General features: G+C 63.4%; 50 protein-coding genes, 1 other RNA gene and 1 riboswitch (1 of these 52 running past the window's edge). Of the genes, 24 read left to right on the top strand and 27 right to left on the bottom strand.

Features of this window, described 5'->3' with window-relative positions; translation table 11 throughout:
• The 3 genes from P0D70_RS24690 to P0D70_RS24680 form a co-directional block, all read left to right on the top strand.
• Positions 1–637 carry the end of a leucyl aminopeptidase gene (locus P0D70_RS24690; RefSeq protein WP_091796451.1) on the top strand. Its footprint begins 890 nt before the window's first position, so only the last 637 of its 1,527 coding nucleotides appear in the window; its start codon lies beyond the left edge, outside the window; it ends in the stop codon at positions 635–637.
• A 58-nt stretch (positions 638–695) separates the two neighbouring features.
• Entirely contained in the window at positions 696–1,112 is a 417-nt protein-coding gene (locus tag P0D70_RS24685; RefSeq protein ID WP_091796450.1) for a DNA polymerase III subunit chi, read from the top strand.
• Positions 1,113–1,204: 92 nt separating this feature from the next.
• Positions 1,205–1,963 carry a DUF2486 family protein gene (locus tag P0D70_RS24680; RefSeq protein WP_091796449.1) on the top strand — a complete coding sequence of 253 codons (759 nt, stop codon included), beginning with the start codon at positions 1,205–1,207 and terminating at the stop codon, positions 1,961–1,963.
• 178 nt (positions 1,964–2,141) lie between these two features.
• On the opposite strand, the gene P0D70_RS24675 is transcribed toward P0D70_RS24680, so the two are convergent.
• Together P0D70_RS24675 and ilvD are read right to left on the bottom strand one after the other, a co-directional pair.
• On the bottom strand, positions 2,142–2,480 hold the full coding sequence (locus P0D70_RS24675; RefSeq protein WP_091796448.1) for a c-type cytochrome: 339 nt from the start codon (positions 2,478–2,480) through the stop codon (positions 2,142–2,144).
• Positions 2,481–2,590: 110 nt separating this feature from the next.
• Positions 2,591–4,264, bottom strand: coding sequence for a dihydroxy-acid dehydratase (gene ilvD / locus P0D70_RS24670; protein WP_408186382.1), 1,674 nt, complete (start codon positions 4,262–4,264; stop codon positions 2,591–2,593).
• A 173-nt stretch (positions 4,265–4,437) separates the two neighbouring features.
• Here ilvD and P0D70_RS24665 point away from each other — a divergent pair, with 173 nt between their 5' ends.
• Together P0D70_RS24665 and lgt are read left to right on the top strand one after the other, a co-directional pair.
• Positions 4,438–5,424 (top strand): LysR family transcriptional regulator, encoded by a 987-nt coding sequence (locus tag P0D70_RS24665; protein ID WP_408186381.1) that lies wholly within the window; start codon positions 4,438–4,440, stop codon positions 5,422–5,424.
• 127 nt (positions 5,425–5,551) lie between these two features.
• Entirely contained in the window at positions 5,552–6,457 is a 906-nt protein-coding gene (gene lgt / locus P0D70_RS24660) for a prolipoprotein diacylglyceryl transferase (protein ID WP_091796445.1), read from the top strand.
• A 111-nt stretch (positions 6,458–6,568) separates the two neighbouring features.
• On the opposite strand, the gene P0D70_RS24655 is transcribed toward lgt, so the two are convergent.
• The 5 genes from P0D70_RS24655 to P0D70_RS24635 form a co-directional block, all read right to left on the bottom strand.
• The gene (locus tag P0D70_RS24655; protein ID WP_408186380.1) at positions 6,569–7,300 is read right to left on the bottom strand and encodes an SIMPL domain-containing protein; all 732 of its coding nucleotides are present in this window, start codon (positions 7,298–7,300) and stop codon (positions 6,569–6,571) included.
• 187 nt (positions 7,301–7,487) lie between these two features.
• On the bottom strand, positions 7,488–7,946 hold the full coding sequence (locus P0D70_RS24650; RefSeq protein ID WP_408186379.1) for an EVE domain-containing protein: 459 nt from the start codon (positions 7,944–7,946) through the stop codon (positions 7,488–7,490).
• Positions 7,947–8,089: 143 nt separating this feature from the next.
• Positions 8,090–8,271, bottom strand: a non-coding RNA gene (gene ssrS / locus P0D70_RS24645) — 6S RNA.
• A gap of 135 nt (positions 8,272–8,406) precedes the next feature.
• Complete coding sequence (locus P0D70_RS24640) at positions 8,407–8,721, bottom strand: cell division protein ZapA (protein WP_091796442.1); 315 nt, start codon at positions 8,719–8,721, stop codon at positions 8,407–8,409.
• Positions 8,718–9,074, bottom strand: coding sequence for an ATPase (locus P0D70_RS24635; RefSeq protein ID WP_091796441.1), 357 nt, complete (start codon positions 9,072–9,074; stop codon positions 8,718–8,720). Before P0D70_RS24635 ends, P0D70_RS24640 begins: the two co-directional genes overlap by 4 nt.
• Positions 9,075–9,281: 207 nt before the next feature.
• Positions 9,282–9,538, top strand: a riboswitch (cobalamin riboswitch).
• Between the two features lie 91 nt (positions 9,539–9,629).
• Between P0D70_RS24635 and P0D70_RS24630 the strand changes: the two genes are divergently transcribed.
• The 6 genes from P0D70_RS24630 (at position 9,630) to cobC (ending at position 15,924) form a co-directional block, all read left to right on the top strand.
• Entirely contained in the window at positions 9,630–11,501 is a 1,872-nt protein-coding gene (locus P0D70_RS24630) for a TonB-dependent receptor domain-containing protein (protein ID WP_408186378.1), read from the top strand.
• Between the two features lie 93 nt (positions 11,502–11,594).
• Complete coding sequence (locus P0D70_RS24625; protein ID WP_408186387.1) at positions 11,595–12,605, top strand: FecCD family ABC transporter permease; 1,011 nt, start codon at positions 11,595–11,597, stop codon at positions 12,603–12,605.
• Positions 12,605–13,441, top strand: a complete 837-nt coding sequence (locus P0D70_RS24620) for an ABC transporter ATP-binding protein (protein WP_408186377.1) — start codon at positions 12,605–12,607, stop codon at positions 13,439–13,441. The genes P0D70_RS24625 and P0D70_RS24620 overlap by 1 nt, the downstream gene beginning before the upstream one ends.
• A gap of 36 nt (positions 13,442–13,477) precedes the next feature.
• On the top strand, positions 13,478–14,539 hold the full coding sequence (cobT, locus tag P0D70_RS24615; protein ID WP_091796437.1) for a nicotinate-nucleotide--dimethylbenzimidazole phosphoribosyltransferase: 1,062 nt from the start codon (positions 13,478–13,480) through the stop codon (positions 14,537–14,539).
• A gap of 33 nt (positions 14,540–14,572) precedes the next feature.
• The gene (locus P0D70_RS24610; protein ID WP_408186376.1) at positions 14,573–15,349 is read left to right on the top strand and encodes an adenosylcobinamide-GDP ribazoletransferase; all 777 of its coding nucleotides are present in this window, start codon (positions 14,573–14,575) and stop codon (positions 15,347–15,349) included.
• Positions 15,334–15,924: an alpha-ribazole phosphatase gene (gene cobC, locus P0D70_RS24605; RefSeq protein WP_408186375.1), complete on the top strand. Its 591-nt coding sequence runs from the start codon at positions 15,334–15,336 to the stop codon at positions 15,922–15,924. The genes P0D70_RS24610 and cobC overlap by 16 nt, the downstream gene beginning before the upstream one ends.
• Before the next feature lie 28 nt (positions 15,925–15,952).
• On the opposite strand, the gene P0D70_RS24600 is transcribed toward cobC, so the two are convergent.
• Genes P0D70_RS24600 through cobU form a run of 4 tightly spaced genes read right to left on the bottom strand, consistent with a single transcriptional unit; the run spans position 15,953 to position 19,485 of the window.
• Entirely contained in the window at positions 15,953–16,864 is a 912-nt protein-coding gene (locus P0D70_RS24600; RefSeq protein WP_408186386.1) for a cobalamin-binding protein, read from the bottom strand.
• 59 nt (positions 16,865–16,923) lie between these two features.
• Positions 16,924–18,003, bottom strand: a complete 1,080-nt coding sequence (cobD, locus tag P0D70_RS24595; protein WP_408186374.1) for a threonine-phosphate decarboxylase CobD — start codon at positions 18,001–18,003, stop codon at positions 16,924–16,926.
• Positions 17,996–18,931: an adenosylcobinamide-phosphate synthase CbiB gene (gene cbiB, locus P0D70_RS24590; protein ID WP_408186373.1), complete on the bottom strand. Its 936-nt coding sequence runs from the start codon at positions 18,929–18,931 to the stop codon at positions 17,996–17,998. Before cbiB ends, cobD begins: the two co-directional genes overlap by 8 nt.
• Positions 18,931–19,485, bottom strand: coding sequence for a bifunctional adenosylcobinamide kinase/adenosylcobinamide-phosphate guanylyltransferase (gene cobU, locus P0D70_RS24585; protein ID WP_408186372.1), 555 nt, complete (start codon positions 19,483–19,485; stop codon positions 18,931–18,933). Before cobU ends, cbiB begins: the two co-directional genes overlap by 1 nt.
• Positions 19,486–19,763: 278 nt before the next feature.
• Between cobU and P0D70_RS24580 the strand changes: the two genes are divergently transcribed.
• The gene (locus P0D70_RS24580; protein WP_408186385.1) at positions 19,764–21,224 is read left to right on the top strand and encodes a cobyric acid synthase; all 1,461 of its coding nucleotides are present in this window, start codon (positions 19,764–19,766) and stop codon (positions 21,222–21,224) included.
• A 145-nt stretch (positions 21,225–21,369) separates the two neighbouring features.
• A complete protein-coding gene (locus P0D70_RS24575) occupies positions 21,370–21,786 on the top strand; it encodes a DoxX family protein (RefSeq protein WP_408186371.1) in 417 nt (138 codons plus the stop codon).
• Positions 21,787–21,866: 80 nt separating this feature from the next.
• Here the strand turns inward: P0D70_RS24575 and P0D70_RS24570 are convergent, their stop codons facing one another.
• Complete coding sequence (locus tag P0D70_RS24570) at positions 21,867–22,286, bottom strand: PaaI family thioesterase (protein ID WP_091796430.1); 420 nt, start codon at positions 22,284–22,286, stop codon at positions 21,867–21,869.
• A 210-nt stretch (positions 22,287–22,496) separates the two neighbouring features.
• Here P0D70_RS24570 and P0D70_RS24565 point away from each other — a divergent pair, with 210 nt between their 5' ends.
• Complete coding sequence (locus tag P0D70_RS24565; protein ID WP_408186370.1) at positions 22,497–23,135, top strand: ParA family protein; 639 nt, start codon at positions 22,497–22,499, stop codon at positions 23,133–23,135.
• Positions 23,136–23,319: 184 nt separating this feature from the next.
• Here the strand turns inward: P0D70_RS24565 and panD are convergent, their stop codons facing one another.
• From panD to P0D70_RS24545, 4 genes are all read right to left on the bottom strand, one after another.
• On the bottom strand, positions 23,320–23,706 hold the full coding sequence (panD, locus tag P0D70_RS24560) for an aspartate 1-decarboxylase (protein WP_012432059.1): 387 nt from the start codon (positions 23,704–23,706) through the stop codon (positions 23,320–23,322).
• Between the two features lie 51 nt (positions 23,707–23,757).
• Entirely contained in the window at positions 23,758–24,591 is an 834-nt protein-coding gene (gene panC / locus P0D70_RS24555) for a pantoate--beta-alanine ligase (protein WP_091796428.1), read from the bottom strand.
• A 187-nt stretch (positions 24,592–24,778) separates the two neighbouring features.
• Positions 24,779–25,654, bottom strand: coding sequence for a segregation and condensation protein A (locus tag P0D70_RS24550; protein ID WP_408186369.1), 876 nt, complete (start codon positions 25,652–25,654; stop codon positions 24,779–24,781).
• A gap of 4 nt (positions 25,655–25,658) precedes the next feature.
• Positions 25,659–25,844, bottom strand: a complete 186-nt coding sequence (locus tag P0D70_RS24545) for a DUF3460 family protein (RefSeq protein WP_007175923.1) — start codon at positions 25,842–25,844, stop codon at positions 25,659–25,661.
• Positions 25,845–26,362: 518 nt separating this feature from the next.
• Between P0D70_RS24545 and P0D70_RS24540 the strand changes: the two genes are divergently transcribed.
• A complete protein-coding gene (locus P0D70_RS24540; protein ID WP_408186368.1) occupies positions 26,363–28,198 on the top strand; it encodes an autotransporter assembly complex protein TamA in 1,836 nt (611 codons plus the stop codon).
• Positions 28,199–28,226: 28 nt separating this feature from the next.
• Positions 28,227–32,531 carry a translocation/assembly module TamB domain-containing protein gene (locus tag P0D70_RS24535; RefSeq protein WP_408186367.1) on the top strand — a complete coding sequence of 1,435 codons (4,305 nt, stop codon included), beginning with the start codon at positions 28,227–28,229 and terminating at the stop codon, positions 32,529–32,531.
• A gap of 104 nt (positions 32,532–32,635) precedes the next feature.
• On the opposite strand, the gene metG is transcribed toward P0D70_RS24535, so the two are convergent.
• On the bottom strand, positions 32,636–34,768 hold the full coding sequence (gene metG, locus P0D70_RS24530) for a methionine--tRNA ligase (RefSeq protein ID WP_408186366.1): 2,133 nt from the start codon (positions 34,766–34,768) through the stop codon (positions 32,636–32,638).
• Positions 34,769–35,156: 388 nt separating this feature from the next.
• A complete protein-coding gene (locus tag P0D70_RS24525) occupies positions 35,157–35,810 on the bottom strand; it encodes a YiaD family glycine zipper/OmpA-like lipoprotein (RefSeq protein ID WP_091796422.1) in 654 nt (217 codons plus the stop codon).
• A 349-nt stretch (positions 35,811–36,159) separates the two neighbouring features.
• Here P0D70_RS24525 and apbC point away from each other — a divergent pair, with 349 nt between their 5' ends.
• The 5 genes from apbC (at position 36,160) to P0D70_RS24500 (ending at position 41,954) form a co-directional block, all read left to right on the top strand.
• Positions 36,160–37,248 (top strand): iron-sulfur cluster carrier protein ApbC, encoded by a 1,089-nt coding sequence (gene apbC / locus P0D70_RS24520; protein WP_408186365.1) that lies wholly within the window; start codon positions 36,160–36,162, stop codon positions 37,246–37,248.
• Positions 37,249–37,389: 141 nt separating this feature from the next.
• The gene (locus tag P0D70_RS24515; RefSeq protein WP_007175917.1) at positions 37,390–37,923 is read left to right on the top strand and encodes a superoxide dismutase family protein; all 534 of its coding nucleotides are present in this window, start codon (positions 37,390–37,392) and stop codon (positions 37,921–37,923) included.
• A gap of 354 nt (positions 37,924–38,277) precedes the next feature.
• A complete protein-coding gene (gene dcd / locus P0D70_RS24510; protein ID WP_007175915.1) occupies positions 38,278–38,847 on the top strand; it encodes a dCTP deaminase in 570 nt (189 codons plus the stop codon).
• Between the two features lie 87 nt (positions 38,848–38,934).
• Entirely contained in the window at positions 38,935–41,220 is a 2,286-nt protein-coding gene (locus tag P0D70_RS24505) for an arginine/lysine/ornithine decarboxylase (protein ID WP_091796420.1), read from the top strand.
• Positions 41,221–41,222: 2 nt separating this feature from the next.
• The gene (locus tag P0D70_RS24500; RefSeq protein WP_408186364.1) at positions 41,223–41,954 is read left to right on the top strand and encodes a lysozyme inhibitor LprI family protein; all 732 of its coding nucleotides are present in this window, start codon (positions 41,223–41,225) and stop codon (positions 41,952–41,954) included.
• Between the two features lie 36 nt (positions 41,955–41,990).
• Here the strand turns inward: P0D70_RS24500 and P0D70_RS24495 are convergent, their stop codons facing one another.
• Together P0D70_RS24495 and P0D70_RS24490 are read right to left on the bottom strand one after the other, a co-directional pair.
• A complete protein-coding gene (locus P0D70_RS24495) occupies positions 41,991–42,917 on the bottom strand; it encodes a bestrophin family protein (protein ID WP_408186363.1) in 927 nt (308 codons plus the stop codon).
• A 70-nt stretch (positions 42,918–42,987) separates the two neighbouring features.
• Positions 42,988–43,830, bottom strand: a complete 843-nt coding sequence (locus tag P0D70_RS24490; protein WP_408186362.1) for an EamA family transporter — start codon at positions 43,828–43,830, stop codon at positions 42,988–42,990.
• Between the two features lie 190 nt (positions 43,831–44,020).
• Here P0D70_RS24490 and gcvA point away from each other — a divergent pair, with 190 nt between their 5' ends.
• Together gcvA and P0D70_RS24480 are read left to right on the top strand one after the other, a co-directional pair.
• Positions 44,021–44,998: a transcriptional regulator GcvA gene (gene gcvA / locus P0D70_RS24485; RefSeq protein ID WP_408186361.1), complete on the top strand. Its 978-nt coding sequence runs from the start codon at positions 44,021–44,023 to the stop codon at positions 44,996–44,998.
• A 488-nt stretch (positions 44,999–45,486) separates the two neighbouring features.
• Positions 45,487–46,638 carry a porin gene (locus tag P0D70_RS24480; RefSeq protein WP_408186360.1) on the top strand — a complete coding sequence of 384 codons (1,152 nt, stop codon included), beginning with the start codon at positions 45,487–45,489 and terminating at the stop codon, positions 46,636–46,638.
• 142 nt (positions 46,639–46,780) lie between these two features.
• Here the strand turns inward: P0D70_RS24480 and P0D70_RS24475 are convergent, their stop codons facing one another.
• The 5 genes from P0D70_RS24475 to P0D70_RS24455 form a co-directional block, all read right to left on the bottom strand.
• Positions 46,781–49,606 (bottom strand): 2-oxoglutarate dehydrogenase E1 component, encoded by a 2,826-nt coding sequence (locus P0D70_RS24475; protein ID WP_408186384.1) that lies wholly within the window; start codon positions 49,604–49,606, stop codon positions 46,781–46,783.
• A 493-nt stretch (positions 49,607–50,099) separates the two neighbouring features.
• A complete protein-coding gene (locus P0D70_RS24470; protein ID WP_091796409.1) occupies positions 50,100–51,641 on the bottom strand; it encodes an efflux transporter outer membrane subunit in 1,542 nt (513 codons plus the stop codon).
• Positions 51,638–52,714 carry an HlyD family secretion protein gene (locus P0D70_RS24465; protein WP_408186359.1) on the bottom strand — a complete coding sequence of 359 codons (1,077 nt, stop codon included), beginning with the start codon at positions 52,712–52,714 and terminating at the stop codon, positions 51,638–51,640. Before P0D70_RS24465 ends, P0D70_RS24470 begins: the two co-directional genes overlap by 4 nt.
• An 11-nt stretch (positions 52,715–52,725) precedes the next feature.
• Positions 52,726–54,351, bottom strand: coding sequence for an MFS transporter (locus tag P0D70_RS24460; protein WP_408186358.1), 1,626 nt, complete (start codon positions 54,349–54,351; stop codon positions 52,726–52,728).
• Between the two features lie 104 nt (positions 54,352–54,455).
• Positions 54,456–55,130: an antibiotic biosynthesis monooxygenase family protein gene (locus tag P0D70_RS24455; RefSeq protein WP_408186357.1), complete on the bottom strand. Its 675-nt coding sequence runs from the start codon at positions 55,128–55,130 to the stop codon at positions 54,456–54,458.
• A gap of 422 nt (positions 55,131–55,552) precedes the next feature.
• Here P0D70_RS24455 and P0D70_RS24450 point away from each other — a divergent pair, with 422 nt between their 5' ends.
• Positions 55,553–56,485, top strand: a complete 933-nt coding sequence (locus P0D70_RS24450) for a LysR family transcriptional regulator (RefSeq protein WP_408186356.1) — start codon at positions 55,553–55,555, stop codon at positions 56,483–56,485.
• Here the strand turns inward: P0D70_RS24450 and mug are convergent.
• Entirely contained in the window at positions 56,446–56,976 is a 531-nt protein-coding gene (gene mug, locus P0D70_RS24445) for a G/U mismatch-specific DNA glycosylase (RefSeq protein WP_408186355.1), read from the bottom strand. The two genes, P0D70_RS24450 and mug, sit on opposite strands and share 40 nt — an antisense overlap.
• Positions 56,973–57,671: GlxA family transcriptional regulator (locus tag P0D70_RS24440; protein WP_408186354.1), on the bottom strand; the 699-nt coding region annotated here is incomplete at its 5' end. The genes P0D70_RS24440 and mug, both read right to left, overlap by 4 nt.

Here is a 57,671-nt window from a genome sequence, read left to right as displayed (position 1 = left end):
CATGTGCGGCGCCGGTTCGGTGCTGGGCACGTTGCGCGCCGTCGCCGAAATGGGCTTGAAAATCAACGTGGTGGGCATCATTCCGGCGGTGGAGAACATGCCGTCCGCTACGGCCACCAAGCCGGGCGACATCGTCACCAGCATGAAGGGCCTGACGATCGAAGTGCTGAACACGGACGCCGAAGGCCGCCTGATCCTGTGTGACGCGCTCACCTATGCGGAGCGCTTCAAGCCGGCGGCGGTGATCGACATCGCCACGCTCACGGGCGCCTGCATCATCGCGTTGGGTCACCATAACAGCGGCCTGTTCTCGAAAGACGACGCGCTGGCGGGCGAACTGCTCGACGCATCGCGTGAAGCGTTGGACCCGGCCTGGCGCATGCCCCTCGACGACGAGTATCAGGACCAGCTCAAGTCGAACTTCGCGGATCTGGCCAACATCGGCGGCCGTCCGGCGGGCAGCGTGACGGCGGCATGCTTCCTGTCGCGCTTCACCGAAGCCTATCCGTGGGCGCACCTGGACATCGCGGGTACGGCATGGAAGAGCGGTGCGGCGAAGGGCGCAACGGGCCGTCCGGTGCCGTTGCTGGCGCAGTTCTTGATCGATCGGGCCGCGGACGGTCGCGCCGCGCAATGACGCAATGCAGTAAAGATGCAGGCCCGGCTGCCCAGGCAGACGCCGGCCGGAGCCGCCGATGACGAGAATCGACTTTCACTCGAACGTCGGCGATTCGCTGCTGTATGCGTGCCGCCTGATCCGCAAAGCGTATCAGGCGGGCCAGCCGACCATCGTGCTGGCCGAGCCGGCGCGCCTGAAGGCCTTCGACGAACAGTTGTGGACCTTCTCGCCGCTCGACTTCGTGCCGCACTGCATGGCGGGCACGCCGCTCGCCGCGCAAACGCCGATCGTGCTGGCTTCCACCCTCGACGACGTGCCGCATCATCAGGTACTGCTCAATCTCGGCGCCACGGTGCCGGCGCAATTCGCGCGCTTCGAAAGATTGCTGGAAGTGGTCGGTAACGCACACGAGGAACTCGCTGCGGGCCGCGAGCGCTATCGCTTCTATCGCGATCGCGGCTATGCTTTGAACAACTACAAGCAAGGCAGCTAGGTTCCATTCGGTCCGTGTCGCGCGCGTGTCTGGTCTCAGGCATTCGGTGGGCGCGCGGCCTGCCTCGGCTTCGACAAACACGGAGAGCGCACGTGTCCGATCCCAACGACGATTCGATCCCGGTTCTGCACGAGATTCTCGTGCAGGGTCATCCTGCGCAGGCGCGCCAAGCGTCGAGCGGTGCCGACGAGTTCGGCGCGCCGCGTGAGCCCAGTTTCAAGGCGGAGCCGGTGTTGGCGCCGCAGCCGGTGCTGACGCCGGAGCAGATCAGGTCCGCCGAGCCTGTGCATGCGGCCGAGCCAGTGCATGCGCAAGAGCCAACGTTGGCACCTCAGCCGGTGCATGCACAAGAACCCGGGTTGGCACCTCAACCGCATGTGCCGGAAGACGTCGCGCACACGCCGCAGCCGGCGCATCCGGCCGACCATCACCCGAAGAAGCGCGCGCGGGCGCATCACCCCGCCCAATCTCGGCACGCGCATGACGATGGCTTCGTGCCGTCGGCTGGCGTGTTCGATCGGGCTGAGCCGGCCACGCCGCTGGAGGCAGGTTCGACGGTGCCGCCGGATATCGCCCGTGAAGGCGTCGGCGAGACGCCGCTGGAGCTGGACGCCGATGTCATCGCCGAACGTTTGCGCAGACGGGTCGCGGGTTTCCTGGCAGGCGACGGAAGAAGCATCATTGAGGATCGTTGCCGCGAGACCTTGCATGCGCACACAGGGTGGCTGATCGATCAGATCACGCGCGAAGTGGCATTGACGCTGGAAGAGGAAATGACCAGCTGGGTGCGCGAAGCGGTGCTGGAAGAGATTGCGCGCCGCGCCTCGGCTAGGCCTGACGGTGCGGCGTGAAGCGCGGGCGCGCTCTGAGCAAAAGGGCTTGACGGTGTAAGCGAAGGGCGGGCACGCAGAGCAGCGCCTGCGTGTAGCGTTTGATGGTCGCGTCTGCTTGACGGGTCTGCTTGTCGCATGTGCCTGTCACATCGCTCACGAGCGAGAGGCCCATATCTGATCAGCGTACCCGAACAGTTTATTTGAGCGTCAACACCCAGCCAGCCAGCGTGGCCGCCTGATCAGGCGTGAGTTGGGTATTCGCGGGCATCGGCACCACACCCCACACGCCCGTGCTGCCGTCCAGAATCTTGTGTTTCAGATAAGTGGCGGCGTCTTCACGACTGGCATATTTCACGGCGACATCGTGCAACGCCGGTCCCATGAAGGAGCGCGTGACCGAGTGGCAACTCATGCAGTTCTGCTGCTGGGCCAGCGCGAGGCCCGCAGCCTCGGCATGCGCCGCCGGACTGCCGGCACTCAACGCAGCGCCCAGCACGACGGCGGCGGCAAGCGCTGTGTGCGACATTGATTTCATTCTGGTCTCCGTCGGTGCGGGTGCCCGACTCGTGGTGCCAGCATTATAAAAGGAAAGGGGCGCACGGTTTCCCGCACACCCCTTTCGCTTTTACGTAGCTTTGCGCTTGCTCAGCCCGTTATCGCGCCCTTGTTGGCGGGCTGCGCCAACGCGAAGTACTTCGCCAGCACGCCGCGCGTGTAACGCGGTTTCGGCTGCTGCCATGCGGCACGGCGTCGCTCCAGTTCAGCATCGTCGATATTCAGTTGCAGCAGCAGCTTGTGTGCGTCGATGGTGATCGAGTCGCCTTCCTGCACGAACGCGATCGTGCCGCCCACGAAGGCTTCCGGCGCGACGTGACCGACCACCATGCCCCACGTGCCACCCGAGAAGCGCCCGTCGGTGATCAGACCCACGCTCTCGCCGAGACCCTTGCCGATGATCGCCGAAGTCGGCGCGAGCATCTCCGGCATGCCGGGGCCGCCCTTCGGGCCGAGGTAGCGCAGCACCACCACGTCGCCCGCGACAATCTTGTCGGCCAGAATCGCCTCCAGCGCGCTTTGCTCGTCGTCGAATACGCGCGCTGGGCCGGTGATCACGGGGTTCTTCAGGCCGGTGATCTTGGCGACCGCGCCGTCCACGGCCAGGTTGCCCTTCAGGATCGCGAGATGGCCTTCCTTGTAGAGCGCCTTCTCGATCGGGAAAATCACCTGCTGATCGGCGCGCGGCCTGGCCGGCACGTCCTTCAACTCTTCCGCGAGGGTTCTGCCGGTGATCGTGATGCAATCGCCGTGCAGCATGCCTGCGTCGAGCAGAATCTTCATGACTTGCGGAATGCCGCCGGCCTTGTGCAGATCGGTCGCCACGAACTGGCCCGACGGCTTCAGGTTGCAGATCACCGGCACCTTCTTGCGCATGCGCTCGAAGTCCTCGATGCTCCATTCCACTTCCGCCGCATGCGCGATGGCGAGAAAGTGCAGCACGGCATTGGTCGAGCCGCCGGTGGCCATGATCACGGCCACCGCGTTTTCGATCGACTTGCGGGTGACGATGTCGCGCGGCTTGAGATCCTGCTTGACCGCTTCGACCAGCACGCGTGCCGATTCGGCGGCCGAGTCGACTTTTTCCTGATCCGGATTGGCCATCGTCGACGAATACAGCAGCGACATGCCGAGCGCTTCGAACGACGAGCTCATCGTGTTGGCGGTGTACATGCCGCCGCACGACCCGGTGGAGGGGCACGCGTTCTGTTCGACCCCTTCGAAATCTTCCTGCGACATCCGGCCGGCGGTGAATTCGCCCACAGCTTCGAACGACGACACGATGGTCAGGTCGGTACCCTTCCAGTTGCCCGGACGAATGGTGCCGCCATACACGTAGATGCTCGGCACGTTGGTGCGCAACATGCCGATCATGCCGCCCGGCATGTTCTTGTCGCAGCCGCCGATCACGACCACGCCGTCCATCCACTGGCCTTGCACGCAGGTCTCGATGCAGTCGGAGATGACTTCGCGCGACACGAGCGAGTACTTCATGCCTTCGGTGCCCATCGACATGCCGTCCGAGATGGTCGGCGTGCCGAAGATCTGCGGATTCGCGTCGGCGCCCTTGATCGCGGCGACGGCGGCATCGGCGAGACGCTGCAGGCCGGCGTTGCACGGCGTGATGGTCGAGTGGCCGTTGGCGATGCCGATCATCGGCTTGTCGAAGTCGGCCTTTTCGTAGCCGAGCGCGTAGTACATCGAGCGGTTCGGCGAACGCGCCACGCCTTGCGTGATGTTCTTCGAACGACGGTTGTATGCCATGGAAGCTCCAATCTGTTTTGTTTTGATCCGCGCTGCGGGTTCTGCCTTGCCGGCGTGGGTGGCCGGCTGCATCCGTCCAGTGTAGTTCGCACGCGTCGTGCAAGGACGCAGTTTTGCAAAGCGCGTGTCTAATATATTATTCATGCTTCATTAGGTCGCAAAACGTATTACCCATGTTGCCAGCCATCCCCGACCTGCGCCAGTTGCGCTATTTCGTTACCGTCGCCGAAGAAAAGCACTTCGGCCGCGCGGCCGTGCGTCTTTCGATGACGCAACCGCCGCTCTCGCAAGCCATTCGGGCGCTGGAGGAGACGCTCGGCGTCGCGCTGTTCGCGCGCACCAAGCGCTCGGTCGAACTGACGCCGGTGGGTGCCGATCTGTTGCCCGAGGTGCAGCGCTTGCTGGCGAGCGCTGAGGGGCTGCGGCCGCTCGCGCAGAGCCTCGCGCGCGGCGAGGCGGGCGTGCTGTCGCTGGCGTTCGTCTCCACGGCGGACTACGGGCTGCTGCCGCTGTTGCTGCGCGATTTCGGCGTGCGCCATCCGCGCGTGCGGCTGGAGCTGACCGAGGCCACCAGCGACGTGCAGGTGGACGAACTGGTGGCCGGCCGCATCGACGCGGGCCTCGTGATCGCGCCGCTGCCGTCGCGCCATGCCGCCCAGTTGTCGTGGTTGCCCATCGCGCGTGAACCGCTGGTGATCGCCATGTCCACGGAGATGGCGGCGCGCGTGGCGAGCGGTAGCGGCAGCCGTGCCGACCCGAGCGCGGAATGGCTCGACACCCCGATCAGCCTGCGCGATGTGGCCGACGCACCGCTCGTGATCTTCCCAAGACGTCTGGCGCCAGGCTTTTATGACATCATTATGGATTGCTACGGCGTGGCGGGCCTCGCGCCGCGGATCGGCCAGGAAGCGATCCAGATGCAGACGATCGTGAGCCTCGTGTCGGCCGGCATGGGTGTCGCACTGGTGCCGCAATCGTTGCGTAATCTGCGCCGCACCGGCGTCGTGTACCGGCCGCTGTCTGAGTCGGTGCCGGCCATCGAGACGGGGCTGGTCTGGCGCACGGCAGAGGTGAGCCCGGTGCTGGCGGGCTTCATCGAGATCGTGCGCTCGCATGCCGCGACCGTCGAGGCGCCGCTATCCGCCGCGCCGCGCGTTTAGACGCGTTTTCGCGAACGCATCGGCGCCTGGACCGTCCAACGCATGCACCGCAAGGTGCGGGCAGCGCCGCCCACTATTACAAACCCAGAAAACCCGCTTCTGAACCTGAACTGCCCATAACAACACGATGCTCATTCACCCGAATTTCGACCCCATTGCCATTCATCTGGGGCCGCTCGCCGTGCGCTGGTATGGACTGATGTACCTCGTCGCGTTTATCGCGGCGATCGTCGTCGGCCGGCTGCGGCTGCGTTTGCCGTATGTCGCCGCGCAAGGCTGGACCGCCAAAGATATCGACGACATGCTGTTTTACGGCGTGCTCGGCACGATCCTCGGCGGCCGGCTCGGCTACGTGCTGTTCTACAAGGCAAGCTTTTATTTCGCGCATCCGCTCGACATCTTCAAGGTGTGGGAAGGCGGCATGTCGTTTCACGGCGGCTTTCTCGGCGTGACGCTGGCCATGGTGCTGTTCGCGTATCAGCGCAAGCGCTCGTGGCTGCAGGTCACCGACTTCGTCGCGCCGATGGTGCCCACCGGCCTCGCCGCGGGGCGTCTCGGCAACTTCATCAACGGCGAGTTGTGGGGCCGCGTAACCGATCCGAGCGCGCCGTGGGCCATGTTGTTTCCGGGCGCCGCGCCCGACGACGCCGCGTGGCTCACCGCGCATCCGCAACTGGCCGCGCAATGGCATCTGAACGAAGTATTCGCGCAATATCACATGCTGCCGCGCCACCCGTCGGAGCTGTATGAGATCGCGCTGGAAGGCGTTGCGCTGTTCTTCGTGCTGTTCTTCTTCTCCCGTAAACCGAAGCCGATGGGCGCGATTTCCGCCGTGTTTCTGATCGGCTACGGCCTCGCGCGCTTCACGGTCGAATTCGCGCGTGAGCCGGACGACTTCCTCGGTCTGCTGGCCATGGGGCTTTCCATGGGCCAATGGTTGTCGCTGCCGATGATCCTCGTCGGTATCGGCGTGCTGGTGTGGTCTTATCGACGCGCCCGCCGTGAACCGGCGCAAGCGGTCAGCGCGAGCTGAACTGATCGGCTACGGTTTATCGTAGCGAGCGACTAAATGAAAAAGCCACGGCGTGCCGTGGCTTTTTCTTTGGCTGCCGCGAAGCAGCCCTTCTAGCATGAGTGAACGGCGTTACTTCATCTGCACCGAACCCGACACATTCACCGTCACGGTCGACGTGCCGCCTTCAATCGGCACCGGTGCCGAAGCCTTTGCGTCGGCGCCCATAGCGCGCGCGCTCATCATCATCATGGGACGCGGCATCACGCCGTTGTGGCCGACGTTGACTTCGCGAATCGAATAGCCGCTATAGCCGAACGCCTGCGCGGACGATGCGGCCTGCTCGCGGAACGACTTGATCGCTTCGCCAGTGAGCTTCTGCTCGGCCTCGCGTTGTGCTTCAGGCGAGAGCGAGAATTGCACGTTGCCGACCTGCATGATCGACGCCATTTGACCCGCGAGCTTCGACGCCGCGGCGAAGTCGTGCGATTCGAGCACGATCTCCGTGCGGCCGCGCCACGCGGAAATGCGCCCGTCACGATCCGTTGTCGGATAGATCGAGAACGAGCCCGTGCGGGCGGTCACGCCGCTCACACCCTTGGCCTTTTGCAGCGCCGAATCGGCGCGCTGATTCAGCGTTGACGTGAGCGCCGACGGATCGCTCGCTTCCTGCTCGTAGAACAGCGTGATATCGACAACGTCTTGCGGTACTTCCGCGCTAGCCTGCGCGTTCAGCGACAGCACACCTGCCGGCTGATACTGCATCATGCCTTGCGCGCGGGCCATGGCCGGCGTCAGGGCGAGCGCGGCAGGCGCGGCGCATACGAGAGCGAAAGCGAGTGCACGTGCGGTGTTTTTCGTCATTATTGGACTCCTTGCTTGAACAGGGGTTGTGCACGATCGGAGCAAGCGCCGCGCAGTGGCACGGCGTTTGCGAGTCCGTTAGGCGGTTGTAACCTGAGCTTGGTTCCCCGGTTTGACGTTGCTTTAACGTTTGTGCCTGCGTGAATACGTGGCGCGCATCAACTATCACGCGAGTTGTCACGCAACCTCAAGCGAGCCGCCTGGTGATGAAGCGCCATTCGGCTTCGGTCACCGGCGTGATCGACAGGCGGTTGCCTTTGGCGAGCACGCGCATGTCCTTGAGTTCGTCATGCTCGCGCAGCGCGGCTAGCGGAATCAGCGGGATCTTCTTCTTGAACACCACGTCGACGAGCACCCAGCGCGGCGTTTCCTGCGAAGACTTCGCGTCGTAGTACGGACTCTTCTTGTCGAACTGCGTGGGGTCCGGATACGCGGTGGACGATACCTCCGCAATGCCCGCAATACCGGGCTCGGGACAGCTCGAGTGATAGAACAGTACGCCGTCGCCGACCTGCATCTGGTCACGCATGAAATTGCGCGCCTGATAGTTGCGCACGCCGGTCCACGGCAACGTGCGATGCGGTGCGTTGGCGAGATGATCGATGCTTGCCTCGTCCGGTTCGGACTTCATTAGCCAGTAGCGCATGAATCGAATTGAACGTAGTTGAACGTTAAGGGTTTGAAGACGCGGAAGAAATCGGCGTACAAGAAACATCGCGCAAAGACAGCGCGCAAAACTGGCACCCAAAGAAAAACGGCACCGAACCGAAGTCCGATGCCGTTCTAAATAAGGTCCCCGCCTTAGCCGCTAGGCCGGCATCCTGAACCGGGGGTTCAGAATTGGTCGCAGTTAGCAACACTTCGGGTACATCAGACAGAGTGACGCGCACACCCGTGCTACAAATTTCCGCAACCGTGCACATGGCATTGGTTCAAGGAATATATGACCTTGGCGAACCAGGCAGGGAAGCTAAACCGATAAAGCTAAATCACGAAAACGACCGATTGAACTCAAACGTTTGCAGAATCTTGGACGCCTTGTCCTCACACACTCCGTTTGAATCCGCCGCCGATCTCAGGACCGGCCGCACGATAACATACGTTACTTACTGCATGCTGTACTGCTGAATCACAGTACCTAGTTGTTCGTTCATTTGATGCATTGTACGCCGGATTTCCTCAGCGGGAAATGCTTCTCCGTGTCTCACGCTCGATTGCAGCCTAAGCAGTTCCGATGCCAGCGACAGCGCAGCCATGACAGCAATGCGATCCGTGCCGCGCACGTTGCTGTTGTTACGGATCTTCGACATTTCGGCGTCGACGCGTGCGACCGCTTCAAGCAGCGCGCCTTCCGTTTCCGGCGAGCAGGCGAGGCGATAGGGCACGCCGAGAATCGATACTTCGATCTGCTTGGTGGTCATGCATTTTCTCCGTGGCGGGTCTCGTCGCTCTGCGCTTCGACTTCGTGCGGGGCGGGCTCGAGCAGATCGAGCTGGCTGTCGGGCTCGCTGTTCGCGCGGGCACGCGGCAGCTTTTCGAGGATCGCATTCAGGCGCACCTGGGCGTCGTCGATCTTTGCCGACAGCGCGTCGCGTTCCGCCTGCAGCGCATTGCGTTCCTCGCGCAGCATTGCAAGTTCCGTGCGCGTGGCTTCGACGTCGGCGCGCGATTGGGCGAGCTGCTCTTCGAGCGCGAGTCGCGCTTCATTGTGGCGTTGGCTGATCGCGATCAGCTTGCCGATATTCTGTGAAAGTGTTTCGAGTTCGGTGAGCATGTGCTGCGTCCTCTAAAGACATCGCATTTTAGCGCGGAATGTCGCAGGTTCCGACAATTGTCTCGTTTCGAGACGTAACAACATTGCTTTGTGCAGGCTTTTATCGACCATATGATGAAAAAGTACTCGTGCGTCGGACAATAGCCTGCACTTAACAGAACGGTAGTCTGCGGTCCCACTCATTCTTGACGGACCCCGAGGCCGCTCCTAAACTGGCCGCACTCTGGTGCCCGCGTGCGCTTTTCAACGGCGCGCGCAGTTAAACGGGAAGCAGGGGGCGCGGTTCGCCAGAACGCGCCAACCTGCGCTGCCCCCGCAACGGTAAGCGACCGCATTCGTCATGCAAGTCGATCCTGATCGCGTGTTGGAAGTTCAACTCGCGAGTGTGCCACTGCGCGTCACGCGTGGGAAGGCGGGATCGATATGTCGTCAGCCCGGATACCGGCCAGAGGGAGAGGCACGTCACGCGCGAAAATGTTAAATACGCGGGCGCCTCGTTACGCATCGGCCTGCGGGGAAGCAGGCCGCGCACGCTACCCACAGGACTTTCACCCCATGCTGTCCCCCATCGCTCGTGCGGCGTTGCTTGCCTTCGCGGGCCTGCCGATCGTCGCGCACGCGCAAGCTGCACCTTCATCTTCTGCGTCGGCGGCGGATGCGTCGCCCGCGGTGTTGTCACCGATCGTGGTGACCGCCGAGCGCGGGCCGCAGTCACTCGCCGATGCGATCCCGCAGACCGCGTTGTTCGACCAGCAGGATCTCGCCGACACCACCGCGACCGATTTGCCCGGCCTGCTGCAACTCGCGCCAGGCGCGCAAATCTCGCGTACAGGTGGCCCCGGTTCGACGACGAGCCTCTTCCTGCGCGGTGCGTCGTCGACGCAATCGCTGCTGCTGATCGACGGCGTGCGCGTCGATTCGGTGAGCCTGGGTTCCGCGCAACTCGCGCAGATTCCGCTCGACCAGGTCGATCACGTCGAGGTGGTGAACGGCAACGTGTCGGCGTTGTACGGTTCCGGCGCGATCGGCGGCGTGGTGCAGGTGTTCACGAAAGACGGCGGCGACCATCCGCCGCGTTTCAATTTTTCGCTCGGCTACGGCAGCTATCACACGCAGACGCAGCAGGCGGGCGTGAACGGCGCATTGGATAAAGACGGCAAGACGACCTTCAGCATTTCGCTCGCGCGCTCGAAGGACGACGGCTTTTCATCGCTCAATCCGCGTGAGGCGCCCGGCGCCAATCCGAATGCGAACGGCTATCTGAACGAGAGCATCTCGGCCTCGTTGCGCCACAAGTTCAACGACAAATGGGATGCCGGCGCGAGCTACTTCCAGTCGAACGGCAACAACAGCTACGACAACGCGTACGGACTGCCGACCGATCTGAACAACCTGTATAGCAAAGTGCGCCAGGTCTCGGTGTTCGCGAACGGCAAGCTGACCGACTGGTGGACGACTCACTTCATCGTCTCCGAAGGCGACGACCGCAGCGTGTCGAACACCAACGGCGTCTATAACGGCCGCTTCGATACCGACAATCGCCAGTACACGTGGCAGAACGATTTCGCGCTGGCCGCGCAGCAGAAGCTGCAGGTCGGCTACGAGCATCTCGACCAGAGCCTCGACTCGGATACGTTCGCGGCGCCCGACCGGCATGTGGATTCGGGCTTTGTCGGCTATACGGGGCGCTTTGGGCGCAACCAGATTCAGGCCAACGTGCGGCGCGACCAGTATTCCGATTTCGGCGGAGCGAACAGTTACTATCTTGGCTACGGCTTCGACATCACCAGCCATTGGAAGGTGAGTGCAAGCTACTCGGATTCGTTTCGCGCGCCGAGTTTCGACGATCTGTACTATCCGCTCAGCGGAAATCCGTCGATTCAGCCGGAGCGCAGTCATTCGCTCGAAGCCGCGCTGCAGTACGCATCGAATGCGCTCGGTGTGATGCGTCTCACCGCATTCCAGACGCGCTATTCGAATCTGATTAACTACGAGCAGGTAACGCCCGGCATCTATCTGGCCGAGAACGTCGGCCATGCGAAGGTGCAGGGACTCGAAGGATCGTGGAGCGGGCATGTCGGCAAGACGGACGTGCGCGCCTCGGTAACGCTGCAAAACCCGGTCGACCTCGACAACGATGTCGACCTCGTGCGGCGCGCGCGGCGCTTCGGCTCGCTGACGGTGAACCGCAGTATCGCCGGGTGGCGCGTCGGCGGCGAATGGATCGTGAGCGGCCCGCGCGACGACAGCAGCGGCAAGCTGGGCGGCTATGGCGTGGTGAATCTGTCGGCGCGCTACAACATCACGAAAGCATGGTACGTGGCCGCGCAAATCCAGAATCTGTTCAACAAGGACTATGAAACGGCCTACTCGTATAACTCGCCGCGGCGCGGTGCGTATCTCACGGTTGGTTGGCAGCAGCAGTAGTGGGCACGCCTTGTTGAGACTGCGCGGATGAGCCGCTACTTGAGCCGATCCACTAGCCGCCACTCGGGTTCGATGCCCGCAACGCTGCGCGTGATGAGCGCGAAGCGCGCGGCCGCGATCTGGCTTGCGCTTGCCGTGATCGCGCTGGCGGTGCTGATGGCGTCGCTCGCGTTGGGGAGCGTCTCGCTCGCGCCGATGCGCGTGCTGGCGGCGCTGATGCCTTCGCATGCGCCGTCTGGCGGTGCCTCCGATCTGACTGCGGAGATTGTCCGCACGCTGCGTTTACCGCGCGCGGTGGCCGGCTTTGCCTGCGGCGCGTTGCTCGCATTGGCCGGCGCGCTGCTGCAGGTGCTGTTGCGCAATCCGCTCGCCGAGCCGTATGTGTTGGGTGTGTCGGGCGGCGCGGCGACTTTCGCGCTCATCGCGATGATGGCCGGCTGCGCATGGTGGATCGTCGACGCGAGCGCCTTCGCCGGCGCCTTCGTGTCGATCCTGCTGGTGCTCGGCCTCGCGCGCCGTGAGTTGTGGCGCGGCGAGCCGCAGGACACGTCGCCGCGTCTGCTGCTGACCGGCGCGGTGATCGCCGCGGGTTGGGGCGCGCTCATCACCTTGCTGCTCAATCTCGCGCCCGACAACCGCTTGCGCGGCATGCTGTTCTGGCTCACGGGCGACCTCAATGGCGGCGCGATGCCGTGGACGGCGCTCGCCGCGCTCGTCATCGTGCTGGTTGCGATCGTGCCCGCCGCGCCGCGTCTGAACGTGCTGCTGCGCGGCGACGCCGCCGCGCAGGCGTTAGGTGTCGCGGTCATGCCGTTGCGTTTGCGCGTATATCTGGTGGCGTCGCTGGCGGCGGCCGCGGCGGTGACGACGGCGGGCACCATCGGCTTTGTCGGACTGGTCGTGCCGCACATGCTGCGGCTCGCGTTCGGCAACGATCAGCGCATGCTGCTGCCGGCTGCGGCGCTCGGCGGCGGTGTCGCGGTGATGGGCGCGGACCTGATCGCGCGCACGGTGATTGCGCCGGCGCAATTGCCGGTTGGCGTGATCACCTCGATCATCGGCGTGCCGGTGTTTCTGTGGATGCTGTTGCACAGGCGCCGATAATGCAAACCTTCAACGCATCTCAAGCCACACTCAGCGCGCAACATCTGACCTTGCGCGCCGGCGCGCGCACTTTGCTCGACGCTTTCACGCACACGTTCTACGAAGGCGAGATCTGGTGCGTGGCCGGCCCGAACGGAGCAGGCAAGACGACGTTGCTCTCCACGCTGGCAGGTCTGTTGCAACCGTCGGCGGGCCATGTCGAACTCGACGGCTTGCGCGTGGCCGACTGGCCGCCGCTCGCGCTCGCGCAGCGCCGCGCGCTAATGCCGCAAAGCGCACCGGACGCATTCAGCGCGAGCGTGTTCGATATCGTGATGCTGAACCGCTTTCCGCATCTCAACGGCTGGGGCTGGGAGCGCGAGGCCGATCGCACAGCGGCGCATGCGGCGCTGGACCTGCTGGGCCTTGCCGCCTTTGCCATGCGTGATGTGCTCTCGCTCTCCGGCGGAGAGCGTCAACGCGTGGCGCTCGCGGCGGTGCTGTGCCAGGACGCGCCGTTGCTGTTGCTAGACGAACCGTTGTCGCATCTCGATCTGCATCATCAGATCGACTGCCTCGAGGCGCTCGCCGCGTGGACGCGCGAGCCTCGGCGTACCGTGATGTTTTCCTGCCACGACCTGAACCTCGCGCGCCGCTTCGCAACGCATGCGCTGCTGCTCGACGGCGCCGGCGGCGTTTATGCCGGACCGGTCCACGACGTATTGACGCCCACGCTCGCGAGCCGGGCGTTCGGTTACCCGTTGATCCTGATTCGCGACGGCGAACACGAGGCGCTGATTCCTGCGCCGCGCGCTCGTCACGAGTCGCCTGCCGGTCATGACACGGCCGCAGGCTGATTGCTTCATCCCAACATACTCTTTGCAGACACGCTTATGACTTCATCGCCACGCTTGCCCGGACTGCCCGAAGTCGAACCGCTCGATCAAACGCTGCGTGCCGAGCTGCAGCACATCATCGATACCAAGACCAAGCCGCCCGGCAGTCTCGGCCGGCTCGAAACGCTCGCGCGTCAGATGGGCCTGATTCAGCGCACCACGCATCCCACCGTGACACGTCCGGCGATGATCGTTTTCGCCGGCGACCACGGCGTGGCCGACGAGGGCGTGAGCCCGTATCCGCAAGCGGTGACCGCGCAAATGGTCGCCAACTTCCTCGCGGGCGGCGCGGCGATCAATGCATTGAGCCGCGTATCGGGCATCGAGCTCGAAGTGGTCAATGCGGGCATCGCGACGCCGCTGCCTTCGGTGGAAGGACTCGTCGACATTCCGATTGCGGCAGGCACGCGCAACTTCGCGCGTGAACGGGCCATGACCCGCGACCAGGCACTCGCCGCCATGCAAGCGGGCGCGGCACGCGTGCGGCATCACGCGGCGCTCGGCACTAATGTGATCGGCTTTGGCGAGATGGGCATTGCGAATACGTCGGCGGCTGCGTGTCTGATGAGCCGCTTGTGCGGCGTGCCGATCGACGAATGCGTCGGCCGTGGGACGGGTCTCGACAACGCGGGGCTCGCGAGGAAGCGCAACGTGCTGGCCTCGGCGCTTGCGTATCACCCGATGTCCAGCGATCCGCTCGACGTGCTCGCCACCTTCGGCGGCTTCGAGATCGCGATGATGGCGGGCGCCTATCTCGCGGCGGCCGAGGCACGCATGACAATTCTCGTCGACGGCTTCATCGCGGGCTCGGCCTTGCTGATCGCCGACGCACTCACGCCGAGCGTGCGCGAGTACTGCGTGTTCGCGCATGCGTCGAACGAAGCGGGGCATCGTCGCATGCTCGATCATTTCGGCGCGCTGCCGTTGCTCTCGCTCGATATGCGGCTCGGTGAAGGCACCGGTGCGGCGCTCGCGGTGCCGCTGCTGCGCGCGGCAGTGGCGTTCGTCAACGAGATGGCGAGCTTCGAATCGGCCGGCGTCGCGAATCGCGATGCGTGATCGTTCGGATAGACACGCTCGCGCGGCACGGTCATGAACCCGCTCACGGAACTGCGCTATTTCTTTACGGCGCTCGGCTATTTCACGCGCGTGCCCGTGCCGCGCTGGGTCGGTTATGAACCGCATTATCTGAATGCGGCGGCGCGTTATTTTCCGCTCGTGGGCGTATTGATCGGCGGATTGAGCGCGCTGGTCTATCTCGCCGCGCTGCACGTATTGCCGGCTGGCGTGGCGGTGCTGCTCTCGATGGCCGCGTCGCTCATCGTGACCGGCGCGTTCCATGAGGACGGTCTCGCGGATTGTGTCGATGCGTTCGGTGGCGCCTATACGCGCGAAGATGCATTGCGAATCATGCATGATTCGCGCATCGGTGCTTTCGGCGCCATTGCGCTCGTGATTGCGCTCGCATTGAAGTGGCAAACGCTCGCCGCCATGCCGCCGATGCGTGCCGCAAGTCTGATGATTGCCGGGCATGCGGCGAGCCGAACGTGTGCGATCAGCTATCTGGCCACGCTCGACTACGTGCGAGCCGAAGGCAAAGCCAAACCGGTGGCGCAACGCCTGAACGGCGGTGCGTTGGTGAGCGCCGCGATGTTCGGCTTGCCGTGGCTGCTGTGGCCGAACGGACTCGCTGCGCCGGACTGGCGCTTCGCGGGCTCGGCGCTGGTGGTTCTGGTCGTACTTCGCGTGGCAATGGGCCGTTATTTCGTCAGACGCATCGGCGGTTATACCGGCGACTGCCTCGGTTTCGCGCAGCAAATTTTTGAGTTGAGCATTTATCTGGTGGGGCTGATATGGATATCGTCCTGATTCGTCATCCCGCGGTCGCGCTCGATGCGGGCGTGTGTTACGGCCACAGCGACGTGGCGCTCGCCGAAGCTGCCGAGGTGTCGTCGACAGCGCTCGCCTTGAAGCTCGCCACTTTGCAGGTGCCCGCGCCACGCGTGCTGTTGTCGAGTCCTTTGAAGCGCTGCTCGGCGCTGGCTGCCGAGATGGCGAACGACTTCGGCTGTGTGATCAGTCACGACGATCGCCTGATGGAAATGAACTTCGGCGACTGGGAAGCGCAACGCTGGGACGCCATCGATCGCGAGCTACTCGACGACTGGGCGGCGAACTTCGAACATGCGCGTGCGCATGGCGGCGAGAGCGTGGCGCAGTTCGTCGCGCGGGTGCGGGCATGGCTCGACGCCTTTGCGCTCACGCGCGAGTTGTCGCCCGCCTATGTGGTTACGCACGCGGGCGTGATGCGGGCCATCGCGTCGATCGTGCTGGACGTGCCGCTGGAGCGCTGTCTGCGATGGTCGCTCGATATGAGCGGCATCGTCTGGTTGCGCAGAAACGATGAGACGCAGCACTGGTCGCTGGTGCGGTGGAATGCGTAAGTCGTGCAGGGCGCTGATCGCCCTGGCATCATGGCGTGGCGGACCTTCTGCGTGAGCGCGCCACGTCGAGGTCTTCGCACATTTGCTTCGCGCCTTGCGCGATGCGTGGTGCCGGGCGGTTGATCAGATCGCCGTCGATCGCAAACAGGTTGTTGTTCGCCACCGCGGTCAGGCTCGGCCACGCTCGCCATGCGCCGAGTTGCGGCAACGTGGTATCCGGTTTCGTCGCGCCCGGTGCTGCGGTGACGATGGCCTCCGGATTCGCAGCGAGCACCGCCTCGGTCGAGACGGTCGGCACCAGCGGTTCGAGTCTGGCGAATACATTGCGGCCGCCGCACAGCGCGATCACGTCGCTGACCATATGCTCGCCGTTGAGCGTCATCAACGGTTGATCCCACACCTGATAGAACACGCTGACCGGCGGGCGGCTCGCATACCGGCTGCGCAGCGCCGCGATGTCCTGGCGGTAGGCGGCCGCCGCGGCATCCGCCACTGGCGACGTGCCGAGCAATTGTCCGAGCTTCGTCAGCGACACGGCCACGTCGTCGAGATGGTGCGGTTCGCTGAAGAACAACGGAATGTGCATTTCGCGCAGGCGATCGAGCTGACGCTGCGCATTGCCATGCCGCCACACCACAATCAGATCAGGCTTCAGCGCGACGATGCGCTCAAGATCGAGCGCCTTGTTATCGCCGACGCGCGGCAACTGTTTTGCTTCCGGCGGATAGTCGCTGTACGACACCGCACCGATCACCTTGGCGCCGCCGCCCGCCGCATACAGCAATTCGGTGACGTGCGGCGCGAGGCTGATTACACGTTGCGCGGGAGCGGGCAGGCTGACGGTCGCGCCGGTGTCGTCAGTCACTGAGATGGCGGCAAACGCATGCAACGCGTAGCTGAAGAGCGCAGTGATGAGGGTGAAGCGGACGAGTCGGTTCATCGGGCGAAAATGCGGCAGACGTTTGACGAGCGTGGCAAGAATGCGAGGTCTGTGCAGCATCAACCCGCTCGCGTGGGATCGATCTCTCGAACGGCGTCGCGCAAACTCTCGTTAAAGCGGGTCCATTCGGTCTCGCTCGCAGGCAAGCCGAATCGAACGCTGCCCGAGGGCATGAACAGACGCGTCCACACGCCGCGCCGCGCCAGCGCTTCATGCAAAGCGGCGGCGCGTGCGTCGACGGACCATGCGAAGAGCGGCGTGCTGCGCGTGTCGAAACCTTGCGCATGCAACAGGCCGACGAGGCGTGCGCTTTCGGCGTCGAGCCGGGTTCGCATGCGCCGTTGCCACACTTCGTCGGCAAAGGCGGCTTTAACGGCGTGACGGGCCGGGCCACTAACCGTCCACGCGCCGAGCGTGCTGCGCAAACGTTCGAGCAGCGCAGGCGCGCCGAGCACGAAACCCGCGCGTACGCCGGCGAGGCCAAAGAACTTCCCTGGCGAGCGCAGCGCGAGCAGGCCGTCGCGATACGTGCTCGCCGCTAGCGACGCCTCCGGCATCGTATCCGCAAAGGCTTCGTCGACCAGCAGCGTGCCGCCGCGCGCGCTCAACTGGGCATGCCAATGCAACAGCCTGGCGGCGCTCAAACGGGTAGCGGTCGGATTGTTCGGATTCACGACGACTGCATGCGTGAGCGCGTCGGGCAACGTTTCGTGAGAGACGTCGAGCACCATCGTCTGATGGCCGGCGCGTTCGAATGCGGGCGCGTATTCGCCGTACGTGAGCGGCGCGATGCCAACCCGTGCACGCGGCAGCAGCGCGGGCAGTGCGCGAATCGCCGCCTGGCTGCCCGCAACGGGCAGCACGTGCGCGGCATCGGGTGCGCCGTAGTAGCGCGCGGCGCAGGCGGCGAAATCGTCGCCGTCGTCGGGCAGGCGGCGCCACGCGTCGGCGGGAACCGGTGGGACCGGATAGCCGTGCGGATTGATACCCGTCGACAGATCGAGCCACGCTGCGTACGGAATGCCGTAGCGCCTTGCCGCTTCGTGCAGGTTACCGCCGTGCGCGACGGTGTCGATTGCGGTGGCCCTTTCGGTCGGCTCATTGGCTTCGTTCGCACAGCCGTTCAGTCGATCAAACATGGAACGGCACGCTCAGCAACGCCAGCACGATCAGCACGGCAAGCCAGAGAATGACCGTGCGCTCGACCAGCATCAACGCGGCGTTCACGTCGCCGGCGTTGGCCGCGTGTCCGAAGCCGAGTGTCGGCCGGTATTCGACGGCGCCGTGATACACCGCCGGGCCGCCGATCATAACGTTCAGACTCCCCGCGCCGGCCGCCATCACCGGTCCGGCGTTCGGGCTGTCCCAGCGCGGCGCCTGGTCGCGCCAGCAGCGCCACGCGGTGTGCGTGTCGCCGAGCAGCGCGTAGCTGGCGGCGGTCAGTCGCGCGGGAATCCAGTTGAGCACGTCGTCGATACGCGCCGCGGCCCAGCCGTAGCGCAAATAGCGAGGCGTGCGGTATCCCCACATCGCGTCGAGCGTGTTGGCGAGACGAAACCCGAGTGCGCCCGGGCCGCCCGCGATGGCGAACCAGAACAGCGCGCCGAAGATCGCGTCGTTGCCGTTTTCGAGTGTGGATTCGACGGCGGCGCGTGACAGCGCGCCTTCGTCCGCATGCTCGGTTTCGCGCGAAACGATGCGCGCGGTCAGCAGGCGCGCCTGGGGTAGGTCGCGCTGCGCCAACGCCTGCGCGATCGGCGCAATGTGATCGTGCAGACTGCGCGCGCCGAGCGCGAACCACAGCAGCGCGATATGCACCGCGCAGGCCGCGAAAAACGGCAGAACGGCAACCAGACACCAGGCGATCAGCACCGGCGGCATCACGGCTAGCGACCACGCCAGCAGACCCTTGAGCCGCAAGCGCCGGCCGGTGTTGTAGCGCGTTTCGAGACGCAGCGCCCATTTGCCGAATCCCACCAGCGGATGAGCGATGCGCGGCTCGCCGAACCAACGGTCGACCACCACGCCCGCGGTGGCCAGTGTCACGAGAAGCGGGAGCGAGAGCATTACGCGTGGCTCGCGGTTTTCAACGCGAGCGGCAAACCGGCGACCATCATCGTGGCTTGCGTGCTCAGCGCGGCGATGCGCTGGTTGAGCCGCCCGAGTTCGTCGACGTAAAGGCGCGTGGCCGCGCCGAGTGGCACGACGCCCAGGCCGATTTCGTTGCTGACCACGATGACCTTGCCTTTGGCGTTGACGAGCGCCGATTCGAGCGCGGCGACGCGTGCGTGATATCGATCGACCGGCATGGCGTCGCCTTCAGGCGGACAGAGCAGGTTGGCGAGCCACAGCGTCAGGCAATCGATCAGGATGCAGTGGCCGGGCGCGTCGCATTGCGTCACCGCGCCGGCGAGATCGACGCCAGCTTCGATCAGTTGCCAATGCGCCGGACGCCGTTCGCGATGGTGGGCGATGCGCGCGTTGAATTCGGCGTCGTCCGACGTGGGCGCGGTGGCGATGTAGGTGACGGGCAGGGCGCTGCCGGTGGCAAGCTGTTCGGCGTGCACGCTCTTGCCCGAACGGGCGCCGCCGAGAACGAAGGTGAGGTCGCGGGAAGTCATCGCGTGATTGTACCGGCGTGCAGTGCGGGCGGGCGCGATGGGATAATGCCGCGTTCCATGCATAACGCGGCAGTGCATCGCATGCGGCCGACGCTGCGCGGCTTCTTACGGGCACGCGCTGATGCCTGATGAAAACGCTTGGCTGGCGCCCCGCATGAGCGCTGCGTTGCCGCCTGCTTCATTGTCTTGCTTCATTATCTGTCTACCGCCAAACCCGAGACTCCGTGACCACCACTTCGACCTCGCATGACGCCGTACCCGTGCCGCGCGGCACGCTGATGATCCAGGGCACCACGTCCGATGCCGGCAAGAGCACGCTGGTCGCCGGTTTGTGCCGGCTCGCGCGCCGCGCCGGGGTGCGGGTCGCACCGTTCAAGCCGCAGAACATGGCGCTCAACAGCGCGGTGACCGTGGACGGCGGCGAGATCGGCCGCGCTCAGGCTTTGCAGGCGGTGGCCGCGGGCATTGCCGCGCACACCGATCTGAACCCCGTGCTGCTCAAGCCGACCAGCGACCGCGGCGCGCAGGTGATCATCCACGGCAAGGCGCGCATGAATCTCGACGCGCGTGCGTATCACGACTACAAGCCCGTCGCCTTCGAAGCGGTGCTGCAATCGTATGCGCGTCTGCAGGCGGCGTACGACACGATCTTTGTCGAAGGCGCGGGCAGCCCGGCCGAAATCAATCTGCGCGACCGCGATATCGCCAACATGGGTTTTGCGGAGGCCGTGGATTGCCCGGTCGTGTTGGTGGCCGATATCGATCGCGGCGGGGTGTTCGCCCACCTCACGGGCACGCTTGCTTGTCTGTCGGCGAGCGAGCAGGCGCGGGTGCGCGGTTTCATCATCAATCGCTTTCGCGGCGACATCAGTTTGCTGCAACCTGGTTTGGACTGGCTCGAAGCGCAGACCGGCAAGCCGGTGCTCGGTGTCGTGCCTTACCTGCACAGTCTGACGCTGGACGCGGAAGACATGCTGCCGCCCGAATTGCGCGCGGCGCACAGTGGCGGCGCGGCGCGCATGCTGCGGGTGGTCGTGCCGGTGCTGCCGCACATCAGTAATCACACGGATTTCGACGCTTTGCGCGCGCATCCGCAGGTCGATTTTCATTACGTGCGAAGCGGCACGCCGTTGCCGCCGGCCGACCTGATCATCCTGCCAGGCTCGAAGAACGTGCCCGGCGACCTGGCGTTTCTACGCGCGCAAGGCTGGGATGCGGTGCTGCAAAAGCACTTGCGTTATGGCGGCCGGGTGATCGGCATTTGCGGCGGCATGCAGATGCTGGGGCGCGAAGTGGCCGATCCGCATGGCGTGGAGGGCGCGCCGGGCACGTCCGCGGGACTCGGCTGGCTCGATTACTCGACGGTGCTCACGCGCGACAAGACGCTGAAGAACGTGACCGGCCGCCTCGCGTTGCCCGGCTCGCCCGACGTGGCCGGCTACGAAATCCATATGGGCGAGACTTACGGGCCGGCGCTGGACACGCCCGCTTTGCAACTGGGCGACGCGCGGGATGCGCGCCCCGACGGCGCGATCTCCGCCGATGGCCAGATTCTCGCTACCTATGTTCACGGCCTGTTCGACACACCGTCCGCCTGTGCCGCGTTGCTCGCGTGGGCCGGTTTGAGCGATGCCGAGGCAATCGACTACCCGGCGTTGCGCGAGGCGTCGCTGGAACGCCTCGCGGACACGCTCGCCGAGCACCTCGATCTGCCGAGACTTTTTGCTGCGATTGGTTGATCAGGATCAACGAGGAAGGGTGGATTAAATCCTATTGGGAAATAATCAAAGCTTGGGTGGTAGTTTTTCGCTTCATATGGTTCGAATAGAGTGCTCACATCGACGGCCGTTTTCCGCGCCGTCTCTCTCTCTTCGAGGACCTGTCATGAACCCGAACCGTTCCGCCGATCTGGCCGCTCTACTCCTTCGCGTCGCCCTGGGCGTGCTCTATCTCGCTCACAGTCTGCAAAAGATTTTCGTCTTCACGCTGCCGGGCACGGCGCAGTTCTTCGTCTCGTTGGGCTTGCCGGGTTGGCTCGGCTATGTGACGGCCTTCGTCGAACTGTTCGGCGGCATTGCGCTGCTGCTCGGCGTGCAGGTCCGCTGGGTCGCGCTCGTGCTGCTGCCGTTCATGCTCGGCGCGATGTCGCAGCATCTTCAAAATGGCTGGGGTTTTGCGTCGCCGCACGGCGGCTGGGAATATCCGGCATTCTGGGCGGTGACGTTGGTGGTGCAGGCGCTGCTCGGCGGCGGGGCGCTGTCGTTCGGCGGGGTGAAGGCGCCACGGGCGGTGGCCGCCTGAGCGGTTAGCTGGATCGTTGAAAAGGCACGCGCCGTAAGGCCGCGTGCCTTTTTTCATGGCGCCGTCCTAGCGTCGCCTCATCAATACAAAACGATCTGCGTACACCGGAACAACGCCATTGTCTTGCCCTTCGGATCCGTGACCGTGGCGTCCCACACCTGCGTGCTGCGTCCCAGATGCACGCTCTTCGCGACCGCCCGGATCGTCCCCTCGGTCGCCGTGCCGAGAAAATTGCTTTTCACCTCGATGGTCGTGAAATTGCGCGCCGTCTCTGGCAAATGCGCGAGGCAGGCGTAGCCGCAGGCGGTGTCGGCGAGGCCGATCACGGTCGCGGCATGCAAAAAGCCGTTCGGCGCGAGCAACTCCTTGCGCACGGTCAATTCCGCGATCAACTCGCCTTCGTCCAGGGACAGGACATGCACGCCCAGCAGGCCGGGCAGCGAGCCTTTCTGGCGTTCGTGGAGGCGTTCGACGGTGTATTCCGGGCGCAGTTTGCTCATGAGATTCGGGTCCTGGTTGGATAAATCGGCAGCGCACGGTGGCCAATTAGCCGTCAAGGGGCTTCGGCCAACGTGCATTTGTCGATATTATCAACGGCTGGATCGGCAGGTGTGCCTGAAAACCGGTCCGGTTCCGGGCACACTTGCGCATGTCAGAGCAATACGCGGCAAACCGGCTGGCGGGGCCCAGCCTTCTTTCCGGGAGAATTCATGACGGTGATCGTGGTGGCGAATCCGAAGGGCGGCGTGGGCAAAAGCACGCTGTCGACCAATCTGGCCGGCTATTTCGCCGCGGCTGGCGAATGGGTCGCGCTGGCGGACCTGGACAAACAGCAGTCCGCGCACGCGTGGCTGTCGCTGCGGCCCGACACGCTGCCGGCCATCGAGACCTGGGAAGTCAATCTGGACGAGCCGGTCAAACCGCCCAAAGGGCTGGAGCACGCTGTCGTCGACACACCGGCCGGCCTGCACGGCAATCGCCTGAGCATCGCGCTAGATCTGGCCGACAAGGTGATCGTGCCGCTCCAACCGTCCATGTTCGATATTCTCGCTACTCAGGAATTCCTCGAGCGGCTGGCCAAGGAGAAGGCGGTCAGAAAAGGCGCCATCGAAATCGGTGTGGTCGGCATGCGCGTGGATGCGCGCACGCGCTCGGCGGAGCAACTGCATCGCTTTGTCGAGGGGCTGAAGCTGCCGGTGCTGGGTTTTTTGCGCGACACGCAGAATTACGTGCAACTGGCGGCCCACGGGCTGACCTTGTGGGACGTCGCGAAAAGCCGTGTGGAGAAGGATCTGGAGCAGTGGCAGCCGATCATCGAATGGACTAGCGGAGCCGGCAAGAAGGGTTGAGGCGGCAGGGCTGGTGGCCGCGCCGCCTGCCGGATCAGGCCGTACAGGCAGTGAATTCCCTCGCGGATCGCCTGCGGGGCAGGCGTGTCAGCGAACTGCAGAGCGGGACGATGAAGCTAGGCTACGGCGCTGAACGAAAGAGCTGGACGACAGCGCTGAAAGAGCGAGCTGAACGACAGAGCGTTCAGGTCCAGTTCTGCGTCGGCACGTGATCGCGGCTGCCCTTGATCTTGTTGTTGTCGTCCACGAATACCAGGTCTGGCTTCCAGCCGGCCTTCAGTTCCGCTTCATCCACCACCGCGAACGCCGCGATGATCACCAGGTCGCCCAGCTGCGCGCGCCGCGCGGCCGAACCGTTCAGCGAGATCATGCCGCTGCCGCGCTCGCCCTTGATCGCGTAGGTCGAGAAACGCTCGCCGTTGTTGATGTTCCAGATGTCGATCCGCTCGTTTTCGACGATGTTCGCCGCTTCCAGCAAATCTTCGTCGATCGCGCACGAACCCTCGTAGTGCAGTTCGCAATGCGTGACCGCGACGCGGTGGATCTTCGACTTCAGCATGTTGCGTTGCATGACCAATCCTGTGTGATTTCTTATGCGTGTCGACGTCTGTCCAAGACGACTTCAGATTTCGAGGTTGTCGATAAGACGAGTGGCGCCGAGCTTGGCGGCAGCCAGCACGACCAGTTCCTCGTTCGCGTCTTGCGGACCCGGCGGCAGCAGGTTCGAACGCTTGCGCACCGCGATGTAGTCGGGTTGCCAGCCGCGCGCGGCCAACGCCGCCATCGCCGCCTGTTCGATCTTCCTGAAGTCGCGCTCGCCGCCGAGCACGGCTTCGCGCACGCGGTTCAGTTCAGCAGCCAGCACCGGCGCCTCGGCGCGTTCGGCGGCCTGCAGATAGCGATTGCGCGAGCTGAGCGCGAGGCCGTCGGCGTCACGCACGGTTTCGGCGGCGATGATGTCGGTGGGCAGCGCAAACTGGTTGCACATGCGGCGCACGATCATCAACTGCTGGTAATCCTTCTTGCCGAACACCGCGACGCGCGGCTGCACGCACGACATCAGCTTCATCACGACCGTACACACGCCCTGGAAGAAGCCCGGCCGGAATTCGCCTTCGAGGATGTCGCCCAGATCGTGCGGCGGATGCACGCGGTACTCCTGCGGCTCCGGATAGAGGTCTCGCTCCGTCGGCGCGAACAGCACGTAGACGTTTTCCTTCTGGAGCTTTTCGATGTCCGCTTCCATCGTGCGCGGGTATTTGTCGAAATCCTCGTTCGGACCGAACTGCAGCCGGTTGACGAAGATGCTCGCCACGACCGGATCGCCGTGCTGACGCGCGAGACGCATCAGCGACAGATGGCCCTCGTGCAGATTGCCCATGGTCGGCACAAAGGCGGTGCGATTCTGGCCGCGCAACTGGTCGCGCAATTCATGGATCGAGCTGATGACTTTCATGATCGGACAGGGATTTCCTCGCGCGGCGCGAGACTGGGTGGACGCAAAACCCTAAGGAATCGCGCGGGCCGCCGCCTCACTGGTAATGACAGGTTCGGAGCGCGGGATTGTAGTGGATTTGAGCGGCTGCCGCACCGAAAAGAGGCTTACTCTCCCGTGCAGCGGAATTGTGCCCCGTTTGAGGGCCTCAGGCGGGCAGGTAGGCGAGGCGCACATAGATCGGCGCGAATGGTTCCGCCTGGGTGATTTCGACGAGCGACTCGCGGCACAGTTCGAGCACGGCGATGAAATTCACCACCACCACCGGCACGCCTTTGCTCGTGTCGAACAGGTCGGAGAACTCGACGAAGCGGGCGTTTTGCAGCTGCCGCAGGATCGAGCTCATATGCTCGCGCACCGAAAGCTCTTCACGCGAAATCTTGTGATGCTGGACCAGCTTGGCGCGCTTGATCACGTCGGCCCACGCGGCGCGCAGGTCTTCGCTGTTCACGTCGGGAAAACGCGGCGTGATGCTTTGTTCGATATAAACCTCGGCGCGCAGGAAATCGCGTCCGAGCTGCGGCAACTGGTCGATGCGCTGCGCGGCGAGCTTCATCTGCTCGTATTCGAGCAGGCGCCGCACGAGTTCGGCGCGCGGATCTTCGGCTTCCTCACCGCTGTCGGCCTTTTTCACCGGCAGCAGCATGCGCGACTTGATCTCGATCAGCATCGCGGCCATGAGCAGATACTCGGACGCGAGTTCGAGATTGGTCTGGCGCAACTGATCGACGTAGCCCAGATATTGCACCGTGACGTCCGCCATCGGAATGTCGAGCACGTTGAAGTTCTGCTTGCGGATCAGGTACAGCAACAGATCCAGCGGTCCTTCGAACGTTTCGAGAAACACCTCGAGCGCATCCGGCGGAATGTACAGATCCGTCGGCATCTTGAAGAGCGGCTCGCCGTACAGGCGTGCAAAAGCAATGCCGTCGACGGTGTCGGGTGTCGAATCGGTGGCGGGCGCGGCGAGCGCGGCGTCGGCGGGGGCCGGCGGTGCGCCGTGTGCCTCGTCGGCGTGACTCACGCGCTTAGAAGTTTTGATAGTACGAGTAAGGCGTCTGTTCTACGCGCGAAGCTTTCTGCTCGGCGCGTTCCTCGAGATCGATCGGCTGTTTGTCCCACAGCAGCGCGCGGCCGCGGCGTTGTTCGGCTTCCAGATTGGGTTTCTGTTGCTTGAGCTGGTTCAGGAACTGGGTGATGTCCGATTGATACATGGCTCGACGTCCGTGGTATGGAAATTGGCGGCTGCCCGGCGGTCATTCGCCAGACACCACTGCTATCCGATAATTTTACCGCATGCGCGGCGCGCGGTCGAAAAACGGCGGCAGTGCCGGGCGGCCGGCGCACCAGAATGTCCGGAACCCGTGCGGCGCGGCGGGCGTCAAAGGCGGGCGCGGCGCCGGCAGGGTGGCTTGCAGGCGGCGTTGGGTTTGCGTCGAGGCGGCTGGGTGCGACGTTGGGTTTGCGTCCAAGGTGGCTTGGAGGCGGCCTTGAGTTTTGCGCCCAAGGTCGCCTGGAAGTGGCGTCATCGCAGCGGTATCTCAGTCGCGGGCGTCAGGGTGCTGCGCGGCGAGTCGCGGCGCGCGCGAACCGGACGGGGAGGCCCGTCCGCACGCTGCGGACGCATTTTTAGAGATCTCGCGGCAGCTCGCCGATGTGGTCAAATAGCGAGCTTCGGCCGCCGCGGCGCGCCCGAGCGATAAAATTCATCAACCACGGCCGGAGGTCCTGTTTGGCGGGGTGTGCGATCGACAAGCCGCGGCTGCGGCGCGGCAAGGCCGGTGACGGGCATGGGCTTGTCACGCCCATGCGGCACTGGCTGCGCGCGTGGCTGGCATTCGGCCTCGTCATGCTGACGCTGGCGGCCGGCAACGCTCATGCGGCGAAAGCCGCGGCCAGCTACAAGGTCGATATCGAAGCCACGCCGCGCGCTCTGCGCAAACTGCTCGAAGCCCATCTGGATATCGCGCGTTTCGCCAAACGTCCCGATATCAGCGACGACCAGTTCGAGTTTCTGATCACCGCCACGCCTCAGCAGGTGCGTGATCTGGCTTCCACGCAGGGCTATTTCACGCCGGTCGTGCGCACCGACGTGCGCACCGTCGACGATACGAAACGCGTCACGGTGAGCGTCGATCCCGGCCCGCAAACCCTCATCACGTCGATTTCGCTGTCGTTTCGCGGGCCGGTGCTGACCGAGGATCCAGCGCAGGAGAATGCCGCACGCTTCGCGTTTTCGTTGCACGAAGGCGATCCGTTCTCACAAGGCGAGTGGGACGACGCGAAAAATGCGTCGCTCAAGGCCTTGCAGTCGCGCCGCTATCTGGGCGCGAAGATTTACCACTCGGAGGCGCGCGTCGATCCGCGCACGCACGAGGCGAAACTGTCGGTTACGTACGAAAGCGGGCCGACCTTCACGATGGGCAAGCTCGACGTATCCGGCACGCGGCGCTACCCGGAACAGATCGTCAACAATGTGAACCCGATTTCGGTGGGCGATATTTACGACGTGCAGCGCGTCGCCGAATTACAGCGCCAGTTGCAAAACACGCCGTACTACGCGAGCGTCGCGATCGACGTGGATAGCGACCCCGCCAAACCGGTCGAGACGCCCATGCACGTGAAGGTGTCGGAGTATCCGTACAACAGCATTCGCGGCGGCGTAGGCTATTCGACGGACAACGGCCCGCTGGTCCAGGGCGCCTATTCGTACCTCGACACGTTCGGCAAAGCGTGGCCGTTCACGGTCCAGGGCCGCGTCGACCAGGTTCAGCAATACGGGCAAATCGAACTCTCCATGCCGCCTGGGCAGCGTGCGTGGACCAACAGCATGCTGGCGTCCTACACCACGACCGACGTTTCCGATACGCGTATCTACAGTATTCGCGGCGGCGTGCAGCGAGCCCGGACCTCGCAATTCATCGACTACAACTACGCGCTGCTGTTCTACCAGGACCGGCTCGATCAGAACTCGGCCGCGCCGACTACGAGCCGCGCGCTGGTGCCGTCCTGGTCGTGGACCCGGCGCAACACCGACGACCCGCTGTTCCCGCGCAAGGGCAACCTGATTCACGTCGAGGCAGGCTTCGCGGTCAAAGGCGTGCTCACCGACCAGACTTTCATCCGCGGCTACGCGCGCGGTCAGCAGTATCTGCCGATCGGCAAGGAAGACCTCGTGCTGATTCGCGCCGAACTCGGCGGCGTGTTTACGAGCGGCAGTTCGAGCGGTATTCCGGCGTCGCTGCTGTTTCGCGCGGGCGGTTCGAATTCGGTGCGCGGCTATAGCTATCAGAGCATCGGTAATAACGTCGATGGTTCGGTGCTGCCCACCAAGTATCTCGTCACGGCGACCGCCGAATATCAGCATTGGTTCAACCACGACTGGGGCGCGGCCGCGTTCTTCGACGTCGGCACCGCCACGGACACGTGGGGCGAAAAAGTCTTTTATCCGGGCGTAGGCGTTGGGGCGCGCTGGCGCAGCCCGGTCGGCCCGGTCAACGTCGATGTCGCCTACGGGATTCGCAACAGGAGCGTGCGACCGTACCTGACGCTCGGCATTGCCTTCTGATGGAAACCTGCTTCTACATGATCCCCGCATGACCACGGACGTTTCCGCCCAACCTCCGGCGCAGCCGCCCGACGCTCCACCAGGAGAGCCGCCCGGACAGCAGCCGCCACCCGAGCCGCCGAGGAGGCGCAGGCTCGGCCGGCTGCTGCTGAAAACATTCGCGTGGACGGTGGCCGTGGTGGTGCTGTTGCTGGCGTTGGCGGTGGGTTTGCTGTACGGCGCGCTGACGACCGAGCGCGGCACCGCCTATGCATGGCAGGCGGCGGTGAAGCTGCTGGGCGGCAAGCTGAGCGGCACGCTCGAAAGCGGTGCGCTCGCCAACGGCCTGCAATTGCGCCAGGTGCGCTGGCGCAGCCTCGACGGCAGCGGCACCGATATCCAGATCGACCGCGTGGCGGGCCGCTGGGCACTCACGCGCGAACCGTGGCGGTTCACCATCGAGTATCTGCATGTCGGCACGGTGGACGCGCGCATCGGCGCATCGTCGTCGAGCAGCGGGCCGATGAAGCTGCCGCAAGACTTGCGCTTGCCCATGCAGCTCGACGTCCGCGATGTCCAGCTCGACAAACTGCTGCTGCATCAGGGCGCGTCGACAACCGAGTTGTCGCGCTTCGTGTTTCATGGCCGCAGCGACGGGCGCCATCACGAGGCCGCGATCGAGCGGCTGGATACGCCGTTCGGCGCGGTGACGGCGGCGGCCAGACTCGACGGCGTGCGGCCGTTTCCGCTGAGCGGGGACGTCGGCTATTCGGGCAAGGTCAACAACGAGGCGGTGCAGGTGGGCGGCCATCTGAGCGGCTCGCTGGAAAATCTCATCGCTGAACTCGATGCGAGCGGCATGAAGCTCGCGGGTCACGCGAGGGTCGAGGCCGAGCCTTTCGGCGACGTGCCTTTACAGCGCGCCACGCTGACTTTCGATCACATCAATCCGCAGGCCTTTGCGCCCGGCGCGCCGCAGGCCGATCTGGCCGTGCGGGCGGAATTGCAGCCGGTCGGGCAGGGTGCAGACGTGGCGGGGAAGAGCGAGGCGGGTGCGGCCAGCACAGCACAGCCTCCCGTTGCCGCAAACGGCAAACACGGCGCTCAGTCCCACGCGTCCGGCAAAAGCACCGCCGGGTTCGCGGTTGCCGGGCATGTTTCGATCGTCAACGCCAAACCCGGCGCGATCGACCAGAACCTGCTGCCGCTGATCGACGCCAACGCGGACGTGCGACTCGACGCCCAGACGCAGCGCATCTCGAACCTGAACGTGCGCCTCGTGAAGAGCGCCACGCTCACCGGCGGCGGCGCGCTGAGCGGCAAGCGCGGACAGTTCGATCTGCGGGTCGCCGGGCTCGACCTGAACGCACTGCAAGCGACGGTGCGGCCTACGCAGCTTTCCGGTCCCATCGGCATCCGCCTGAACGACGACGTGCAAAGTCTCACGCTCGACCTGGCCGACCCGAAAGCGGCGCTACGTGCCCAAGGCAAGATCACCTTCGATCCAGCCCGCATGAGCTTCAACGACGTGCGCATCACGTCGGGCAAAGGCCGCATCGATCTATCCGGCGCGCTCAAGCACGACGCGAATTCCACCTACAACGTGAAAGCGCAACTGACCGATTTCGATCCGTTGACGCTGGCTTCGCAGATGCCGTCGCGCACGCCGGTGGCCGGCCCGGCGCCGGCGGCGAGCAGTGCGAAAAAGAGCGCAAGCGCGGAGGCCGCGGCGCAAGCCGGCAGTACCGCCGGCGCGAAAAGCGCCGCGCCCGCTGACAAAGCCGCCGCCGCCGTGAAAAACACCGCGAAGGCGGCAGTCAAAACCGAAGTGGTCCAGCGCAAAACGCCGTCGCCGAAACGCGGCGCGCCACCTGCCCGCAAGATCGAGGCGCGCGTGAACGGCACGCTCACCGCGGCCGGCATGCTCGGGCCGGTCTTCACGACCAAGGCCGACTTCAAGCTCGGCCCGAGTGTGTACGACGGCCTGCCGCTAACCGGCGGCGGCACGATTCAACTGGCGGGCTCGCGCATTCTGCCGAGCCGCGCGAACCTCTCGGTGGCGGGCAACCAGGTGGATCTGCAAGGCAGCTTCGGCGCGCGCGGCGACCGGCTGAAGTTTCGCGTCGATGCGCCGGAACTGGAGCGCCTCGGCTTTGGCCTCGCGGGACTTGTCGCTGCCGATGGCGACATCACCGGCTCGTTCGCGCATCCGAATGTGGTGCTGAACTACAAGGCGGACAGCGTGGTGTTCAGCAGCAACCGCGTCGGTCATGCGGAAGGGCACGCTGAATTGCGCGACGGCGCGAACGGCGCGCTCGTCTTCACCACCGACGCGCGCAATCTCAGCGCGGGCGGCGTCGATCTGAGCACGCTCACGGCGCGTTTGTCCGGCACGCGCGCGAATCACACGCTCGAGGCCGCGGCCACCGGCAAGCTGCAGGACCGTCCGCTCGATCTCACGCTCGCCGCCAACGGCAAGCTGACCGAAGCGCGCGACGGCACGCGCTGGGACGGCACCGTCACCCGCCTGCAGAATCGCGGCACGCCTTCGCTGAATCTGGAGTCGCCGCTCGCCGTCAGCGCCGGGCCAAGCCACCTGACGCTCGGGGCAACGAGGCTCACGCTCGAAGGCGCGGTACTGAGCCTGAAAACCTTCGCCTTCGACCATGGGAAGATTCAGTCGACGGGCAGCCTGACGGGCATTTCGGCCGTGAGGTTGCAGGATCTGCGGCGCGAGATCACCGGTGAGCCGCCCGTCGTCAAAACCGATCTGGTGTTCGACGGCGACTGGGACTTCGCGCTCGGCAGCACGGCGAGCGGCCATATCCAGCTGAAGCGCCGCAGCGGCGACGTCACAGTCGAAATCGGCCGGGGTCTCGCTTCGCTGGGTATCACGGATATCACCGCGCGCGCCGAGTTCAGCGGCGGCAATCGCCTCAACGCCACCGTGCACGCGCAGGCGAGCCGCATCGGCGTGATCGACGCGGATGCGCACACCACGCTGGTCATGCGCGACGGCTTCCTGACCGTCAGCGAAGAGGGCGCGCTGACCGGCAATGTGAATGCCAATGTGCCGTCGCTGAAAACGACCGGCGGCCTGTTCGGTCCGAGCTATCTGCTCGACGGGCACCTCGCGCTCAAACTCGCGCTCGGCGGCACCGTCGCCAAACCGAACCTGACCGGCTCGCTGCTCGGCGAGGGCCTTTCCGCGACGATGGTCGACCAGGGCGTGCAGTTGAAGGACGGCGTGGTGCGCATCGCGCTGTCGCACAATCTGGTCGACTTCCAGCAGGTCGAATTTCATGGCGCGAGCGGCACGCTGCGCGCAACGGGCCGCGTGCGTCTGGACGGCGCCGAGCCGGACCTGACTGCGAGCATTGTTGCGGACAAGCTCGAACTGTTCGCGGCGCCGGATCGTAATCTGTCGCTGTCGGGCAGCGCGAGCGTGGCGAATGGCGGGACGCTGGGCGGTATGGAGATCAACGGCAAATTCATGGTCGATCACGCGTTGTTCGATATGCCGGAGCAGTCCGCGCCGAAGCTCGGCGACGACGTGGTGGTGGTGCGTCCCGACGGGTCGGTGGCGGGCGAACGGACACGGCCCGTGGCGGGCACCAACAAGCCGATCGGCCCGTTCGCGCCGCGCGCCAATATCGACATCAACCTCGGCAACAGCTTCCGTTTCCGCGGGCAGGGCGCCGATCTGGGCCTGAGCGGCACGATCACCGCCATGAGCGCGCCGAATCTGCCGCTGCGCGCGGTGGGGAACGTGCGTGTCACGCCGGGTTCGACCTACACCGCGTTCGGCCGCAAGCTCAACATCGAGAACGGCTTTTTCACGTTCAACGGTCCGGTGGCCAATCCCGGCATCAACATCCTCGCCATGCGCCGCAATCAGCAGGTCGAGGCGGGCGTGCAGGTCACGGGCACGGTTCAGTTCCCGACCGCGAAGCTGGTGTCGGAGCCGAGCGTGCCGGACAACGAAAAGCTCTCGTGGCTGCTATTCGGTCACGGCACGGATCAGGGCAACAACCTGGGTCAGCAGAGCACCATGACCACGGCGCTCGCGTTGCTCGGCAGCGCGAGCGGCAAGCGGATTGCGCAGACCTTCGGGCTGGACGAGTTTTCGATCGGCCGAAGCGAAGTCGGACTGACCGATCCGCAAGTCGTGATGGTGTCGAAGGCGATCAACGAGTGGCTCGTGATCGGCTACGAACAGGGGCTGCAATCGGCGAGCAATGCGATCAAGGCGACGGTCAACCTCACGCGCTACTGGTCGGTCGCGGCTTACGGCGGCACGTTCGACGGCGTCGATCTGCTCTATACGCGTCGCTTCGACCGGATCCGTTGGTGAGGCGCGTAATGCGGACTTGAACCGCCGCGCCCAGGCAAAAAAAAACGGCACGCCCTTTGGAGCGTGCCGTTTTCATTCGTGCCTGCGGCGTGAGCCGCCGCGCTTTACTTCACGCGCATGCCCGGCTTTGCGCCGCTATCCGGTTCGAGCACGTAGAGGCCCGGTTCGGCTTTCTCATCGGTCGCGGAGGCGGCCAGCACCATGCCTTCGGACATGCCGAACTTCATCTTGCGCGGCGCGAGGTTGGCCACCATCACCGTCAGCTTGCCGACCAGTTGCTCCGGCTGATACGCGGACTTGATGCCCGAAAACACGTTGCGGGTTTTCTCCTCGCCGACGTCGAGCGTGAGTTGCAGCAGCTTGTCCGACCCTTCCACCGCCTTGCAGTCGACGATCTTCGCAATGCGCAAATCGATCTTCGCGAAGTCGTCGATCGAGATGATGCCAGGCGTTTCCTCGTTAGCGGGGACCGCTTTGGTTGCCTTCGATTTGGACTTGGCGTCGGCCGGCGCGGCGGCTGCTGGCGTAGCTTGCAGCGAGTCACGATTGGCCGCGATCAGCGCTTCGATCTGCTTCGGATCGACGCGCGTCATCAGATGCTTGTACGCGTTGATCGGCCGGGTGGAACTGAGCGGCACGTTGGCGTCCGCCCACACCAGCGGCTCGATGCCGAGGAAGCCTTCGACCGCTTCGGCGAGCTTCGGCAGCACCGGCTTGAGCGCCAGCGACAACAGGCGGAAGGCTTCAATGCTCACGGTGCACGTTTCGTGCAGCGCGACGCCGTTCGCCGGGTCTTTGGCCTGATCCCACGGCTTGGCCGTGTCGACGTACGCATTCACGGCGTCGGCCAGTTCCATGGTCTGACGCAGCGCGCGGTTGTACTCGCGGGCTTCGTAGTTCGCGGCGATTTGCGGCACGGCGGCGCGCAACGAGGCGAGCAGCGGATGCTGCATCGCGCTGTCCTGCACGCGGCCGTCGAAGCGCTTGATCAGGAACCCGGCGGCGCGGCTCGCGATGTTCACGTACTTGCCGACCAGATCGCTGTTCACGCGTGCCTGGAAGTCGTCGAGGTTCAGGTCGAGGTCTTCCATCGTGCTGTTCAGCTTGGCCGCGAAGTAGTAGCGCAGCCATTCCGGATTCAGGCCCGTTTCGATCACGCTTTGCGCGGTGATGAAGGTGCCGCGCGATTTCGACATCTTCGCGCCGTCCACGGTCAGGAAGCCGTGCGCGAACACGTTGGTCGGCGTGCGGTGGCCCGAAAACTCGAGCATGGCCGGCCAGAACAACGTGTGGAAATACAGAATGTCCTTGCCGATGAAGTGATACTGCTCGGCCTTCGAACCCTTGCGGACCCACGCGTCGAAATCCAGACCGCGCTTTTCGGCGAGGTTCTTGAAGCTCGCGTAATAGCCGACCGGCGCGTCCAGCCACACGTAGAAATACTTGCCCGGCGCGCCCGGAATTTCGAAACCGAAATACGGCGCGTCGCGCGAGATGTCCCAGTCGGCAAGCTTGGCTTCGCCGGCGTCGCCGAGCCACTCGCGCATCTTGTTGGTGGCTTCCGGCTGTGCCAGACCGCCCACCCACGCGCGCAGGAAATTCTCGCAACGCGGATCGGAGAGACGGAAAAAGTAGTGCGTCGAGGTCTTGCGAATCGGCGTGGCGCCCGAAACGACCGAATACGGATTGATCAGTTCGGTGGGCAGATAAGTCGAACCGCATACTTCGCAGCTGTCACCGTACTGGTCTTTCGCGCCGCATTTCGGGCATTCGCCCTTGATGAAGCGATCCGGCAGGAACATTTCCTTGACCGGGTCATACGCCTGTTCGATATCGCGCGCGTCGATCAGGCCGGCTTCCTTGAGCGCCAGATAGACGTTTTCGCTGAGAACGCGGTTCTCTTCGGAGTCGGTCGAATAGTAATTGTCGAACGAAATCCCGAAGCTGTCGAAATCGCGCTTGTGTTCCTGCCAGACGCGGTCGATCAGCTGCTTCGGCGTGAGACCCTCTTTCTCCGCGCGCAGCATGACCGGCGTGCCGTGCGTGTCGTCGGCGCCAACGTAGTAGACCTCGTGCCCGTGCATTCGCAACGTCCGGACCCAGATGTCCGTCTGGATATATTCGACCAGATGGCCAATATGGATTTGCCCGTTCGCATACGGAAGGGCCGACGTGACGAGAATCTGGCGGCGGCCTGAGGGCGCGCCTACGGAGAGATCGGTTGCGGGTGCTGACATAAGGATAATGGGAGCCTGCGGTGGGACGAAGGGTTGATTCTAGCAGGGCAGGCACCCGGCGCGGGGCGGGCCGGGTGGGGCGCGGCCTGAGTCGTTGCCGGCCAGGACGGTATGTGCCCGGGAGGACTACCACGGTGCGTAAACCGAGCGCCCAAAAAAAACCGGGGCTATTAACCCCGGAGCAACAACGACAAGAGGAGAATGGTGACGCGGCGGCATCGCCAGCCACGTACCGTAAAGACAGACAGCGGATTTTCCGCAGAGTTCGAAATTTTTTTCGTTCTCGTGCGAGATTCCTTTCTCCCGCCTTCCACGGCTTTCTCAAGCAGAGCGCTCGCGGGCGCTGCAGCCCGGCGAGCGGTTTCCTCAATCTCCCCAAGTCCTGTGCTTATTGCGTGGCGTGCTGAGCCGTGGCGCGCAGATAGATTTCCACGCGGCGGTTTGCGGCACGGCCGGCTTCGGTGTTGTTGTCGGCGATCGGCTGGGTCTGGCCCATGCCTTGTGCCGACAGGCGCTGCGGCGCGACGCCGCGCTGGCCCAGGTAACCCGTCACGCTTTCGGCGCGGTTGACCGACAGCGTCTGGTTGTAGGCCGGCTGGCCCGTGCTATCCGTGTGGCCGACCACCTGAGCGATCAGTTCCGGGTTTTGCTGCATGGTTTGCGACAGTTGGTCCAGCACCGGCGCGAACGACGGCTTGACTGCGTAACTGTTGGTGTCGAACGTCACCGAGCTCGGAATGTTCAGCTTGAGCGAGCCGTCCGGTTGTTCCGTGATCTGCGTGCCGGTGCCCTTGGTGGCGCCCGACAGCTTGTTATGAATGGCTTGCCAGTTGTAGCCGGTAATGCCGCCCACCGCCGCGCCGACACCAGCGCCGATCGCCGCGCCCTTGCCGCCGCCGAAGATCGCGCCCAGCGCCGCGCCAGTACCAGCGCCCACCCCCGTACCTACCGCCGTGTTGGTGCCCTGTTGGGTGGCGCAGCCTGCCAGCAATGAACCGGCAACGGCAAAGACAGCCAGGCGAGTCATGATTTTTGCATTCATTTTAAATTCCTCTTGAGTAAAGCGAGTCAGGCAAAAAAGGCAGCGACAAGCGACCAATCTATACGGCGAACATGACGGCAGTAAAGCCGTCGGCTCGATAATAGGAGAAGTCCTACACCTGATTCAGCCTCGGTCCGACAGTGAAGAAGGGTCTTCCGGCAAGGCGTGGCGCCAGCCACTACAATGGTGGTTGAAGCACGCAGCGATGCGGCCCCATTGCGTTCCGCCTGCCCGAAGGGTGCCCGGCGCACCGGGTTTTCGCAATGCTGTCTAACAATTTCTTTCAAATTCCGGCGCGTGGCCGAGACTTCGATTCCGCTGCGCCGCAGGTGTTCCCCACGGAGTGTCAATGAGTATCGATCGGGCTTTGGTCGACGCTGCCCTCGCAGCCGTCGCTGACCCCAACACCGGCCGGCCGTACGCGGCGGCCAGGAACGTCAAGAACGTCGCCGTGCAGGGTGACACGGTTAGCGTCGAGGTGGTACTCGGCTATCCGGCCATGCGTCAGTTCGACGCTATCCGCGCGCAGTTCGCCGATGCGCTGCGCGCCGTGCCCGGTGTGGCCGACGTGCAGGTGCAGGTGTCGCAGCAGATCGCCGCGCATACCGTGCAGCGCGGTGTGAAACTGTTGCCGAACGTCAAGAATATCGTCGCGGTGGCGTCGGGCAAGGGCGGTGTGGGCAAGAGCACCACGGCCGTGAACCTGGCTTTGGCACTGGCGAGCGAAGGCGCATCCGTCGGCATTCTCGACGCGGACATCTACGGCCCGTCGTTGCCCATGATGCTTGGCATCGTCGGCCGCCCGGAGTCGCCCGACGAGAAGTCGATGAACCCGATGACAGGCCACGGCTTGCAGGCCAACTCGATCGGCTTCCTGATCGAGCAGGACAACCCCATGGTGTGGCGCGGCCCGATGGCCACTTCCGCGCTGGAACAGCTGCTGCGGCAGACCAACTGGCACGATCTCGACTATCTGATCGTCGACATGCCGCCGGGCACCGGCGATATCCAGCTGACCCTCTCGCAACGCGTGCCGGTGACGGGCGCCGTGATCGTCACGACGCCGCAGGATATCGCGCTGCTCGACGCGAAGAAGGGCCTCAAGATGTTCGAAAAGGTCGGCATTCCGATTCTCGGCATTGTCGAGAACATGGGCATGCATATCTGCTCGAACTGCGGCCACGAAGAGCATATCTTCGGCGCCGGCGGCGGCGAGCGCATGGGCAAGGAATACGGCGTCGACGTGCTCGGCAGCCTGCCGCTCGACATCGCGATCCGCGAGCAGGCCGACTCCGGCAAACCGACCGTGGTGGCGGACCCGCAGGGCCGTATCGCGGAGATCTACCGGTCGATCGCGCGCAAGGTGGCGATCCATATCGCCGAGCGCGCGCGCGACATGACGTCGAAGTTTCCCAACATCGTCGTGCAGAACACCTGAGAAAACGCCGGGGCGCTCTTGACAGCTCTTCGGACACGGGCCCAAGGCGTCTGTTTGCGCCTGGTCTCGCGGTATCATGTCGACTTCACGAGTTCGGCTCGGCGGCCGCAGGGGCGGCCACCAGGCCGGCAAGAGGATCGCATGGGAAAACGAATCGACGGGCAGGCGGTGCATGCGTTCATCGTCCTGGCTGCCACCAGTGTGCTGTTATGCGGCTGCAGCGCGTTCCTGAGACCACAGGAAAAACGCGCCGACGCGCAGCTGCTGCCCACCGTGGGCAATCAGGCGCGCGGCCTCGTCACGTTCATCGAGCGCTCGGACGGCGTGCAGGTGACCTACAATCTCGCGGGCATGCCGCCCAATAGCGACCACGCATTGCAAGTGCACGAACGCGGCGACTGCAATGCCGCGGACGGCTCCAGTGCGGGCCAGGTGTTCTCGCCGGCCGCCGAGCGTCTGAAAACCGGCGCGCGGGTCGAAGGCGATCTCGGCAACATTCACGCGGACGCGAACGGTGTGGCCACGGGCTTCATCGTCGCGCCGGACGTCTCTCTGGACGGCATCCGCTCGGTGCTGCAGCGCGCGGTTCTGCTGCATCACGACGCGACCGATCCGTACGCCTACCCGCAGCATGGCGCGGGCCCCGCGCTCGCTTGCGGATTGATTCGTCAATGAGTCGCCAATGAGCCCCGAACGCGCCGCACAGTCGCGGGCGGCGCGCCTCGCGAGCGCTCGGCAAGGCGTTCTCGAGACATGCCAGAAAGCGTTCCCGGCCCCACCCGCAGCAGCATTCTCACTATCGCGTAAAATAAGCGCCTTTCGTTCGGCTGCCCGGCCGGAGTGCCCGCCCTGGCCACGCTGCCACGGCATTCAGCCGGGAGCGTAGCGCGTCTGAACGGCACGCCGTCAGGGCCCGCACCCGCCAGTGAGCGTAGTGCGGGCGCGCACGCAGTTAGCCCCAAGTGACCCGGGACTTACCGGGTTGTTATCCGTCACACCCCTGTCATTCACGTCGAGCAGCGTTCACCTATGACTATCAAATCCGACAAGTGGATCCGGCGCATGGCCGAGTCGCACAAGATGATCGAGCCGTTTGCGCCCGATCAGGTTCGCGTCTCCGAAGACGGCCGGAAGATTGTCAGCTACGGCACGTCGAGCTACGGCTACGACATCCGCTGCGCCGACGAATTCAAGATCTTCACGAACATCAACTCGACCATTGTCGATCCGAAGAATTTCGACGAGAAGTCGTTCGTCGACTTCAAGGGCGATGTCTGCATCATCCCGCCGAATTCGTTCGCGCTCGCGCGCACGGTCGAGTATTTCCGCATTCCGCGCAGCGTCCTGACCGTGTGTCTGGGCAAGTCCACGTATGCGCGTTGCGGGATCATCGTCAACGTGACGCCGTTCGAGCCGGAATGGGAAGGGCACGTCACGCTCGAATTCTCGAATACGACACCTTTGCCTGCGAAAATCTACGCGAACGAAGGCGTCGCTCAAGTGCTGTTTTTCGAAAGCGACGAGATTTGTGAAACGTCGTACGCGGATCGCGGCGGCAAATACCAAGGCCAGCACGGCGTCACGTTGCCGAGAACGTGACGTCCGCAGCGTACTGAACCACCAGCCATACCGGGTGACCGCTGCAATTGACACAATGCAGCGGTCGTTCTTTTTGGAGAATCGCCCATGAAGTTTCGTTTTCCCGTCGTCATCATCGACGAAGATTTCCGCTCCGAGAACATCTCGGGTTCCGGCATCCGGGCTCTGGCCGAAGCCATCGAGAAAGAAGGCGCGGAAGTGCTCGGGTTGACGAGCTACGGCGATCTGACCTCGTTCGCGCAGCAGTCGAGCCGCGCCTCGTGCTTCATCCTTTCGATCGACGACGACGAGCTGCTGCCGTACGTCGATAACGTGGTGGTGGAAGGCGAGACGCCGGAGCTGGCCGCCGCGATCGTCGCGCTGCGCGCGTTCGTGACCGAAGTGCGCCGCCGCAACGCCGACATCCCGATCTTCCTGTACGGTGAGACGCGCACCTCGCGCCACCTGCCGAACGACATCCTGCGCGAACTGCATGGCTTCATCCACATGTTCGAGGACACGCCGGAGTTCGTCGCGCGCCATATCATCCGCGAGACCAAGGTGTATCTGGATTCGCTCGCGCCGCCGTTCTTCAAGGAACTGGTGCAGTACGCGGACGAAGGCTCCTACTCGTGGCACTGCCCGGGACACTCGGGCGGCGTCGCGTTTCTGAAGAGCCCGCTCGGCCAGATGTTTCATCAGTTCTTCGGCGAGAACATGCTGCGCGCGGACGTGTGCAATGCCGTCGACGAACTCGGCCAGTTGCTCGATCACACGGGTCCGGTGGCGGCTTCTGAACGCAACGCCGCGCGCATCTTCAGCGCGGACCACGTGTTCTTCGTGACCAACGGCACGTCCACGTCGAACAAGATCGTCTGGCATGGCACGGTAGCGCCGGGCGACATCGTGCTGGTTGACCGCAACTGCCACAAGTCGATCCTGCACGCGATCACCATGACCGGCGCGATTCCGGTGTTCCTCACGCCGACGCGCAACAACTTCGGCATCATCGGGCCGATTCCGCGTAGCGAGTTCGAGCCGGAAAACATCAAGAAGAAGATCCTCGCGAACCCGTTCGCCCGCGAAGCCCTCGCGAAGAATCCGGAGCTCAAGCCGCGCATTCTGACCATCACGCAAAGCACGTACGACGGCGTGATCTACAACGTCGAGATGATCAAGGAAATGCTCGGCGACTGGCTCGATACGCTGCACTTCGACGAAGCCTGGCTGCCGCACGCCGAATTCCACGAGTTCTATCAGGACATGCACGCGATCGGCGCGGGCCGTCCGCGCATCGGCGCGCTGGTGTTCGCCACGCACTCCACGCACAAGTTGCTGGCCGGCATTTCGCAGGCTTCGCAGATCGTCGTGCAGGATTCGAAGAACAGCCGCTTCGACAAGCATCGCTTCAATGAAGCGTATCTGATGCATACGTCCACCAGCCCGCAGTACGCGATCATCGCCTCGTGCGACGTGGCCGCCGCCATGATGGAAGCGCCGGGCGGCACGGCGCTGGTCGAAGAGTCGATCGCGGAAGCGTTGGATTTCCGCCGCGCGATGAGCAAGGTCGACGCCGAATACGGCGACGACTGGTTCTTCAAGGTGTGGGGCCCGGAGACATTCGCCGAAGAAGGCATCGGCTCGCGCGAAGACTGGATGCTGCGCCCGAACGACGCGTGGCACGGTTTCGGCCCGCTCGCCGAAGGCTTCAACATGCTCGACCCGATCAAGGCGACGATCGTCACGCCGGGTCTGGATATGGACGGCGGCTTCGGCGAGTCAGGCATTCCGGCCGCGATCGTCACGAAGTATCTGGCCGAGCACGGCATCATCGTCGAGAAGACCGGGCTGTATTCGTTCTTCATCATGTTCACGATCGGCATCACCAAGGGCCGCTGGAACTCGATGGTCACCGAACTGCAGCAGTTCAAGGACGACTACGACAACAACCAGCCGCTGTGGCGCGTGCTGCCCGAGTTCGTCTCGCATCATCCGATGTACGAGCGCGTCGGCCTGCGCGATCTGTGCGAGCAGATTCACAGCGTCTACCGTGCGAACGACATCGCGCGTCTCACGACCGAGATGTACCTGTCGAGCATGGAACCGGCCATGAAGCCGTCGGATGCGTTCGCCAAGCTCGCGCACCGCGAGATCGACCGTGTGCCTATCGACGAACTCGAAGGCCGCGTCACGTCGATTCTGTTGACGCCGTATCCGCCGGGCATTCCGCTGCTGATTCCGGGCGAGCGCTTCAACAAGACCATCGTCAACTATCTGCGTTTCGCGCGCGAGTTCAACGAGCGCTTCCCGGGTTTCCACACGGACATCCACGGGCTGGTCGGCGAAACGATCAACGGGCGCATCGAATACTTCGTCGATTGCGTGCGCGGCTGACGATGCGGCAAGTGACGTCCCCGTCGGGCACGCGCCCCGCTCGGCGCGTGGTCTGCGCGCTGTCGCTGGTCGCGGCGGCGGTATTCGGCGCGGCGTCGTTGCCGGCGCATGCCGAAGTCGCCGCCGCCGATCCGATCGATGCGTCGATGCGCGCGTGCCTCGCGCGCAGCGACATGTCGTCGACGGCGGGGCAGGTGCAGTGCATGGACAACGCGCGGATCGGCTGGAAGACCGCGTTGGACAATGCATGGCAGCAGCTTCAGCAGAAGTTGCCGCCCGCGCAGCGTAAGCAGTGGGAAAAGAGCCAGGCGAGCTGGCAGGCGTCGCGCGACGCCGAGAAGCAGTTGCTCGCGGCGGTGTTCGCCACGACGCACGGCTCCATGTACGTGCTCGCCGAAGCCGATATGCAGTTGCAGCCGGTACGCGACCGCGCGCTCGTGCTGCGCAGCGCGGTTGCGAAGGCGAACGCGGGCGGCGATCCGCCGCGCCGGGTGCGTGCCTGCGGTGCGGACGCGCAGTGCGAACACGCCATGTTCGATCTGAACCGCTACTACCGCCGCTTGCAGTCGAAGATGCCGGCGCGCACGCGTCCCACGTTGACGCGCGCGCAGAAGGCGTGGACCGCGTACCTGAATGCCACGACGCCGGTGATCGACGAGCGCGGCCGCATCGATATCATCGGCGCGCGGGTGGCGACGCTCAAGCGCTTGTCGGAAACAGCCGGCAACAGTTGAGCATGCGTTGGGCGGCGCGCTTCAGTTGAGGCGCGCTCAATTGAGTATGTAGCCTTCGGCTTCCGGGTTCGGCAACGGGAGAGCCGGTTCGCCGAGCAGGTCGCGCATGGAGTCCTCGATCACCGTCGACATCATGTGAAGTGCGAGGTCGTTGTCGTCGGTGCCGAAAGGCTCTTCGATCTGCGACGCAATGGCTTCGTGCGCCATGAACGTGTACGCCACGAACACCGCGAACACGGGCGTGAAGATGCCGATGCTGTCCACCAGTCCGAACGGCAAGGACGCGCAGAAGAAATACACCGTGCGGTGAATCATCACCGAGTAGGCGAACGGCAGCGGCGTCGAAGCGATGCGCTCGCATCCGCCGATCACATTCGAAAGTCCATTCAAATTCCGATCGAAAGCGATGACCGCCATCGGATCGATCGCGCCTGCGCGAGCCTGTCGTTGCACCCATTCGCCAAGGTAGAGCATCAAGGTGGCCGGCTTGTAGCGCGACGCCATGACGCGCTCGAAAAGCGCTTGCGGCAGGCGTGCGGCGAGGTCTTCGTGCGGGTCGCTGCTGCGCAGTTGATGACGCAGCGCGTGGGGAAGGGCGCTGAGCGCGGTGAAAAATTCCCGGACGTCTTCTTTCGGCAACGGCCGGGATGGCAAGGTGAGCACCTGACGGATGAGCGAGCGCGACTCGTTCAGCAGTTGTCCCCAAAGCTTGCGAGCTTCCCACCAGCGGTCGTAGCTGGCGTTGTTCCGGAAGCCGAGAAAAACCGCGAGCGCAATGCCGATCAAGGAGAACGGCGCGGTGGTGTTGAGATTCAGCGAGATCGGCAGCAGATGGTCGTGAGCCGCCACGGCCACGATCGAAATGCAGAAGATCAGAAAGAGCCGCGGGAGCAATCGCGGCAGGACTGAGCCCTGCCAGGCGAGCAGCATGCGAAACCAATGGAGATGCGGGCGGATGATCATTGGGGTGTTCTTTGCGCCTGAGGCCGCGGGATGCCTATTATCGCTTTTTTGTGTTCCGAGTTTTGCGGCTTTAAAGCCCCAGACAAACCGCCCCCGCCGCAACGATCACGCACGCGAGCCAGCGCTGTGCGCTGACTGTTTCCCGCAGCAACACCCGCCCGATCAGCACCGCGAACACCACGCTGGTCTCGCGCAACGCCGATACCGCGCCCATCGCGCCCGACTGCATCGCCCAGATCACGATGCCATATGCCGCGATCGACACCAGGCCACCGGCGAGCGAGGAGCCCACGGCCATCGGCGCCACCCGAACCGGTGCCCACAGCGCCGAGCTTCCGCGCATCGCGATGAACAACACGGGCATCAGCCAGTAGAACAGGAACATCCACGCGGTGTAGGCGAGTGCGCGGCCGTCCGATAACCGCACGCCCATGCCGTCGACCACGGTATAGAGCGCGATCGTCGCGCCGGTTGTCAGCGCGGCCAGCGCACTCGCGCGCGATACACGCCCCCCCTGCAGCGCGATTGCGATGATGCCGCCGGAGATCATCACGATCCCGAGCGCGTGCAAGGGGCCGATCGCTTCGTGAGCGAAGAGCGCCGCGCCGAGCGTGACGAGCAGCGGCGATGAGCCGCGCGCGATCGGATACGCTTGCGCCAGATCGCTGCGCCGGTACGCCCGCACGAGGGTCGCGTTGTAGACGATATGCAAGAGCCCCGACGCGACGATATACGGCCAGGCCGCGCCGCTCGGCGACGGCGTGAACAGGACCACGAGCGAGGCGACCGCCGCGATGGCGATGCTCATCCACGTCATGGAGAGGAAGCGGTCCCGGTTGCCGTGCAGCATCGCATTCCAGCTTGCGTGGAGCAGGGCGGCAACCAGAACGAGACCGCCGGTGTAACTGAGCATTGAGGCTCCAGACTCGAAAGGGTGTGGGAGATTGCGCGCCGCGAAAGGCAAGAAGTGGCCGTCCGATGTTCTCGCTGACCGTTTATGGCTGTCGCCGCTCAAATCGGCAGTGCAGCAAGCAGGATATCTATCTTGTCGTTCGTCAACAAACGAGATAAATTGGGTCGTCGTGTTAGATAAACTATCGTGAATGAAACGGGTTCTGCCTCCACTCAATGCATTGCGTGCCTTCGAAGCTGCAGGGCGGCTCGGCAGCTTCAAGGAAGCGGCAGCCGAATTGCACGTCACGCATGGTGCGGTAAGTCAGCACGTGCGTCTGCTCGAGGAGTGGCTGGGCGCACCGTTATTCGAACGGCACAACCGGCGTGTGGCGCTGACTACCGCGGCGCGGGCGTACCTGGAGGAAATCGGTCCGTTGTTCGAGCAGTTGTCGCAAGCAACGGCGAGATATGGCTTCCCCGCAACGCTCTCGCGAACCTTGACCGTGAATGCGCCCGCCACGTTCACGCTGCGCTGGCTGGTGCCGCGACTGGCCGCGTTCCGCGCCGAGCATCCGGACGTGGAGGTCAACGTGGTGACCTCGAACGAGTCGGCGGAGAGTCTGAAAGACGTCTATGACATTGTCATCCGGGGTGGTCCGGATACGTTCTATGGCTATTCGATGCGGCCATTCCTGTCCGAAGAGCGGATCCCGGTCTGTAGTCCGGCGCTATTGCAGCGACTGGCGCTTCGAATACCCGACGATATGCGGCAGCATACGTTGCTGCACACGTCGAGTCTTCCGCGGCTTTGGCCGGACTGGCTGGCAAGCGCAAAGCTTCCCGAACTCAGGCCGGCTGCCGCGCTCACTTTCGACCATTTCTATCTGACGTTGCAGGCTGCCATCGACGGGATAGGCATTGCGATGGGGCCGACTGCGCTGGTATCCGACGATCTTGCGGCTGGCCGGCTTGTCGCGCCTTTCGCTGGGCCGCGTCTGCCGTCGCGGAGCTATTGCACCTATGTTCCGGATGGCAAGTCCGCGGACGACCTGGTCATGCTGTTCCGCTCATGGCTGGAACGCGAGGGAATGCGGTCCCAAACTGCGACGCCGCGCCAAAAACGCGGATTAGTTGATCGATCTGCCGGCAGAGTGTCCGGCTTTCTCAAGCGCACTCGCAACGAGTAGGCGCGAGGTGCGACTCGACTATCAACTCATGGTATCCGACAGCTCTGTCTGACGCATGGCTCGCGTCGATGCGGACGACGGCCTTGTCCGGGAATGCCGCTCATTAGCCTTCACAGTCGATCACGGAATGGTGAAGTCCGTGTCGCAAACTGGAAGGGTCTGTTACACGGCATAGATGAATCGCAGTAACCCGGTTCGCGCGAAGACTAATGAGAATCTGTTTTCTTGCGCTTTGCAGTGCAGAGAGGATGAGTGGCTGGTCAAGCGAAAAGCGCCACCCGTCAACGGTTTTCACAACATATCCTGTACCGGCAAAGTAATTAGGATGCCGTTATATAAAGTCCTCACGAAGCCATCGTCAAAAAACCAATAACACGATCGGTGATTTGTATATGACAAGAGATCAGTTCCGCTGCAGCGGACAGACTTCTAGCATCGACTCCCTCTAACGGCACAACTCGCACTGTCACCATTTCCCGGAGTCAACTTTGACCAAGAAGCTCTTCCTGGGCGCTACTGTCGCGGCCAGCCTGATCGCTCCGCTGGCGCATGCCCAGAATTCAGTCACACTTTATGGCCTGATTGACGCCGGCATCATGTACACGAACAACGTCAAGAAAGGCTCAAGCGCAGGCTCTCTCATTCAGGCGACGAGCGGCAACATCAACGGTAGTCAGTTCGGCCTGCGCGGCAACGAGGATCTCGGTGGCGGACTGCATGCGATCTTCGTGCTCGAGAACGGCTTCAACATCCAGAACGGCAAGCTCGGGCAGAACAACCGCCTGTTCGGGCGGCAGGCTTACGCCGGTATCGATGCGGCTCAGTACGGCACGCTCACATTCGGCCGCCAGTACGACTCGGGTGTCGACTTCGTCGCGCCGCTCTCCGAGGTGGCGTCGACGTTCGGGAAGACGGGCTTCGCGCACCCATTCGACAATGACAACCTGGACTACTCGGTACGCATCAACAACGCCGTCAAGTTCAATAGCCACAGCATTGCGGGGTTGAAATTCGGAGCGCTTTACGCGTTCTCGAACAGCACGGACTTCAGCTCGAATCGCGCCTACAGTGTCGGTGCAAGTTACGGCAACGGACCGTTGAACTTTGCCGCCAGCTATTTGCAGATCAATGGATCGAATAGCACCAACACGTCGGGCGCAATCGACACGGCTGAATCGACAGCCAACGGCACCGGTGGATTCGTGCTCGGCGCGGATGTGCAGCGCGTTGCGGCCGCGGGTCTGAACTACGCGTTTGGCCCGGCCGTACTCGGCTTCGTGTATTCCCACAGCCAGTACCAAGGCACGAAGTCATTCGGGTCGGCCGGTGGCACAGTGCGCTTCGACAATTTTGAAGTCAACGGCCGCTACGCACTGACGCCAGCGCTGAAGCTGGGCGTCGCTTACGTCTACACCGACGGTCATGCCACTCGCACGACGACCTACGGCGCAGACCCCAAGTGGAATCAGGTCAATGCGCAACTGATCTATTCACTCTCGAAGCGAACCGATGTCTACGCGGAAGGGATGTTTCAGCATGTGAGCGGCAAGCAGTACGTTGCGTTTATCAATACATCGGGCGGCGCGTCGTCGACTGCAAACCAGGTGGTTGGAACCGTCGGATTACGAACCCGGTTTTGAGGGGCTCAGCGAGGAGGGCGGCACGCCGTGAAGATACATCGTGATCGAAAGTCAGGGGCACGCGAATTCACATCCGCGCCCTGCGAGCTTGCCAGCGAAGGCGAATCAGCGACATCGTCTCCGATTCGCCTTCACGGCCGCCTTACTCCTCGATAGCCGCATGCAGGAATTTTTCCTGACGCGCAGCATGCATCGACCGGTAACCCGGTGCAGTCGATGCCGTCGCCTCCGGCCCGACATAGCGCAGCGCCGCAGGTGCCTTCACAATTTCCAACAGCGGTTCCAATACGAAATTCCACGCACCCTGGTTTTTCGATTCTTCCTGACACCACACCACATCCTTCAGATTCGGATACCGCTCCAGTTCCGCACTGATCCGCTTTCCAGGGAACGGATACAACTGTTCAACGCGAATCAACGCGATATTGTCTTTCTGGGCCCTGCGCCGACGCTCCAGAAGTTCGAAGTAGACCTTGCCCGAACACAGGATGACCCGGTCCACCTTGGACGCTGCTTCCTGGGTAGGCGACTCGCCAAGAATCTCGTTGAATCGGCCTTGCGCGAGATCCTCGAGGTTGCTGACAGCCTCAGGGTGGCGCAGAAGCGACTTCGGCGTCATCACAATGAGCGGCACGCGATCACGCAGCACGGCTTGCATACGCAACAGATGGAAAATCTGCGCCGGCGTCGTGGGCTGCACAACCCGCATGTTTTCCTGGGCACACAGTTGCAGATAGCGCTCGAGTCGGGCGGACGCGTGTTCCGGACCTTCACCTTCCTGACCATGTGGAAGCAGCATCGTCAAGCCACTGTGTTGCCCCCACTTTGCAGCGCCCGCGGACAGAAAGTTGTCGATCACAACCTGCGCGCCGTTCGCGAAGTCGCCGAACTGCGCTTCCCACATCACGAGCGCGTTTTGTCGAACAACCGAGTATCCGTATTCGAAGCCCAGCACCGCAGCTTCCGACAGAACCGAGTTGGTGACCGAGAATCGCCCCTGGTCATCCGACACGTTCTCCAGCGGCACGTAGGTGCCCTCTCCCCGAATCGACCGCTTCTGATCGTGAAGCACCGCGTGGCGATGGCTGAACGTGCCCCGTTCACTGTCCTGCCCACTCAGACGTACGTCGATTCCGGCGGAAAGCAGGGAAGCGAAAGCGAGATGCTCGGCCATCCCCCAATCTAGTGGACGCTTGCCTTCCGCCATCTCGCGGCGGGCGCTCATCACTTTCCCAACGAGCGGATGCAGCGCATATTGCCCAGGTACGCTCGTGATCTTCAATGCGAGCTTCTGAACGAGATCTGGCAACGGAGCCGAGTAATAGATGCGGTCGACGTTTCCATCGAGCAACTGCGGCCAGGTCACCTCTTCGCTCTTTGTATCGACCGGCTTCTTCTCTTCGTTGGCTTGCGCAGCGTCAAGATGCTCACGGTAGTCGTGGACATATTTCTCCACGTCTTCCGTCGTCACGACCCGTTCGTCCACGAGCTTCTTCGCGTAGAGCGTACGGACACCCGGATGGCCTGCAATGGAGCGATACATCAACGGTTGGGTGATGTTCGGCGTGTCCTGTTCCTGGTGACCATGACGGCGGAAGCAGACCAGATCGATAACGACGCTCTTCCCGAACATGGCGCGAAAATCGATCGCGAGGCGCGTCGCCGCAACCACTGCCTCGGGGTCGTCGCCGTTCACGTGCAGGATCGGCGCCTCGATCATCTTGGCAATGTCGGTGCAATAGAACGACGAGCGCACATCGCGCGGGTCGGACGTGGTGAAGCCGACCTGGTTATTCACCACCACATGGATCGTGCCGCCGGTGCCGTAGCCTCTGGTATTCGACAGGTTCATCGTTTCCATGACGATACCTTGCCCTGAAATCGCGGCGTCCCCGTGAATCTCCACTGGCAGGACCGCAGCCGCGCCTTGCCCCAATACTTCGGCGCGCGCGCGCGCGATCCCTTGAATAACCGGGTTTACAATTTCGAGGTGCGAAGGGTTGAACGCCAGCGTGACTTCCGCCGGCCCGGTTGCAGTCGGGAGCAGGCCGGTAAAGCCCTTGTGATATTTGACGTCACCTGCCGGGAGAAGATGCGCGGTTTTCCCGTCGAACTCGTCGAACAACGCGGCCGGCGGCTTTCCGACAATATTGACGAGAACGTTCAGTCGCCCACGGTGCGCCATGCCGAGAATCGAGCTTTTGATGCCCTTGGTGGCGCCGTATGCAACCAGCTCATCCAGCAGCACGATGAGCGACTCGCCACCCTCGAGCGAAAAGCGTTTCTGACCGACGTAGCGGGCATGGAGGTATTTTTCAAGGCCCTCGGCTGCTGTCAGCCGTTCGAGGATGTGCAGCTTGTCGCCGGTATCCAGGGTCGCCTTCGCACGAGAAGACTCGAGACGCATCTGCCACCAGCCACGCTGATCGGGATCGGCGAGATGCATGAACTCGGCGCCCAGCGTCCCGCAATACGTTTCTGTGAGCGCCTGCACCAGATCGCCGAGCGTCGCGTCTTCGTCGGAGAAGTAAGTGCCGGACATGCTGAACTTCGTGTTCATGTCCGCGTGGGACAGATCGTAGTAGCCCGGGTTCAGATCACGCACCGGCGCCGGCGCGCTCCAGCGCAGTGGATCGAGATGAGCATTGCGGGTGCCGACCATGCGATAGGCCGAAATCAGTGCCTGCACCGCGACTTGCTTCTGGGCGAAACGGAGTACGTCGTCCTCCGAGCGTCCTCCGGTCCGCACCTGTCTGGCCAACTCGACAAAGCGCGATACGACCGGTGCGTGCGCAACGTCGCCTGCGTCTGATCCATCCACTGCGGGCACGCCCTGCAACGCGTCGAAATAGCCTCGCCATTCATCCGACACTGTGTTCGGGTCGGCAAGGTATGCCTCGTATTGCTCCTCGACGTAAGGAGCGTTGCCTCCAAACAGGAAGGAGGTACTGCGATTGCGCATCATCATGATGACTCTGTCCTCAGCCGGGACCATGCCCGATATCCGCCACGAATTTACCCAGGGCAGCACCCGTTTCCGCCTTGGCCACGCCAAAGCTTTCGCAGGGACACGAAGACAAAACTTGGATGCGAAACGAGGTGAGATTCCACGCCACGTAATTCGCGTCAACTTGTGCAAGACCCCGTGACTCATGCCACCAGGTCCCTGTGCCCGCCAGGACCAGCAGTCTCCTGACTGCTGGTAAACACAGTCTATGTTTTGCGGGTCCTTTCCGACGCTTCAACTGTGATGGTTTTGGGACACTCTTCGTTGGTTCCCGGCCACGACGCCAGGGCTTCCAGAATCTCGTATGTGTGCAAGGTCGAGCTGGTTCGACGCGAGATCGAACCGCCAGAAACGGCGTTCAATCTCGCCCGATGCGACGCTTCGGCTCTGCACAGGCGCGCAGTGAGAACACGCCAGGCCGACGCTCATCACTCAGCAGTCGGCCGCGCTCCAATCAACGCGACGCCTGGGGGTTGGCGTAAGTGGACTCCCAGCCGCCGCCCAGCGCTTTGCAGAGGGTGATCAGGTTCGCGGCTGCGCTCGCCTTGCTTTGTTCCAGGTTGCTCTCGCCGTCGAGCAGTTGCTTCTGCACGTTCAGCACGTCGAGATAGTCGAGCGCCCCGGCCTTGTAGCGCTGCTGCGCTATCGAAAGCGCGCGCTGGTTGAGCGCAACCACCGTCGTCAGTTTGTCGCGGCGCAGCTGCTCGGCATCGTAGACGACAAGCGCATCGTCCACTTCGCGCCAGGCGTTGAGCACGGTGTGTTTGTATGCTACCGCGGCTTCCTGTTGTTGTGCCTCGCGCAGGTTCAGTGTTCCCTTGAGGCGGCCGCCCTCGAAGATCGGCATCGTAATGGAGGGTCCGACAACAAACTGTCCGGACGCCCAGTTGGCAAGACTCGAAAGCTGAAGACTCTGAAAGCCCGCGCTGCCATTCAGCGATATGCGCGGATAGAAGTCGGCTTTTGCCATGCCGATCGACGCCGTGGCCGCATGCAACTGCGCCTCCGCCTTGCCGATGTCTGGTCTGCGTTGCACCAGTTCAGACGGAAAGCCGATCGGCACCTGTAGCGGCAAATCGGGCACGTCGCGCGGTTCGGCGAGCGTTTGCCGAAGCGCGCCTGGCTCCTCGCCGAGCAATACGCCAATCGCGTTGATCGTGGTCTCGCTTCGCGACTCGAGTGTCGGAATCAGACTTTCGATCGACGCCACCTGCGCGGATGCGTTGGCCACGTCGAGATCCGTCGTCACGCCTTCATGCGCGCGTACTTGCGTGAGCTTCGTGGCGTTGCGAGCAATCTCCAGATTCTGTCTCGCGATCCGCAGCAGCGACTGGGTGTCGCGCAACTCGATATAGTCTCGCGCGAGTTCAGCACGAGCCGACAGCAGAATTGCGTTCCGGTCCTGGTAAGAAGCATCCGCCAGCGCGGACGCGGCTTCGACACCGCGTCGAACTCCGCCCCAGATATCGATTTCCCAGGACGCGTCGAAACCGGCTTGATAGAGGTTGTATGCCGGCGAACCTTTGGAGCCCGGCAGCGGCGCCACGCCAAGCGGCGCGCTGCCCGAAGCGGATTGCGGCTGGGATTGGGTCGGGCTGACGCCGAGCAGCGACAGAATGCCATTCGGACTTCCGCGTTCGCGGTTGTACGAGGCTGCACCGTCTAGCGTCGGATATTCCGCTGCCCCCGCAACGCGCTGTTCGGCCCGGCTTTGCCGAAGGCGTGCCGACGCCGCGGCCACATCGAGGTTCGCATCGGCCAGTTTCTGTTCGAGCGTGTTCAGCGTGGGGTCGTTGAACAGCGTCCACCAATCGGGATTGAATCCGGCCTCGACGGCCTTGCTCGAGGCTTGCGCGGATTGGGTGCGCTCAAAGACCTGCGCGGGCGTCGACGCCTTTGGACGTTCGAAATCCGGTCCAACGGTACAACCTGCTATCACCAGACACGCCAGTATCTCCAGCGCCAACACGCGGAAGGAAAAGTCGCTCGCATTCATTTTCTATCTCCCGCCTCCGCCAACGTGTCGGCGTGCTGACCGACGGCGACTTCCGTTTCGACAGACAGCCCCACGCTCAGCGCGGACGCCGCCTCCTGGCCTCGGTCGATGGAGATCTTGACAGGCACGCGTTGGACCACCTTGGTGAAGTTGCCCGTCGCGTTATCGGGTGCGATCGGCGCAAAGCTCACACCGGTTGCGGGAGCAAGACTATCGACACGGCCGCGGATCACAACGCCAGGAAAGCTGTCGACCTTGATCCGCACACTTTCGCCAGGCCGCATGTGGGTGATCTGGTTTTCCTGGAAGTTGGCGACAACGTAGGCGTCGGAAAGTGGCACGATCGCGAGAATCGTCGCGCCTGGCGTCACGAATGCGCCGACTCGCGCGGAACGCCGTCCGACCTTGCCGTCCACCGGCGCATGAATCTCCGTATACGACAGGTTGAGCTTTGCCTGCTCAAGCGCTGCCCCGGCACGTGCAAGCGCGCCGGCTGCCTTATCGCGCTGGGTGCGCAGCACGTCCAGGTTCTGCTCGGTCGATGCCAGCACGGCGCGATCGTGCGCCTCGTGCGCGAGTTGCTCGGCGAGCGCGCTCGATGTGTGCTGTTGTTCCTGCGCAGTCCCCGCACCGGCCTCCGAGAGGTTCTGGTACCGCGCGGCGTTGGCCCGTGCGAATTCGATCGACGCGTCGTCGGCCTTGAGCGTTGCGCGCGCCTGCTCGACGAGCGAGGGCTGCCGCGCGATCTCGGCGTCGTAGTTCGCGACGGCGGCCTGTGCCGCGGCCACGTCCGCCTCCGCACTCATCAAAGCGGCCCGGAAGTCGCGGTCGTCAATACGGACCAGCAATTGCCCCGCTTTGACTGCCTGGTTATCGTTGACGAATACGTCGGATATCTGGCCTGCGATACGCGGCGCCACGAGCGTGAAATCGGCCTCGACATAAGCGTCGTTGGTGGATTCGGTATTCGAGCCGCCTGACAGGCTTGAGCAAGCCCATGCGCCTACGCCGACCGCGACGACCAGCGCGGCGGTACGAACGATTTTGAGGGGAGATCGAGCAATGGTTGACATGATATCGGCCCTTAATGGGAAGAGGGCGGCGTAGTGCTCCACGGCGGGTAAATACGCACGGGCAACACTGGCACGAGGAAAAGAAGCGCGATGGCCACACCAGCCATCACGCGATAGAGATCCGCCGAGGTCAGTACCACTGCCTGTTCGTGGATCCGGTGAGCGAGTTCGCCGAGACTGTGAGTCGCGTCGACACTCTGGCTAGTCACGAGCGCGTGGTTGCCTAAATGGTCCACGAGCATGTTCGAGTGAAGACGTTCGCGATGCGTGCCCAACCCTTCGATGAGCGCCGTCGCCACAGCCGCGGAAAATGTCTTGAGCGAGTTGAACATGGCCGAAGCGAATGGACCGTCGGTCGGCGCCAGGCCCGTCGTGACGCCCATCAGGATCGCGAGAATCACCATGGGCTGCGCGACGATCTGTATGGATTGAAACCAGTAGAAGTTGTCGCGGATCCACTCGGACGTGATGAAACTACCCATCAGGCACGTGGTGATCATGAGAGACAAGCCAATGGCCATGACCCAGCGGTGGTCGACCCGCCGCAGGTTCAGGACGGCAGCTGTCAGAGGCAGTGCGATCAACAGCGGGAGCGCGACCAGCAACGACAAGGGGGCGGTCTGCAGCGGCCGGTAGGCGTGAACCCTGGCGAGATATTGGCCGGGGATGGCCGCCACGCCGACCAGCAGTATGACCGCGCCCAGGAGTGTCGTCAGTCCATGCGCGAAGTTTCTGCGCGACAGCAATTGCAGCTTGAAGAAAGGCAGCGGGTGAAACCACTCGTTGACAAGGAACGTGGTGAACAACAGCGCCCCGCCAATAAACATCACGCGAATGAACCCGGAGTCGAGCCAATCGAGACGATCACCTTGTAAAAGGCCGATCACGAGCATGGCGACGGCCGGGAATCCCGTCAGAAAGCCGGTCCAGTTGAATGCGCCGAGTCGTTCGAGTTTGAGCGGATCCGCCGGAAGCCCTTGCTGGATCGCCACGCAGCTGACGATGCCAAGCGGCACGATTTGCCAGAAGGCCATTTGCCAGCCGACATACTCGGTCCACAAAGCCGCGAGCGGTGTGCCGAGCGCTGGTCCGAAGGTGGCCGTGAGCGCGTACCCGGCGAGTCCGTATAGTTTTACTTTCGGCGGAAGATAGCGCAGCGCCACGATGATCAACATTGGGGGAAGGCATCCGCCGGCCATCCCCTGAAGAACGCGCAACACATAGAGCGTGAGCAGGTTCGGTGCAAAGGGGCAAAGGATGCCGAGGAACATCGTTGCGATTACGGCGGCGATCGTAAACCGCTTGAGCGTGAAGGTGATTCCGAACCACGGAGCGAACACCATCGTAGCCACGTTAGCCGCTTCGAACAGGGCGGTCAGCCAGGTGCCGTCGTCGTGACCGATCGAAAGCGCGCCCTGGATATCCGCCATCGACACGGCAGTGACCTGCTCGTTGAGAATAGCCAGCAGCGACGCGAGCAGCATGCCGACGAGGCCGGTGGCGAGTCGAAGCGAAAGCGCGGAATGACGGGGCATCGGCTGCGCAGGAGCCGCTGTCCCGGGCACGGCGGCGGGCGCTTGCGAGCGCTCGACGATCGGTGCGTGCGCCTCAATGCTCGAAGGATTGCCAGTAGTCATAGGGGCCTCGTTGCTGCTCATGTTCAATAGGGCATCTAAGGATTGGCGCCGGAACTCGTGTGAGAGAGAAGATGCGAGGACCCGCGCTCAAACGAATCCAATCCTCACGGCTTACGCTGTACCTCTTCAAAGTATTGCGGCGCTTCGCGGCGATCGAACATGCCGTATTCGCGGACGATGCGGATACTCCGCTGGCGCAAGCCATCCGCCGTTTGCGCAGCGCGTTCGAACGCTTCGACTGCCGCCTGGTCTTGCCACGTCACCACTACGATCACGTCGCCGGGTGTCATCAGTGCGTCGAATACGTCCCATGAAACGAGGCCGGGCGCGTTCGTATCGACGCCAAGCGACTTCGCCACTCCTTCTGCGCCGGTCTGCTCGAGCCACGCCGGCGAGCACTTCGCATCGAGCAGCGTCACTGCGGTGCCATTGCCCGCTTCAGTGACATCCAGGCGCTGCTCGCGCAACACCTGCCCGGCGGGCAGCTGGTTATCGCTGACCACCTGGCCAATGCGCAAGCGGTAGTCGGCAAATACGCGGTCACGCGCGGCTTGCTGTATCTTGTGGTGCGCCGTCGTGGTGCGCCAGCGCACAAGCGATTTCTCGTCGCGCCAGCTCGACAGCGAAAGAAGCCATCCTTCGCGCGTGAGACTCGCATAACGGTTGTTATCGATGAATCCTTCGATCTTCTCGAGTTCAGGCCGCAACATTTTGGCCATGCCGAGGTAGGCGTCGAACTGTTCGGGTTTCGGGTTGACTTCAAGCATTGCGGAGAACATGAGGACCTCTTACATTGAGTTGGCAATACGACGCGACGTATTGAATCGAATGCGCGCTGCGGGCGCCTTTGGCCGATTCGTTGCGGTATTGCAGATAGCAGGCGCGTACAGGCATTGTGCGGGATGGGCCGATTAATGGGAGTCCAGGCTAGTTGAGTATTGGGCCAATGAATTGGCGATTTTTGCCAATTGGCAATGAATCGCCGGATAACCCTCACTGCCTGAAAGAGTGTCTTTCGAAGCGATGAGGTGATTGATTCGGTATGGAAAATATGTGGAGGCGGATTCTCAAGCGTGGAAAGAATCTGTCCTTGGACAATTTGTGTCTTCTTTGAGCCACTCGGCGTCGTGGCTCGTTACCATGCGGATCACTGCGCATAGAATCACGACGTGTTGGCGTGGTGAAAAAGGTAGGAAGCGGAATGGAAAGATTGCGTGAGATGGAGGTCTTCGTTGCCATCGTCGACCGGGGCAGCTTTACTGGTGCGGCCGAAAAATTCAGCATGTCAGCCGCAGCGGTGTCGCGAGCGGTCAGTGCGCTGGAAGCCCGTCTCGGCACGCACCTGCTCGCCCGCACGACCCGCTCGGTTCGTCCGACCGATGCGGGCATGACATACCTTGAAGCCTGCAGGAAGGTGCTGGACACCATCACGGACGCGGAATCGATCATCGCAGCCGACCAGCTCAATCCCGTCGGTACGTTGACCGTCTCCGCGCCGGTGCTGTTTGGCCAGCGCTATGTCGCTCCTCTGGTCAACGCCTTCGCACTGCGTTATCCGGACGTCAACATCAATGCCGTGTACGTCGATCGAACTACGCGGCTCCTGGAGGAGGGGGTGGATATTGCGATTCGTGTCGGCCACCTTGGGGACTCCTCGACATTCGCCATACCTTTGGGATTCGTGCGGCGTTGCACGTATGCCGCGCCGTCTTATCTGGCGAGGCATGGGGAACCTCTTCACCCCAGAGATCTGACCCATCACCACTGTGTGTCTTTCACCGGCGTCTCGCTTCCACTCGAGTGGGTGTTCAGCGAAAATGGTTCGAGATTGCCCGTCAGATTCCGGCCGCGGATGATCGTCGACCTTGGCCCCGCTGCCGTTCTCGCGGCCGTCGAAGGTGTGGGGATAATCCAGTTGCTGTCGTATCAGGCGGCTCCCGAGGTGCTCGAAGGCAAGCTCCAACCTGTCCTGACGTCATTCGAACCCGAGTCGATCCCGGTGAGCCTGCTTCACGTCGAGCGGCGAAGCAGCAGCGGCAAGATTCGCGCGTTCGTGGATTTCGTTACGGAGACCTTACGCAACAACGCGCACCTTCAAGGCGTGGACGTGACTGCGATACGAACTTCCCGATAAGCGGACACCAGTGCATCAAGGTCGAAGCCCCTGTTCAGTCCACTCGGATTGGGCAATACCCACGCGCATGCACCGCCGAATGGCTCTGTTTGTCGCCCCCAATCGATAGAGCGACTGCCCGAGATCGCGGCAAGCGCCATCTTTCCGAGGAAAGCGACGTGCCTTGGCGCGTACCGTTCGACCTTCCGCCGGAAACCATCGCCGGCCAGTTCGATCTCCGATCGCACAAGCTCGTCGGCACGCGCCGTCGGACGTGAAACCACCGTGGTGAGACCGTAGCCATATCGGAGAACCGTGTAGTCGTCTTCGGGCTGAATCTGTTCGGGAGTGAAGCCTGCGAGATGCATGACCCGCCAGAAGCGATTGCCTCGGCCTGCAAAGTGGTGACCCGTGGATGCCGCACGAATGCCTGGATTGATTCCACAGAAAACTAGCGTCAAGCCTGGTTCAAGGAGATCGGGAAGAGCCTGAGGGTAGCCGCCGTCGGTCACGGATGAGACAGTCCTTGAAAAGAAACCTGCTTGTCGGCACCGTTGGTTCCCCATCGCTGCGTGGCTGTCTCGCCGCGAAATCGCTGCCGATATTGTTTCGGTGTCACCGCGAGCCGCCGGGAGAAGGTGGTGCGCATATGCGTGGCGCTACGGAAGCCGCATTTGAATGCGACGGTCTTCAGCGGGGCATCCGAGTCTTCGAGCAACTTCCTCGCCGTGTCGACGCGAACCTGCTCGACAAATACGGACGGCGTCACCTTTGCATGCTTCGCAAATAGTCTGGAGAAGGTTCGCCGGCTCACGGCAACCGCGCTCGCGAGTTGTTCGATGGATAGCGCATCGGTTATATGCTCGGTCACATACCGGTGCACTTTGCCGATAATCGGATCTTCGTCCCGCCCGGTGCCAATATACGGGCTGTACTGAGACTGGCCGCCTTCCCGCTGGATATAAACCACGAGGCGTTTCGCGACACGCACCGCCAGCTCGTGTCCCCAGTCTTCCGCGACTAGCGACAGGCACAGATCGATGCCGGACGTCACGCCTGCCGACGTAAAGAGGCGTCCGTCTCGAACGAAGATCTTGTCGGGCTGCACACAAGCCTGCGGAAATTCATTGGCGAGGCGGCCCGCGTCCGCCCAATGCGTCGTCACTTCCTTGCCGTCCAGCAGTCCCGCATGCGCAAGCACGAATGC

This window comes from Paraburkholderia sp. RL17-381-BIF-C, assembly GCF_046026435.1.
Classification (GTDB): Bacteria; Pseudomonadota; Gammaproteobacteria; order Burkholderiales; family Burkholderiaceae; genus Paraburkholderia.
The sequence above is the reverse complement of the archived record's forward strand: the minus strand, read 5'-3'. Positions and strand labels throughout refer to the sequence as shown.

Bases quoted from the DNA above. Each gene is read 5' to 3' on its own strand.
- P0D70_RS24685 (WP_091796450.1), top strand. From the start codon at position 696: ATGACGAGAATCGACTTTCACTCGAACGTCGGCGATTCGCTGCTGTAT.
- P0D70_RS24675 (WP_091796448.1), bottom strand. From the start codon at position 2,480: ATGAAATCAATGTCGCACACAGCGCTTGCCGCCGCCGTCGTGCTGGGC.
- ilvD (WP_408186382.1), bottom strand. From the start codon at position 4,264: ATGGCATACAACCGTCGTTCGAAGAACATCACGCAAGGCGTGGCGCGT.
- P0D70_RS24665 (WP_408186381.1), top strand. From the start codon at position 4,438: ATGTTGCCAGCCATCCCCGACCTGCGCCAGTTGCGCTATTTCGTTACC.
- lgt (WP_091796445.1), top strand. From the start codon at position 5,552: ATGCTCATTCACCCGAATTTCGACCCCATTGCCATTCATCTGGGGCCG.
- P0D70_RS24655 (WP_408186380.1), bottom strand. From the start codon at position 7,300: ATGACGAAAAACACCGCACGTGCACTCGCTTTCGCTCTCGTATGCGCC.
- P0D70_RS24650 (WP_408186379.1), bottom strand. From the start codon at position 7,946: ATGCGCTACTGGCTAATGAAGTCCGAACCGGACGAGGCAAGCATCGAT.
- P0D70_RS24640 (WP_091796442.1), bottom strand. From the start codon at position 8,721: ATGACCACCAAGCAGATCGAAGTATCGATTCTCGGCGTGCCCTATCGC.
- P0D70_RS24635 (WP_091796441.1), bottom strand. From the start codon at position 9,074: ATGCTCACCGAACTCGAAACACTTTCACAGAATATCGGCAAGCTGATC.
- P0D70_RS24630 (WP_408186378.1), top strand. From the start codon at position 9,630: ATGCTGTCCCCCATCGCTCGTGCGGCGTTGCTTGCCTTCGCGGGCCTG.
- P0D70_RS24625 (WP_408186387.1), top strand. From the start codon at position 11,595: ATGAGCGCGAAGCGCGCGGCCGCGATCTGGCTTGCGCTTGCCGTGATC.
- P0D70_RS24620 (WP_408186377.1), top strand. From the start codon at position 12,605: ATGCAAACCTTCAACGCATCTCAAGCCACACTCAGCGCGCAACATCTG.
- cobT (WP_091796437.1), top strand. From the start codon at position 13,478: ATGACTTCATCGCCACGCTTGCCCGGACTGCCCGAAGTCGAACCGCTC.
- P0D70_RS24610 (WP_408186376.1), top strand. From the start codon at position 14,573: ATGAACCCGCTCACGGAACTGCGCTATTTCTTTACGGCGCTCGGCTAT.
- cobC (WP_408186375.1), top strand. From the start codon at position 15,334: ATGGATATCGTCCTGATTCGTCATCCCGCGGTCGCGCTCGATGCGGGC.
- P0D70_RS24600 (WP_408186386.1), bottom strand. From the start codon at position 16,864: ATGAACCGACTCGTCCGCTTCACCCTCATCACTGCGCTCTTCAGCTAC.
- cobD (WP_408186374.1), bottom strand. From the start codon at position 18,003: ATGTTTGATCGACTGAACGGCTGTGCGAACGAAGCCAATGAGCCGACC.
- cbiB (WP_408186373.1), bottom strand. From the start codon at position 18,931: ATGCTCTCGCTCCCGCTTCTCGTGACACTGGCCACCGCGGGCGTGGTG.
- cobU (WP_408186372.1), bottom strand. From the start codon at position 19,485: ATGACTTCCCGCGACCTCACCTTCGTTCTCGGCGGCGCCCGTTCGGGC.
- P0D70_RS24580 (WP_408186385.1), top strand. From the start codon at position 19,764: ATGATCCAGGGCACCACGTCCGATGCCGGCAAGAGCACGCTGGTCGCC.
- P0D70_RS24575 (WP_408186371.1), top strand. From the start codon at position 21,370: ATGAACCCGAACCGTTCCGCCGATCTGGCCGCTCTACTCCTTCGCGTC.
- P0D70_RS24570 (WP_091796430.1), bottom strand. From the start codon at position 22,286: ATGAGCAAACTGCGCCCGGAATACACCGTCGAACGCCTCCACGAACGC.
- P0D70_RS24565 (WP_408186370.1), top strand. From the start codon at position 22,497: ATGACGGTGATCGTGGTGGCGAATCCGAAGGGCGGCGTGGGCAAAAGC.
- panD (WP_012432059.1), bottom strand. From the start codon at position 23,706: ATGCAACGCAACATGCTGAAGTCGAAGATCCACCGCGTCGCGGTCACG.
- panC (WP_091796428.1), bottom strand. From the start codon at position 24,591: ATGAAAGTCATCAGCTCGATCCATGAATTGCGCGACCAGTTGCGCGGC.
- P0D70_RS24545 (WP_007175923.1), bottom strand. From the start codon at position 25,844: ATGTATCAATCGGACATCACCCAGTTCCTGAACCAGCTCAAGCAACAG.
- P0D70_RS24535 (WP_408186367.1), top strand. From the start codon at position 28,227: ATGACCACGGACGTTTCCGCCCAACCTCCGGCGCAGCCGCCCGACGCT.
- metG (WP_408186366.1), bottom strand. From the start codon at position 34,768: ATGTCAGCACCCGCAACCGATCTCTCCGTAGGCGCGCCCTCAGGCCGC.
- P0D70_RS24525 (WP_091796422.1), bottom strand. From the start codon at position 35,810: ATGAATGCAAAAATCATGACTCGCCTGGCTGTCTTTGCCGTTGCCGGT.
- apbC (WP_408186365.1), top strand. From the start codon at position 36,160: ATGAGTATCGATCGGGCTTTGGTCGACGCTGCCCTCGCAGCCGTCGCT.
- P0D70_RS24515 (WP_007175917.1), top strand. From the start codon at position 37,390: ATGGGAAAACGAATCGACGGGCAGGCGGTGCATGCGTTCATCGTCCTG.
- dcd (WP_007175915.1), top strand. From the start codon at position 38,278: ATGACTATCAAATCCGACAAGTGGATCCGGCGCATGGCCGAGTCGCAC.
- P0D70_RS24505 (WP_091796420.1), top strand. From the start codon at position 38,935: ATGAAGTTTCGTTTTCCCGTCGTCATCATCGACGAAGATTTCCGCTCC.
- P0D70_RS24500 (WP_408186364.1), top strand. From the start codon at position 41,223: ATGCGGCAAGTGACGTCCCCGTCGGGCACGCGCCCCGCTCGGCGCGTG.
- P0D70_RS24495 (WP_408186363.1), bottom strand. From the start codon at position 42,917: ATGATCATCCGCCCGCATCTCCATTGGTTTCGCATGCTGCTCGCCTGG.
- P0D70_RS24490 (WP_408186362.1), bottom strand. From the start codon at position 43,830: ATGCTCAGTTACACCGGCGGTCTCGTTCTGGTTGCCGCCCTGCTCCAC.
- gcvA (WP_408186361.1), top strand. From the start codon at position 44,021: ATGAAACGGGTTCTGCCTCCACTCAATGCATTGCGTGCCTTCGAAGCT.
- P0D70_RS24475 (WP_408186384.1), bottom strand. From the start codon at position 49,606: ATGATGATGCGCAATCGCAGTACCTCCTTCCTGTTTGGAGGCAACGCT.
- P0D70_RS24470 (WP_091796409.1), bottom strand. From the start codon at position 51,641: ATGAATGCGAGCGACTTTTCCTTCCGCGTGTTGGCGCTGGAGATACTG.
- P0D70_RS24465 (WP_408186359.1), bottom strand. From the start codon at position 52,714: ATGTCAACCATTGCTCGATCTCCCCTCAAAATCGTTCGTACCGCCGCG.
- P0D70_RS24460 (WP_408186358.1), bottom strand. From the start codon at position 54,351: ATGACTACTGGCAATCCTTCGAGCATTGAGGCGCACGCACCGATCGTC.
- P0D70_RS24455 (WP_408186357.1), bottom strand. From the start codon at position 55,130: ATGTTCTCCGCAATGCTTGAAGTCAACCCGAAACCCGAACAGTTCGAC.
- P0D70_RS24450 (WP_408186356.1), top strand. From the start codon at position 55,553: ATGGAAAGATTGCGTGAGATGGAGGTCTTCGTTGCCATCGTCGACCGG.